Source organism: Longirhabdus pacifica, assembly GCF_004115085.1.
In the GTDB taxonomy this organism is placed as follows: Bacteria; Bacillota; Bacilli; order Paenibacillales; family DSM-105158; genus Longirhabdus; species Longirhabdus pacifica.
The window spans coordinates 173,014-230,684 of the sequence record NZ_QXJP01000002.1 but is presented as its reverse complement, the minus strand read 5'-3'; the positions used below and the strand labels follow the sequence as shown (position 1 = coordinate 230,684).

53 protein-coding genes, 1 pseudogene and 1 CRISPR repeat array (2 of these 55 only partly in view) are annotated in these 57,671 nt (G+C 36.8%); of the genes and pseudogenes, 40 read left to right on the top strand and 14 right to left on the bottom strand.

Going from position 1 to position 57,671, the window contains the following annotated elements:
• The 6 genes from cas7i to cas2 all read left to right on the top strand — a co-directional run.
• Positions 1-538: the 3' portion of a type I-B CRISPR-associated protein Cas7/Cst2/DevR gene (cas7i, locus tag D1Z92_RS02470; RefSeq protein ID WP_128894068.1), read on the top strand. It extends 356 nt beyond the left edge of the window; the window shows 538 of its 894 coding nt (coding positions 357-894); its start codon lies beyond the left edge, outside the window; its stop codon occupies positions 536-538.
• The gene (gene cas5b, locus D1Z92_RS02465; RefSeq protein ID WP_128894067.1) at positions 538-1,245 is read left to right on the top strand and encodes a type I-B CRISPR-associated protein Cas5b; all 708 of its coding nucleotides are present in this window, start codon (positions 538-540) and stop codon (positions 1,243-1,245) included. Before cas7i ends, cas5b begins: the two co-directional genes overlap by 1 nt.
• Before the next feature lie 107 nt (positions 1,246-1,352).
• Entirely contained in the window at positions 1,353-3,620 is a 2,268-nt protein-coding gene (cas3, locus tag D1Z92_RS02460; RefSeq protein WP_164931417.1) for a CRISPR-associated helicase Cas3', read from the top strand.
• 10 nt (positions 3,621-3,630) lie between these two features.
• Positions 3,631-4,149: a CRISPR-associated protein Cas4 gene (gene cas4 / locus D1Z92_RS02455; RefSeq protein ID WP_128894065.1), complete on the top strand. Its 519-nt coding sequence runs from the start codon at positions 3,631-3,633 to the stop codon at positions 4,147-4,149.
• Entirely contained in the window at positions 4,139-5,125 is a 987-nt protein-coding gene (gene cas1b / locus D1Z92_RS02450; protein WP_128894064.1) for a type I-B CRISPR-associated endonuclease Cas1b, read from the top strand. Before cas4 ends, cas1b begins: the two co-directional genes overlap by 11 nt.
• A gap of 2 nt (positions 5,126-5,127) precedes the next feature.
• Entirely contained in the window at positions 5,128-5,391 is a 264-nt protein-coding gene (gene cas2 / locus D1Z92_RS02445; RefSeq protein ID WP_128894063.1) for a CRISPR-associated endonuclease Cas2, read from the top strand.
• Between the two features lie 218 nt (positions 5,392-5,609).
• A CRISPR array of direct repeats spans positions 5,610-7,371; the repeat unit is 29 nt; unit sequence GTTTTATTTGAACGTAGTGGGATATAAAG.
• A 102-nt stretch (positions 7,372-7,473) separates the two neighbouring features.
• Here cas2 and D1Z92_RS02440 read toward each other — a convergent pair.
• Positions 7,474-10,035, bottom strand: a complete 2,562-nt coding sequence (locus tag D1Z92_RS02440) for a peptidase G2 autoproteolytic cleavage domain-containing protein (protein ID WP_128894062.1) — start codon at positions 10,033-10,035, stop codon at positions 7,474-7,476.
• A 226-nt stretch (positions 10,036-10,261) separates the two neighbouring features.
• Positions 10,262-11,257: an NADPH-dependent curcumin/dihydrocurcumin reductase gene (gene curA / locus D1Z92_RS02435; protein ID WP_128894061.1), complete on the bottom strand. Its 996-nt coding sequence runs from the start codon at positions 11,255-11,257 to the stop codon at positions 10,262-10,264.
• Between the two features lie 521 nt (positions 11,258-11,778).
• On the opposite strand from curA, the pseudogene D1Z92_RS02430 reads away from it, so the two are divergent.
• From D1Z92_RS02430 to D1Z92_RS02370, 13 genes and pseudogenes are all read left to right on the top strand, one after another.
• Positions 11,779-12,098, top strand: a pseudogene (locus tag D1Z92_RS02430) (class I SAM-dependent methyltransferase); the annotation flags it as partial.
• Between the two features lie 54 nt (positions 12,099-12,152).
• Positions 12,153-12,557 (top strand): hypothetical protein, encoded by a 405-nt coding sequence (locus tag D1Z92_RS02425; RefSeq protein WP_240666537.1) that lies wholly within the window; start codon positions 12,153-12,155, stop codon positions 12,555-12,557.
• Positions 12,558-12,757: 200 nt separating this feature from the next.
• Positions 12,758-13,831, top strand: coding sequence for a histidinol-phosphate transaminase (gene hisC, locus D1Z92_RS02420; protein ID WP_128894058.1), 1,074 nt, complete (start codon positions 12,758-12,760; stop codon positions 13,829-13,831).
• 478 nt (positions 13,832-14,309) lie between these two features.
• On the top strand, positions 14,310-15,020 hold the full coding sequence (locus D1Z92_RS02415; RefSeq protein WP_164931415.1) for a 4'-phosphopantetheinyl transferase family protein: 711 nt from the start codon (positions 14,310-14,312) through the stop codon (positions 15,018-15,020).
• A 37-nt stretch (positions 15,021-15,057) separates the two neighbouring features.
• On the top strand, positions 15,058-15,885 hold the full coding sequence (locus tag D1Z92_RS02410) for a VanW family protein (protein ID WP_240666536.1): 828 nt from the start codon (positions 15,058-15,060) through the stop codon (positions 15,883-15,885).
• Positions 15,863-16,507, top strand: coding sequence for an HAD hydrolase-like protein (locus D1Z92_RS02405; protein WP_128894056.1), 645 nt, complete (start codon positions 15,863-15,865; stop codon positions 16,505-16,507). The genes D1Z92_RS02410 and D1Z92_RS02405 overlap by 23 nt, the downstream gene beginning before the upstream one ends.
• A gap of 45 nt (positions 16,508-16,552) precedes the next feature.
• On the top strand, positions 16,553-17,347 hold the full coding sequence (locus D1Z92_RS02400) for a thymidylate synthase (protein WP_128894055.1): 795 nt from the start codon (positions 16,553-16,555) through the stop codon (positions 17,345-17,347).
• A complete protein-coding gene (gene folA, locus D1Z92_RS02395; RefSeq protein WP_128894054.1) occupies positions 17,344-17,829 on the top strand; it encodes a type 3 dihydrofolate reductase in 486 nt (161 codons plus the stop codon). The genes D1Z92_RS02400 and folA overlap by 4 nt, the downstream gene beginning before the upstream one ends.
• A 159-nt stretch (positions 17,830-17,988) precedes the next feature.
• Positions 17,989-18,114, top strand: coding sequence for a putative holin-like toxin (locus D1Z92_RS17690; protein WP_128894053.1), 126 nt, complete (start codon positions 17,989-17,991; stop codon positions 18,112-18,114).
• A gap of 227 nt (positions 18,115-18,341) precedes the next feature.
• Positions 18,342-18,809, top strand: a complete 468-nt coding sequence (locus D1Z92_RS02385; protein ID WP_164931414.1) for a hypothetical protein — start codon at positions 18,342-18,344, stop codon at positions 18,807-18,809.
• Between the two features lie 156 nt (positions 18,810-18,965).
• Complete coding sequence (galE, locus tag D1Z92_RS02380) at positions 18,966-19,973, top strand: UDP-glucose 4-epimerase GalE (RefSeq protein ID WP_128894051.1); 1,008 nt, start codon at positions 18,966-18,968, stop codon at positions 19,971-19,973.
• Positions 19,974-20,156: 183 nt separating this feature from the next.
• Positions 20,157-20,627 carry a DUF4912 domain-containing protein gene (locus D1Z92_RS02375; RefSeq protein WP_128894050.1) on the top strand — a complete coding sequence of 157 codons (471 nt, stop codon included), beginning with the start codon at positions 20,157-20,159 and terminating at the stop codon, positions 20,625-20,627.
• Between the two features lie 130 nt (positions 20,628-20,757).
• Complete coding sequence (locus tag D1Z92_RS02370) at positions 20,758-23,565, top strand: 1,4-alpha-glucan branching protein domain-containing protein (RefSeq protein ID WP_240666542.1); 2,808 nt, start codon at positions 20,758-20,760, stop codon at positions 23,563-23,565.
• A 105-nt stretch (positions 23,566-23,670) separates the two neighbouring features.
• Here the strand turns inward: D1Z92_RS02370 and D1Z92_RS02365 are convergent, their stop codons facing one another.
• From D1Z92_RS02365 to D1Z92_RS02355, 3 genes are all read right to left on the bottom strand, one after another.
• Entirely contained in the window at positions 23,671-24,867 is a 1,197-nt protein-coding gene (locus tag D1Z92_RS02365; protein ID WP_128894048.1) for a chromate transporter, read from the bottom strand.
• A gap of 134 nt (positions 24,868-25,001) precedes the next feature.
• Positions 25,002-26,900, bottom strand: coding sequence for a squalene--hopene cyclase (gene shc / locus D1Z92_RS02360; protein WP_128894047.1), 1,899 nt, complete (start codon positions 26,898-26,900; stop codon positions 25,002-25,004).
• Positions 26,901-27,071: 171 nt separating this feature from the next.
• Positions 27,072-27,923: a MerR family transcriptional regulator gene (locus D1Z92_RS02355; RefSeq protein WP_128894046.1), complete on the bottom strand. Its 852-nt coding sequence runs from the start codon at positions 27,921-27,923 to the stop codon at positions 27,072-27,074.
• 312 nt (positions 27,924-28,235) lie between these two features.
• On the opposite strand from D1Z92_RS02355, the gene D1Z92_RS02350 reads away from it, so the two are divergent.
• Positions 28,236-28,541: a YebC/PmpR family DNA-binding transcriptional regulator gene (locus tag D1Z92_RS02350; protein ID WP_128894045.1), complete on the top strand. Its 306-nt coding sequence runs from the start codon at positions 28,236-28,238 to the stop codon at positions 28,539-28,541.
• Between the two features lie 57 nt (positions 28,542-28,598).
• Here D1Z92_RS02350 and D1Z92_RS02345 read toward each other — a convergent pair whose 3' ends face one another.
• The 3 genes from D1Z92_RS02345 to D1Z92_RS02335 form a co-directional block, all read right to left on the bottom strand.
• Complete coding sequence (locus D1Z92_RS02345; RefSeq protein WP_306438801.1) at positions 28,599-29,372, bottom strand: sulfite exporter TauE/SafE family protein; 774 nt, start codon at positions 29,370-29,372, stop codon at positions 28,599-28,601.
• A gap of 597 nt (positions 29,373-29,969) precedes the next feature.
• A complete protein-coding gene (locus D1Z92_RS02340; RefSeq protein WP_164931413.1) occupies positions 29,970-31,016 on the bottom strand; it encodes an FUSC family protein in 1,047 nt (348 codons plus the stop codon).
• A gap of 136 nt (positions 31,017-31,152) precedes the next feature.
• A complete protein-coding gene (locus D1Z92_RS02335) occupies positions 31,153-31,689 on the bottom strand; it encodes a hypothetical protein (protein WP_128894043.1) in 537 nt (178 codons plus the stop codon).
• A gap of 205 nt (positions 31,690-31,894) precedes the next feature.
• On the opposite strand from D1Z92_RS02335, the gene D1Z92_RS02330 reads away from it, so the two are divergent.
• Positions 31,895-32,542 (top strand): thiamine diphosphokinase, encoded by a 648-nt coding sequence (locus D1Z92_RS02330; RefSeq protein ID WP_128894042.1) that lies wholly within the window; start codon positions 31,895-31,897, stop codon positions 32,540-32,542.
• Positions 32,543-32,602: 60 nt separating this feature from the next.
• Here the strand turns inward: D1Z92_RS02330 and ymzB are convergent, their stop codons facing one another.
• Complete coding sequence (ymzB, locus tag D1Z92_RS02325) at positions 32,603-32,950, bottom strand: protein YmzB (protein WP_128894041.1); 348 nt, start codon at positions 32,948-32,950, stop codon at positions 32,603-32,605.
• A gap of 232 nt (positions 32,951-33,182) precedes the next feature.
• Here ymzB and D1Z92_RS02320 point away from each other — a divergent pair, with 232 nt between their 5' ends.
• The 10 genes from D1Z92_RS02320 to D1Z92_RS02280 all read left to right on the top strand — a co-directional run bounded on the left by D1Z92_RS02320 (position 33,183) and on the right by D1Z92_RS02280 (position 42,764).
• Positions 33,183-34,373 carry an MFS transporter gene (locus tag D1Z92_RS02320; RefSeq protein ID WP_128894040.1) on the top strand — a complete coding sequence of 397 codons (1,191 nt, stop codon included), beginning with the start codon at positions 33,183-33,185 and terminating at the stop codon, positions 34,371-34,373.
• A 57-nt stretch (positions 34,374-34,430) separates the two neighbouring features.
• Positions 34,431-35,270: a DegV family protein gene (locus D1Z92_RS02315; protein WP_164931412.1), complete on the top strand. Its 840-nt coding sequence runs from the start codon at positions 34,431-34,433 to the stop codon at positions 35,268-35,270.
• A 182-nt stretch (positions 35,271-35,452) separates the two neighbouring features.
• Positions 35,453-35,965 (top strand): superoxide dismutase family protein, encoded by a 513-nt coding sequence (locus D1Z92_RS02310; protein ID WP_164931411.1) that lies wholly within the window; start codon positions 35,453-35,455, stop codon positions 35,963-35,965.
• A 321-nt stretch (positions 35,966-36,286) separates the two neighbouring features.
• Positions 36,287-37,906 carry a Na/Pi cotransporter family protein gene (locus D1Z92_RS02305; RefSeq protein ID WP_128894037.1) on the top strand — a complete coding sequence of 540 codons (1,620 nt, stop codon included), beginning with the start codon at positions 36,287-36,289 and terminating at the stop codon, positions 37,904-37,906.
• Between the two features lie 156 nt (positions 37,907-38,062).
• Positions 38,063-38,269 carry a hypothetical protein gene (locus tag D1Z92_RS02300; protein ID WP_128894036.1) on the top strand — a complete coding sequence of 69 codons (207 nt, stop codon included), beginning with the start codon at positions 38,063-38,065 and terminating at the stop codon, positions 38,267-38,269.
• Between the two features lie 54 nt (positions 38,270-38,323).
• Complete coding sequence (locus D1Z92_RS02295) at positions 38,324-38,797, top strand: glutathione peroxidase (RefSeq protein ID WP_128894035.1); 474 nt, start codon at positions 38,324-38,326, stop codon at positions 38,795-38,797.
• Positions 38,798-38,852: 55 nt separating this feature from the next.
• Positions 38,853-38,990, top strand: coding sequence for a hypothetical protein (locus D1Z92_RS17185; protein ID WP_164931410.1), 138 nt, complete (start codon positions 38,853-38,855; stop codon positions 38,988-38,990).
• A gap of 141 nt (positions 38,991-39,131) precedes the next feature.
• Positions 39,132-40,184, top strand: coding sequence for an asparaginase (locus D1Z92_RS02290; protein ID WP_128894034.1), 1,053 nt, complete (start codon positions 39,132-39,134; stop codon positions 40,182-40,184).
• 211 nt (positions 40,185-40,395) lie between these two features.
• Positions 40,396-41,727 carry a cytochrome ubiquinol oxidase subunit I gene (locus D1Z92_RS02285; protein WP_128894033.1) on the top strand — a complete coding sequence of 444 codons (1,332 nt, stop codon included), beginning with the start codon at positions 40,396-40,398 and terminating at the stop codon, positions 41,725-41,727.
• Entirely contained in the window at positions 41,727-42,764 is a 1,038-nt protein-coding gene (locus D1Z92_RS02280) for a cytochrome d ubiquinol oxidase subunit II (RefSeq protein ID WP_128894032.1), read from the top strand. Before D1Z92_RS02285 ends, D1Z92_RS02280 begins: the two co-directional genes overlap by 1 nt.
• A gap of 75 nt (positions 42,765-42,839) precedes the next feature.
• On the opposite strand, the gene D1Z92_RS02275 is transcribed toward D1Z92_RS02280, so the two are convergent.
• Genes D1Z92_RS02275 through D1Z92_RS02265 form a run of 3 tightly spaced genes read right to left on the bottom strand, consistent with a single transcriptional unit; the run spans position 42,840 to position 45,367 of the window.
• Positions 42,840-43,538: an SDR family oxidoreductase gene (locus D1Z92_RS02275; protein WP_128894031.1), complete on the bottom strand. Its 699-nt coding sequence runs from the start codon at positions 43,536-43,538 to the stop codon at positions 42,840-42,842.
• A gap of 13 nt (positions 43,539-43,551) precedes the next feature.
• Positions 43,552-44,565, bottom strand: coding sequence for an SPL family radical SAM protein (locus D1Z92_RS02270; protein ID WP_128894030.1), 1,014 nt, complete (start codon positions 44,563-44,565; stop codon positions 43,552-43,554).
• Positions 44,531-45,367 (bottom strand): 5'-methylthioadenosine/S-adenosylhomocysteine nucleosidase family protein, encoded by an 837-nt coding sequence (locus D1Z92_RS02265; RefSeq protein ID WP_128894029.1) that lies wholly within the window; start codon positions 45,365-45,367, stop codon positions 44,531-44,533. Before D1Z92_RS02265 ends, D1Z92_RS02270 begins: the two co-directional genes overlap by 35 nt.
• A 203-nt stretch (positions 45,368-45,570) precedes the next feature.
• On the opposite strand from D1Z92_RS02265, the gene D1Z92_RS02260 reads away from it, so the two are divergent.
• From D1Z92_RS02260 to D1Z92_RS02225, 8 genes are all read left to right on the top strand, one after another.
• Positions 45,571-46,215 (top strand): MOSC domain-containing protein, encoded by a 645-nt coding sequence (locus tag D1Z92_RS02260; RefSeq protein WP_128894028.1) that lies wholly within the window; start codon positions 45,571-45,573, stop codon positions 46,213-46,215.
• A 45-nt stretch (positions 46,216-46,260) separates the two neighbouring features.
• Complete coding sequence (locus D1Z92_RS02255; RefSeq protein WP_128894027.1) at positions 46,261-46,944, top strand: metal-dependent hydrolase; 684 nt, start codon at positions 46,261-46,263, stop codon at positions 46,942-46,944.
• Positions 46,945-47,052: 108 nt separating this feature from the next.
• Positions 47,053-48,573 (top strand): sodium-dependent transporter, encoded by a 1,521-nt coding sequence (locus D1Z92_RS02250; protein ID WP_128894026.1) that lies wholly within the window; start codon positions 47,053-47,055, stop codon positions 48,571-48,573.
• A 2-nt stretch (positions 48,574-48,575) separates the two neighbouring features.
• Positions 48,576-48,671, top strand: a complete 96-nt coding sequence (locus D1Z92_RS17775; RefSeq protein WP_128894025.1) for a MetS family NSS transporter small subunit — start codon at positions 48,576-48,578, stop codon at positions 48,669-48,671.
• Between the two features lie 216 nt (positions 48,672-48,887).
• A complete protein-coding gene (locus tag D1Z92_RS02240; RefSeq protein WP_128894117.1) occupies positions 48,888-49,643 on the top strand; it encodes a DUF3050 domain-containing protein in 756 nt (251 codons plus the stop codon).
• Positions 49,644-49,655: 12 nt separating this feature from the next.
• Complete coding sequence (locus D1Z92_RS02235) at positions 49,656-50,123, top strand: low molecular weight protein-tyrosine-phosphatase (RefSeq protein WP_128894024.1); 468 nt, start codon at positions 49,656-49,658, stop codon at positions 50,121-50,123.
• Between the two features lie 190 nt (positions 50,124-50,313).
• Positions 50,314-51,180, top strand: a complete 867-nt coding sequence (locus D1Z92_RS02230) for a DegV family protein (RefSeq protein ID WP_128894023.1) — start codon at positions 50,314-50,316, stop codon at positions 51,178-51,180.
• A gap of 27 nt (positions 51,181-51,207) precedes the next feature.
• On the top strand, positions 51,208-53,241 hold the full coding sequence (locus D1Z92_RS02225; RefSeq protein WP_164931409.1) for a methyl-accepting chemotaxis protein: 2,034 nt from the start codon (positions 51,208-51,210) through the stop codon (positions 53,239-53,241).
• Between the two features lie 81 nt (positions 53,242-53,322).
• On the opposite strand, the gene D1Z92_RS02220 is transcribed toward D1Z92_RS02225, so the two are convergent.
• Both D1Z92_RS02220 and D1Z92_RS02215 read right to left on the bottom strand, forming a co-directional pair.
• Positions 53,323-54,288, bottom strand: coding sequence for an electron transfer flavoprotein subunit alpha/FixB family protein (locus tag D1Z92_RS02220; protein ID WP_128894021.1), 966 nt, complete (start codon positions 54,286-54,288; stop codon positions 53,323-53,325).
• A 13-nt stretch (positions 54,289-54,301) separates the two neighbouring features.
• On the bottom strand, positions 54,302-55,066 hold the full coding sequence (locus tag D1Z92_RS02215) for an electron transfer flavoprotein subunit beta/FixA family protein (protein WP_128894020.1): 765 nt from the start codon (positions 55,064-55,066) through the stop codon (positions 54,302-54,304).
• Between the two features lie 575 nt (positions 55,067-55,641).
• On the opposite strand from D1Z92_RS02215, the gene D1Z92_RS02210 reads away from it, so the two are divergent.
• A protein-coding gene (locus tag D1Z92_RS02210; RefSeq protein WP_128894019.1) for a (Fe-S)-binding protein crosses the window boundary here: on the top strand, positions 55,642-57,671 show its 5' portion. It continues 139 nt past the right edge of the window; 2,030 of the gene's 2,169 nt are visible here — the first part of the coding sequence; it begins with the start codon at positions 55,642-55,644; its stop codon lies off the right edge, out of view.

The following is a 57,671-nucleotide window of genomic DNA, read 5'->3' as shown; positions in this document are numbered from 1 at the left end:
TGATATGGAGTTCTTAAACAACCTGGGACTAGCGGAGCGCATTAATGAAACGCCTGATATAGCTAATATTGAGCAGCATGAAAGTTTGTATACGTACACGTTAACGATGGATTTAGATAGAGTTGGACGTGATGGGGATGTTACTTTGTCTGAAGAAACAAGAATAAATCGGATACATCAACTACTTGATATCGTCAAATTATTAAATCGTAACATTCGTGGTCGTCAAGAAAGCCTTGCACCATTGTTTGTTATCGGAGGATTGTACCCGATTGCTAACCCGTTTTTCTTGGGCAGAGTTGCATTAGAGCAAAATACAAACAAATGGAACTTAAATGTGAGTGCTTTGCAAGATGTGTTACAAACTACGTTCGGTAATGAAAATATCGGAAATCATACGGGTATTGGTTTTGTATCTGGTATGTTTGGCAACGAAGATGAATTTGCTCATTTGACGGATGATGTAAACGGTACAGTGGAAAGTTTCTTTTCAACTTTGAAAAATCTCACTTCTGAATATATAGAGGCGAGTGAATAATGAGAGCTTTGCGATTAAAATTGTATCAACAAACAGCTTGTTACAAAAAGCCCTTTGCTTTCAAAGTATCGGAAACGTATCCGCTACCACCGCATTCTACTGTAAAAGGAATGTTGCATGCTGTTTTACAAGCAACATCCCTTATACCAAAAATGAGAATTAGTATTCAAGGTCGTTATGACACGATGGCAACGGACTATCAGACGCACTACTTTTTCAAAAAAAATAAAACAAAAGAATTTGCCTTAACTGCAGATGGATTAGGTGTCGATAGAGAGTATGTAGATATAACGACGATGCCAATTTATATGCACATGCTGTATGACGTACAATTACTGATTCATGTCACAGCAGACGAAAGTGTGTTAGAACAACTGCATTACACCCTGACAAACCAAACGATACATTTAAGCTTAGGTCGTTGGGAAGACTTAGTCAGATTGGACGAGTGTGAGTTGGTGACGTTAACTTCGCTAGCCGAAAGGAAAGACGAACCAACTTTAAAGTATAACGCTTATGTACCGCGAGATATTATTGAAGATGAAACGTATTTTCCTTATCAGCTGAACTGGACATATCGTATAGTAAAAGGAGTTAGAGTTTGGGACAAGCTCTCTGTTGGGTATATGACAGCTGGTGAAGTGATAGAAAACTTTAAGAAGCTAATGATTGATACCTCAAGCGATGATATTGTCTTTTTTCCTTAAAACCAATTAAATTCAATAAATTCCTTTTGAAACAAGGGAGCCTGCTTGTATAGGCTCCCTTCTACATAAAAAGTATATACATGAATAGACCAAATGGAGGGACTACGTTGATTTATTACGCCAAGTCGCAACCGGTAGAAACGATACAAGAACACACAGCACAATTATTAACAAGGTTTAGTCATTTTAAGAATTTATATCAGCATAAAATAAACATCTTTACGGAAAGAGACTGGGATTTACTTGAGTTATGTGTAAAGTACCATGACATTGGTAAAGCGGACGTCGCCTTTCAAATGAAAATTAGAAAAAATATGATAGAAAATGGTTTGCAAGTAGAGGTATTACCTGAAACGATACCACATAGTTCCAACGACATTCCGCATAGTCTTTTGTCTGTCATGGCACTTCCCGAACACATTATAGAGTTGACACAAGAAGAAAAAACACTTGTTTTTCAAACTATTGCCTTTCATCATGAACGAGAGTATGGTCTTTATGATGATTCATTGAAAAAGCAGATTAGAATACAATATGAACAAAATATTCTTCCTTATCATATAGAGATTGAAGCACAACATAATCTAAAAATTTCTATGGACGTAAAAGAAAGTAAAATTAACAAACTTAAGCGAAGAATCAGTCCAGATCATGATAAATATGCTCACTTGTATAAAAAATATGTACTAATGAAAGGGTTGCTCCACCGCTTGGATCACGCAGCAAGTGCGCACGTTCCCATAGAGTTGGCGACGGAATTTAACACTGCAGCATATGTTAACCATTTTTTTCAGACGAAACTGAAAACCACATTGAAACCGCTACAACAATTTACTTTGAATCACCAAGATCATCATGTAGTTGTGGTTGCCCAAACTGGAATGGGAAAAACAGAAGCAGCATTGCTGTGGTTAGGTGAGCAAAAAGGGATATTCACTCTACCTTTACGTGTCAGTATTAATGCGATGTATAAAAGGATTAGAGATGAAGAGAATTTACATTTTTCTAAATGGAGTGATGAGTACGGGGAAGAGGCAGTAGGTCTGTTGCATGCTACAAGTTTAGATTACTTGTATGATGAGATAGAGGCAAATGATCAACTGCTCGAAAAAGTACATGGTCAATCTAAACAATTTGCCAATAAGTTGATTATTTCTACGATCGACCAAGTGTTGAAATTTCCATTTTACTATTTAGGATTTGAAAAAGAATATGCCACCATGGCAACTTGTAAAGTGATTGTGGACGAATTACAAGCTTACGATCCTAAAATAGCTGCGTTATTAATTCGTGCAATGACGCTAATAGATCGAATCGGTGGTAGTTTTATGATTATGACGGCTACCTTACCCCCGTTTTATTTTAATGCATTGGAGCGGGAGCTTGAGGAATGTAACATTCCATTTAAATTTGAAACATTTATCGATGATGATGTTGTGCGTCATCATGTGCGTACGAGAGATCATTGTATATTAGATAATGACATCATAGCAGAAATTACAGAGACAGGTACACATAAAAAAGTACTGGTCATCTGTAATACCGTAAAGCAGGCACAAGAGGTATTTAAAGAGCTTGAACAGAGAGAGAGAAACGATGACAACCTTTTCCTCTTGCATGCTAGATTTACGAAGCGGGATCGCAGTCGATTGGAAAAAGAAATTTTAACGTTTGCAAAAGGGGATAAGGTAGGCATTTGGGTGACGACACAGCTGGTTGAAGCCAGTCTCGATATTGATTTTGATGTGCTGTATACAGAAATGTCATCACTAGATAGTCAGTTTCAGCGATATGGAAGATGCAATCGTAAAGGATTAAAGTCTGTAAAGGAAACAAACATTCATGTCATGTTACACGAAGTATCTGGGAACGGAACGGTATATCATCAAGAAATTTATGATTACAGCGTAAAACTTTTATCTCGTTTTCATAGTGGTATTCTGAAAGAATCGGTAAAACAAGAAATGATCAATGATTTATATGACGAACAACGTTTAGAAAATGAAGATTCAGAGTTTAAAAAAGAATTTGACAAAGCATTAAGGGAATTTAAAAATCGACCACACTATAAATTAAAGAAAGCAGAAGCACAAGAATTATTGCGAGATATTCAACAAATAGAAGTAATTCCAAAGGAGTTATTAAACGACGAAGAATTTCAGCAACATGTAGTATCATGGCAAATCGCATTAACCCCAGTAGAGAGAAGAAAAAGAAGAAAAAGAGTAGAGGCATACAGTATAGCTGTGAATGAATGGAAAGCAAAAAAGATCGGTATTAACAAGATAGACGGTACAAAAGAACTATATTATATCCATTGCAGTTACTGCGAGAGAACAGGGCTACTAACAGAAGAAATAGATTTTATCGATTAGGAGGGATCGTATGCAGCATCAAACGATAGGTGGTGTAGATATCCAGTACTATGTCGTGTGTAAACGTAAGCTTTGGTTGTATAAGAAAGGAATTGGTATGGAGGAAGAATCGGACAGGGTAATGCAAGGGAAGGTGTTGCATGAAATAGCATATCCAAGACTTTTACAAAAAGAAATTTTGATAGATGGAGCTTTCAAGATAGATGCATTAGATGGTGAATATGTTAGAGAAGTTAAAATCTCTAGTAAGATGCAGAAAGCGGATACTATGCAGATGCTTTACTACTTATATCAATTATCACTGAGAGGCATCAACAAAAAAGGGCTGATTAGTTATACAAAAGAAAAGAGAACAGAAGAAATAGTATTGAATGATGATAATCGACAAGTAGTTGTGGATGCAATAGAAGGTGCTCAGAACATTTTACAGTTACCTTCACCACCCAAAGCAAAGAAGGTCCCTTATTGTAAGAAGTGTGCTTACTATGAATTCTGCTATGTACTGGAGGTGGACGAGCATGATGCGTGATCATTATGTTTTTTCTAATGGAAGATTAAAACGAAAACATAATACGATTTATTTTGAAAATGAACAAGGAATACAAAAGCCGTTACCTATAGAGAAAATTCAAACGCTGCACATTTTTGGAGAGGTCGATGTAAATAGTAAATTACTAACCTACCTGAGTCAATATGGTGTTTGTCTACAATTTTATAATTATTATGGTTTTTATACGGGTACATTTTATCCGAGGAAACGCAAAGAAAGTGGGATTGTTATTGTAAAACAAAGTGAGCATTACGCTTTTCATGATAAACGTATGTTTATTGCCTATTTATTTTTACAGGGAGCTATACATCATATGCTACGGAATTTAAGGAGAAGGAAGGAAGACACACAACAGTGTATAGATGAAATTGAATTGATAAGTAAAAAAATGCAGCAGGCAAAAACTATACAGCAATTAATGGGTTTTGAAGGACAAATTCGTCAATTGTATTATCAGGCATTTAATATGATGATTAAACAGGATTTTGTTTTTGAAAAAAGAGAAAAAAAGCCTCCTCGTGATCCATTGAATGCAATGATTTCATTTGGAAATTCATTAATGTATCAAGTGGTTCTTTCAGAAATATATAAGACAGTCCTCAATCCAACGATAAGTTATCTTCATGAGCCTTCAGTAAAGCGTTTTTCATTAAGTTTAGATATTGCGGAAATTTTCAAACCATTACTTGTTGATCCGCTTATTTTTACTTTAATCAATAAAAGGGTTATTACGAAAAAACATTTTGATTATTTGGAAGGTGAGATTTGTTATTTAAATGATGAGGGACGTAAAAAATTCATTAAATCATGGGAAGATCGTTTGAAAACATCGGTCAAGCATCGTTCATTGAATCGTAATACAACGTATAGATACTTGATTCGACTTGAGTGTTATAAATTAGTAAAGCATTTTATTGGCGATGAAGTATATAAACCGTTGAAAGCGTGGTGGTAAGAATGTTTGTAATTATTACTTATGATATTGGTCAAAAGCGTGTAGGTAAAGTGTGTAAAAAGTTGCGAGAATACTTGGATTGGACACAAAATTCTGTGTTCGAAGGTGAGATAACAAAAGGTTTACTGTCAAAATGTTTAAGTGAATTAAATCATATTATGGACAAAAATGAAGATTCACTCTATGTTTATCAAATCAATAATCCTCGAAATATAAAAAAGGTGGTTCATGGACAAGAAAAATCTCCGATTGATTTATTCTTGTGAATATGTGTAAAGTTGTAGTAGGGGAATTGATGAAATTGCAGTGAATCGTTTTATTGATCAATTGGCTTTCATGCCATATATACCAACGGATTTCAGTCATATTTTCAAGTATGGCAAAAACACAACTGGAAGCTTACTGCAAATTAAGGTATTATGATAGTATCAACATTCTTTGAAAATGCTTATATATCAAGGGATTTAGCAATTTTGATTTTAGGGTTTTATTTGAACGTAGTGGGATATAAAGGAATATAAAAAGAAGAAAGCGGCGGCAGTTATAACCGTTTTATTTGAACGTAGTGGGATATAAAGTACCCGAAGTAGATCGGTTTGGTGAAGGTGTTTCAGAAGTTTTATTTGAACGTAGTGGGATATAAAGGCGAAAACGGAACCCCCGCCACTATTAATTTCAACGTCAGTTTTATTTGAACGTAGTGGGATATAAAGACTCGTTCCGTGTATGCAGGTGTCATGCTTGGTTCGATGTTTTATTTGAACGTAGTGGGATATAAAGGAATAATCTGCCGCCACGCATATAGGTGAATAAAAAGTTTTATTTGAACGTAGTGGGATATAAAGAATAAAGTTGTAGTTCTCACAAGCTATGTGCAATCCCGTTTTATTTGAACGTAGTGGGATATAAAGGGAAAAGACAGCGTAATTCTTGCCGTCCCAGATCCGTTTTATTTGAACGTAGTGGGATATAAAGTAGCAATCCAAAACGGTGAGTCTCAAATATGCACAATAGGTTTTATTTGAACGTAGTGGGATATAAAGATACGATTACGATAATCAGTCGTTAGGGGTCACTAACGTTTTATTTGAACGTAGTGGGATATAAAGTGAAAAAGTCAGAAGTTGAGGAGATCAAAGCCTTTCTATGTTTTATTTGAACGTAGTGGGATATAAAGAGTAGACCTAAGCGCCCGTGTTCTTATCCTCGTTGTCCAGTTTTATTTGAACGTAGTGGGATATAAAGTTGAAAGTGGGACCATGGTGGAATCACTTTTAGGGTGAAAGTTTTATTTGAACGTAGTGGGATATAAAGAGTATTCAACAATCAATTTACCGTTGACGAGTTTTATGGTTTTATTTGAACGTAGTGGGATATAAAGTAAATAGTAGCAGCTAATGCCGCTTTCCCATTCGCCAGTGTTTTATTTGAACGTAGTGGGATATAAAGATACCTAAGAAAATGCCAAACGCCGGACCCTTTTGGAGTTTTATTTGAACGTAGTGGGATATAAAGTTCAGATAGAGATAAAAGGATATACGAAAAATCCGAGTTTTATTTGAACGTAGTGGGATATAAAGCCGACACCAAACGGACAATGACGATGCTAGACGCCACAGTTTTATTTGAACGTAGTGGGATATAAAGTAGCTTCTTGGAATGGACGTGTTGTATTGATTGATGACGTTTTATTTGAACGTAGTGGGATATAAAGATAACAGACTACTTAGCCGTTTAACAATAGGGTTAGTGTTTTATTTGAACGTAGTGGGATATAAAGTCGACACGTTGAAAAGAAGTGAAGGAACGTATGCTACAGTTTTATTTGAACGTAGTGGGATATAAAGTTGATTCTAACAGCACACGCCAACACACCAGACTCAAGTTTTATTTGAACGTAGTGGGATATAAAGATAGCAGTGGCAATATATTCCTTTTTACTCATACCCCGTTTTATTTGAACGTAGTGGGATATAAAGTCGCATCGGACAATTGACTGACGAATTAACAAGGTCGTTTTATTTGAACGTAGTGGGATATAAAGTGATGGTGGCGGTTCTAGTATGTTGTATACGAACGTACCGTTTTATTTGAACGTAGTGGGATATAAAGGACAAGTTTAAACGCAAGGTAGAAGAAGAGAAGCTAGAGGTTTTATTTGAACGTAGTGGGATATAAAGTTCTGAGTGTAGTGATGGAGAAACTGAAACTCCCCATGTTTTATTTGAACGTAGTGGGATATTAAGTCTAAAAATCGCCGCTCGTGAATTACTCACGCATGACAAAATAAGCGGCGAAGTCATTAGTGTAAGCTCTTACAGTACTCTTTCGTATCTCAAAGTTCATGCTTACATAGAAATAAGTCTCAAAATCAACTTCATTTGCTCCTCTAATTGCTCATTCTTTTCATGCAGCTGATTTAGTGTCTGCTGCTGATTGCCGTTGAACAAAACGAGTACTTGATTATCATTTAACCGTTCTAACACCCGATAGCCTACGCTAGCTTTAGTAGCTATTCCTTCGTCATTAGGTAGACAGTATTCTCCTACGTTGCATGTTCCGTCATCTCGTACTCTAATTTGTCCTATTAGACCTACAACTTCCCATTCAGGTCGTTGCATCCTTGGGATGTAGGTTTTATTTTGATCGAACGCTGGATTAGGAATGAGCCTCCGTTTCGTTTGGGCAGGAGTAATTTCCTTCCCATTAGCATCGATTACTGCTTCAACCTCTATATCTTCATATTGTTTTCGTCCCCATTCGTCTGTAGAAAATCTTTGTTGCCAATAATGTTCTGCGCTTCCTGCAATAAGAGCAGGGGTAGCGCTAGTGATTCCTAAAATATATTCATCTTGAGAGGTTGCTTTTCTAATTTGCTTGCTTTCTTCAGCAAAAGTAACAAAATAACCAACATCGATAGCTTTACCATCATGAGATTCGAACATTTCAGCAAAATCAGCACAGCATGGGTCTGTCGTATTTACACTTTGAAAAAAAGCATCCCCGCTGTTTAGAATACAAGCGTTAACCATTCTATTGTTATGGTCTGAACCACCAGCCATAAACCAACCATAATCTTCACACGCATCTCCGAATTGACCCATTACGTGAGCGCCAGTAAAGCCAGCAGTGGAAGTGCACATGCCCTCCGCATGCGAGTGATCCCCGCTTGCAGTTGTTCCTAGACCTTCTGCATGCGACGCTACACCAGAGGCGGTAGTGGATGCTCCCTCTGCATGAGCTGCCGTACCTGAAGCAGTGTTAGACTCACCCTCAGCGTGTGAAAAATCTCCACTTGCTAATGTAGTAGATCCTTCAGCATGACACCGGATTCCACTTGCTATGGTGAAAAACCCTTCTGCATGCGATTCTTCGCCTAATGCCTGTGTAAATCCACCTTCGGAGTGAGAGCTGTCTCCCATTGCCTCTGTACTTCTTCCTTCCGCATGAGAGACGGGTCCCATGGCCATAGATGCATCACCTTCCGCATGAGCTCCTCCTAGTGCCATCGTGACGCTGCCTTCCGCATGTGACTCACTTAACAGTGCAATGGTGGCATTTCCTTCCGCATGAGCGTCTATGCCGGTTGCGACGGAATTGACGCCTTCCGCATGGGAAGCCTCACCAGTGGAAGTTGTTGCTATTCCCTCTGCATGAGAAGCCTCACCAAGGGAAGTTGTCGACATCCCTTCCGCATGAGAACAGGTTCCACAAGCATCGGAAGAGCAGCCTTCCGCATGAGATGACATGCCAACTGCATTGGTGTTTGATCCTTCTGCATGAGCATGATCACCAGCAGCAAAGTTACTAGATCCTTCTGTATGAGCAGCCATACCAAATGCTGTATTTCGTATTCCTTCTGCATGGGAGAAGTCACCATCAGCTACTGTGTTTGCACCTTCTGCATGAGATCTTATTCCATTTGCTGTTGTTTCAAATCCTTCCGCATGCGATTCTTCTCCAATTGCTTGAGTAAATCCTCCTTCTGCATGCGAACCACTTCCTCTTGCTTCTGTACTTCTGCCCTCTGCATGGGAAACGGAACCTAAAGCCATGGATCCATCGCCTTCTGCATGAGCTCCTCCTAACGCTAATGTTCTGCTTCCCTCCGCATGCGATTCTCCTAATAATGCAATGGTTCTATTTCCTTCCGCATGCGCAACCTCTTCTCCCGCTATGGAACCATCTCCCTCGGCATGAGATGCTATACCAGTGGAAAAAGTAGATCTTCCTTCCGCATGGGAGAAATCTCCTAGTGAAGTCGTTAAAGTTCCTTCTGCATGAGCGCTTTGCCCAGATGCCACACAGTTATCTCCTTCCGCATGCGCGAATTCTCCGCTAGCTACAGTAATGATTCCTTCTGTGTGAGAACTGCTTCCAGTTGCTAAGGTGAAAAATCCTTCAGCATGGGATTCTACCCCTGAAGCTTGAGTGAAGTTTCCTTCCGCATGCGAGGCACTACCTAAAGCGTTGGTTTGTACTCCCTCTGCATGGGAGCAGTCAGCGTCAGATCTAGTTAATCTCCCCTCGGCATGAGAGTCATTTCCTGAAGCAGTAGTAGATCTCCCTTCTGCATGGGCATTAGCACCACTAGCCATTGTTATATTTCCTTCTGCATGAGCACACACACCAGAGGCTATAGTACTACATCCTTCCGCATGTGCATCGTCACCACTAGCTTCGGTCAAAATTCCTTCTGCATGTGCATTAACTCCTGTAGTGATGGTGCGATTCCCTTCTGCATGTGAACAAATGCCAACGGCAATAGTGTTGCATCCTTCGCTATGTGTACCAAAGCCTTCGGCAGTAGTTCCTGAACCTTCTGCTAGAGACGCTCTGCCATTAGCTACTGTGTTTTCACCTAATGCAGTAGAACAAATTCCGTTTTCCTGCCTATTACAAATATCCATTCCATTTCCTCTCCTTATGACCATAAGTTTGCTATTTGTTTGTTTTTCATGAAATAGACTTTAGCAATAAGATATTCGCGGAAAGGGCATATTGATTGGATGATGGCCTATGTATGCCGACAAATTAAATTGTGAACAGTGAATAGGGTGTATACAAAGTAAAAGCAGCCCTCAACATAGAGAGCTGCTCTTTTAGATATAATAAGTAAATTGAAAATGGATACGATTAGACCTGAACTAATTGCTTACCAATATTTTCACCAGAAAATAGTCCTAAGAAAGCTTGAGGTGTATGTTCAAATCCTTCTACTATGTTTTCTCTGTATTTTATTTTTCCTTCTGCTACCCATTGCCCAAGTTGCTTAAATCCCTCTCCAAATCGATGCATGTAATTTGTTACGATAAACCCTTGCATGAGAGCACTATTTTGTACTAATTTAACTAGTAATCTTGGCCCTACTTCAGGATCTTCTAAGTTGTACATGGAAATCTGTCCACATAATACAATTCTAGCACCTTGATTAATTTGAAGTAGTACGGCATCTGTAATGTCTCCACCAACATTATCAAAATACACATCTACACCGTTTGGACAAGCTTTTTGTATTGCCTCGAACACATTCTCCGTTTTGTAGTTGATGACTTCGTCAAATCCTAATTCTTCTTTCAGATATGCATTTTTCTCGTCGCTTCCTGCTATGCCGATTACTTTTGCTCCTTTTATTTTAGCAATCTGTCCCACAACCGATCCTACGGCACCGGCTGCACCAGATACGACAACGGTTTCACCTTCTTGTGGTTTACCTATATCTAGTAAGCCAAAATATGCCGTTAGTCCTGGCATGCCGATAGTACCTAATGCAGTAGAGATTGGAGCTAGTTCAGGATCAATTTTCATCGCGGTTTCAGCTGGAATAACCGCATACGTTTGCCAGCCAGATTGTGTAAGCACAATATCACCTTGCTTCCAGTCAGGAGAAGCAGATTCAACGACTTCACAAACGGCACCACCATCAATAAGACCACCTACTTGATATGGAGGAACATAAGACTTAGCATCGTTCATTCTTCCTCTCATGTAAGGATCAACAGAAATAAAAAGCGATTTTACTAGCAGTTGTCCTTCTTGTAGGGAGGGTAAATCTGATTCTACTAATTTGAAATTTTCTTCCTTAGGCATTCCGCTTGGGCGATCATTTAAAACGATTTGCTTTGTTTTCATTTTCTCTCTCCTTCATTTTGAAAAGATTTAAGATGAAGACGGTTACGGAGTAGCTTTGCTTTTTATCCTCATGCTTACGAAGTAGCTTTGCTTCGCAAAGCTTTTGGGTACGAAATCAGTGAAACAAGATTTCACTTTTTTTCTTATGCTTACGAAGTAGCTTTGCTTCGCAAAGCTTTTGGCATCCAGCTAAGCAAGCTTAGCTTTTTATCCTCATGCTTACGAAGTAGCTTTGCTTCGCAAAGCTTTTGCAATAAAACATCATATGAGAGAAGTCGGTTACTTATGTACAACATTTACTATGATTATTTTATTGCGATTGTGTGTTCAGATGCGTTTGCGAGACAGTATTTATTTTGTATATTTTACATATTTATTGTAACATTAATGGAAAGCTAAAGTGAATTGAATTTCATGCGCTTTAACTAATATTTTTATTTATTTCAAAAAATATAACATCGAATTTAAAACGTATCGGTTAAAATATAGGTTTTAAACGTTGAAAGGGGAGAAGAAGAGGAGTGAATACTAGATACAATAAGATAGGAAATACATATAACGTCACACGGAAAGCAGATGACAGGCTGACTCATAAGATATTGTCTCATTTGAATATAAATGTACCTGCGCATATTTTGGATGTAGGTGCAGGGAGTGGAAACTATAGTTTTGAATTGGCAAACATGGGGTATAGGGTAACGGCTGTAGAGCCTTCTCAAGTTATGATGGAACAATCAAAGAGACATAAAAATTTAACTTGGAATCAAGGAGCTGCTGAAAATCTTCCTCTGGATACGTGGATGGAATCATTTGTACCAATGCAATACATCATTTTAGTTCTTTGGATAAAAGTTTTAGTGAGATGAAAAGAGTTTTAAAATCAAGTGGAAGCATTGTGATTTTCACGAATGATTTTAGATTGATTCCTTCAGATTTTTGGATGTTTCATTATTTCGACGACTTATTTCATGATGCGATGGATAAACATCTTCCTATTTATAAACTTGTATCTTTAATGGAAAAAATATTAAAACGAAATGTTCAATTACTTCCTTTTCTCATCCCTTACAATATAGAAGATCATTTCTTTTGTTCTGCATGGCGAAGACCAGAAAATTACCTTGATGAAATATTTCGAAAGGGTATATCGTCTTTTGCTAACGCACCTAGATCTATTGTGGATTCATCTGTTGAACGTTTAAAAGCTGATTTATCCAGTGGAAAATGGGAGAAGCGATATGGAGAGATGCTCAATCTATTACAATATGATTGTGGTTATCGTTTTCTTGTAGCGGAGTAAACAAAAGTAGTAATCAATAAAACATCCAATTTGATTAAAGCACTTTAAAAATCCTGTTTTTTCAGGATTTTTTTCTATGTAAGCATCAAAGAAAAACCAACAGTAACATGTCATTATGATATAATTTTAACATGAATAAATAACACACAATACAATTGTGTAAAAACGAGAAGAAGAACATCAGGAGGTCATTTTTGAATATGAGTAAATTTTGGAACGCTATCGTACAAGGAATCGAGCCTTATGCAGCAGGAGAGCAACCAGACGGAGATTATATTAAATTAAATATGAATGAAAATCCATTTGCTCCTTCTCCGCAAGTGATACAAGCTATACAGCAAGCTGCAAATGCTGATTTGAGATTTTATCCTCATCCAAATGGAGATGATTTGAGGGAGGCCATAGGGGAAGAACATGGTTTTCCACTTGATCATATTTTTATAGGTAATGGTTCTGATGAAGTATTAGCCATGTGTTTTATGGCCTTTTTTGAAAATAAGGACGGGAAGAAGCTAAGGTTCCCAGACCTCACTTATGGATTTTATCCTGTCTACGCTAATTTGTTAGCGCTTTCCTATGATACAGTACCAGTAGATGAAGATCTGAAGGTTAATGTAAAAGACTATTTACATCATAATACTGGTGTCGTTATTGCTAATCCAAATGCACCGACTAGTAGAGCGTTACCGCTGAAAGAAATAGAAGAAATTTTGCAACATAACCAAGATTGTGTTGTCATTATAGATGAAGCGTATATAGACTTCGGTGGTACATCGGCATTATCCTTAATTGAACATTATCCTAATTTAGTGGTCACTCGTACGCTCTCTAAATCCCGTTCCTTGGCTGGTATGCGTGTTGGTTATTGCATTGCACAACCAGAATTAATCGAAGGCATTAATCGAATTAAAAATTCTATTAATTCACACACAGTCGATACAGTAGCTCAAGCTGCTGCTGAAGCTGCAATAAAAGATACAGCTTACTTCAATAAGACGGTGCAATCATTAATACAAACGAGAGATCATACGAAAGAGGCATTAAGACAGATCGGTTTTAAAGTCATTGATTCTAGCACAAATTTCCTGCTTGCAACGCATGAAAAGTATGATGCTGCTTCATTAACAAACCAGTTGAAAAAGCAAAAAATATTAATTAGATATTTCCCAAATGGAAGAATTAATGACTACATTCGCATTAGTATCGGAACAGAAGAAGAAATGGAGCAATTCATCCATGCGCTTACAGATATCATGAATGACGATAAGGCATAGTTTCCAATTACTCCATCATACTGTTTATATTGCACTCTCTTTGACCTCATGTATGAGTTGGGTTGAAGAGAGTTTTTATATTTATAAAATAAAATAAGATCGTATGTTCCCTTTTATGTTACTATTTGATATAATAAGCAAAATAAGCAAAAGAGAAAAAAGATGTTAGTTTTTCTTAAACGCTAAAGAATGATTAGCATAAAACGGTATAGCATGAAAAAATAAGTAAAAGAAGGTGAAGGACATGTCATACGTATGATATAGTAGTGATATTGTGAAAATGGAGCACTTTGCTTTGCGCAGCACCATGTTTTATGCAGTACTTCATTTTTCATCATGTGTAAAGATTTCTTCATCTTATGATTAGCGGTAATAAGTTCCTTTAACTAATTCAATTCACTTATGTAGTTTTAAAATAGTAGTTACTTATTTCAACTACATTTATTTCACTGTAATGTACAGTCAAAGGATGATGTTTATGCAATGTTATGGAGTTAACATTTCTGCAATAGAAGAAGTGAAAATAGAAGAACTATCTGGTTTTATCTCTAAAGAACGAAGGGAAAAACTAAAAAAGTTTTATCACCGCGAAGACGCAGTTCGATCTTTAATAGCAGAATTACTTTTACGGCATATACTGGTCAAAGATAGGCAATGTCAGTGGGAAAGCATCTCTTTTGAAAAAAATGAATTTGGTAAACCACAGTTGAAAGATGGAGCGGATATTCATTTTAATTTATCACACGCTGGAGACTGGGTAGTGTGTGGCATTGCAGAACATCCTATCGGTATCGATGTTGAAAAAAAGAAAGACATTGACGTACTAGCGCTATCACAGCGATTTTTTGCCAAAGAAGAAAGTGAATTACTATTAAACATTTCGGATAAGCAGCAACAACTTGAAATGTTCTATACCATTTGGACATTAAAAGAAAGTTTTATCAAGCATGTTGGTAAAGGATTATCCATTGCATTAGATTCTTTTTATTTTGAGCTGAAGGATGCCATTCGCTTTCATTCTGTTACCTATGAAGATACATACCAATTTCATTCTTTCTCTGTTGAAAGTGATTATATTTTTTCAATATGTAGCAAGAGCAGCAGTCCTAAAAAACAACCTGTATTGCACACACTTAGTATGGAACAATTTTTATCATCGTGCTTACCACACGCTGTTTTCATAAAGTGAATGGTGCTGTTGAATAAAGAAGAGTGAGGGGATTAACATGTTAAAAAAAATGTTAAGAAAAATTCCTTTCTTCCTCTTATGTAGAATAACCCAACTTAGACTGCAAAGGAAATGGAGAGATATTCGGCAAAACCGCCAATCTCCAAAGCTTGTATTTGCAGCAGAGAGACAAGAAGAAACATACCCTTTTCGTTGTAAAAAGCATCAGTCGCTCTTGCGAAGGAAACTCGGAAATTCCAATCCACAATTGCAAGAAAATAAAATTGTCAATTTAGCGCTTTGTATTCCTAAACTAGATGGCTTAGTGATTCATCCGAATGAAACCTTTTCTTTTTGGAGACAAATAGGAAAACCCACTAGAAGGAAAGGATTTATTGATGGATTATTACTTTCACATGGTGAAGTAAGAAGTGGTGTTGGCGGTGGGTTATGTCAATTAGCTAATCTGTTATATTGGCTAGTTTTGCATACTCCTTTACAGGTAACAGAGCGGCACCATCATAGTTTCGATCCTTTTCCAGATGATAGGAGAACACTTCCATTTGGAAGCGGTGCAAGTGTGTATTATAATTATGTAGATTTACGTTTCTACAACCCATGTGAGCAAAGCTTTCAAATTAAAGTATGGATGACCGATAAACATCTCAAAGGTTCTATACAAAGTGATCAGCATTTGCCATATAGTTATCACATTGAGGAACGTCATCATCAATTTATACAACAAGATGAAAAGTGGTTTAGGCAAAATGAAATTTGGCGACGTAAAATAGATAAACAAAGTGGGCAATGCATGGACATTAAGAAAGTATTGAGTAATTTTTCAGAGGTGAAATATATCCCATATGAAAAAACACATACTGTTTGACTTTGATGGAACCATTGTGAATTCTAAAATGTTATTTTTTGAACTGTACAATGAGTTAGCTGACGAACAAGATTTGCAGCGTATATCGTTGGCTGAAGTAGAACAATGGAGTCAGTTAAGCCTGCCGAAACGGTTTTTAAAAATGAACATACCAATTTTCAAATTACCTATGATTATTAACGAGATGAAAACAAAGTTAAATGAAGTGGTCCCTACGATACAAATGGTAGACGGTATGGGACACGTTTTGCAAAAATTAAACGAATCTGGTTACAATATAAGCATTCTTTCATCTAATTCTACGGATGTCATCGAACAATTTTGCCACACTAACCAGTTAGACTATATTCAAGATGTGTATAGTTCTGCTCATATTTTTGGTAAACACCATTCATTAGAAAAATATGTAGATCAGTATGACATATCCAAACAACAAGTATTATATGTTGGAGATGAGTATAGGGATATTGCTGCTTGTAAAAAAGCAGAAATTCCAATCATCGCTGTAACGTGGGGATTTGATGCGAAGACGTTATTAGAAGAAGGGGAACCTAATTATTTAGTGGATGATCCCACTGAATTGTCAGCAGTCATTCATGCATATCCATGGAGTAGTATATAACCATTTCACTATATCGGTATAAAATGTTGCGAGGAGATAAAACAAATGAAACAATATTTAGATTTGTGTCGTTACGTATTAGAAAATGGACAAAACAAGGGAGATCGAACGGGAACGAACACGATCAGTACGTTCGGCTATCAAATGAGATTTAATTTAGAAGAAGGCTTTCCGTTAGTAACGACAAAAAAGCTGCATTTAAAATCCATCATTCATGAGCTATTATGGTTTTTAAAAGGAGATACGAACGTGAAATACTTACAAGACAATGGCGTTCGTATTTGGAATGAATGGGCGGATGAGAATGGGGATTTGGGTCCTGTTTATGGTCATCAATGGAGATCTTGGCCAGCAAAGGATGGTGGCGAGATGGATCAGATTTCTAACCTCATTGAAGAGATTAAACAAAATCCAAATTCACGTAGATTAATGGTAAATGCATGGAATGTAGCGGATATACCGGAAATGGCATTAGCACCGTGTCACTGTTTATTTCAATTTTATGTTTCAGATGGCAAATTATCTTGTCAATTATATCAAAGAAGTGCGGATGTATTTCTAGGTGTGCCGTTCAATATCGCTTCCTACGCTTTATTGACGATGATGGTAGCGCAAGTTTGTAATCTAAAACCGGGTGAATTCATTCATACGTTTGGAGATGTGCACATCTATCACAACCATATAGAACAAGTAAAGTTGCAATTGACAAGAGAACCTAGACCTTTACCACGTATGCGTATCAATCCAGAAGTAAATGATATTTTTGCATTTCAATATGAAGACTTCAAGATTGACAATTATGATCCTCATCCACTTATTAAAGGAGTCGTGTCCGTATGATTTCACTTATTTTCGCCATGGGAGAGAATCGTGTCATTGGTAATAACAATCAATTGCCATGGCATTTACCTGCTGACCTTGCTTTTTTCAAAAAAACGACCATGCATCATCCTATCATTATGGGAAGGAAAACCTTTGAGTCTATTGGCAAAGCACTGCCTGGCAGGTTGAACATTGTGGTTACACGAGACAAAAACTATGAGGCAGAACATTGCACGGTCGTACATAGTGTAGATGAGTTGGTGAAAAAGTACGGGGACACGAAAGAAGAAGTGTTTGTTATCGGTGGTGCAATTTTGTATGAATCTTTTTTACCTTATGCTAATAAAATGTATATTACTAAAATAGAACATGAGTTTGAAGGAGATGCTTTTTTTCCGAAATACGATGAGAAAAATTGGGTGGAAATAGAGGCTCACAGCGGGGTAGTGGACGAGAAGAATATGTATAATTATACTTTTTTCAAGTATGAAAGAAAATAAAAACCCTTACAATTTAGGTGTTGATAGACAACCAACTTAACCAGTTTATGCTTAAATACAAAGTATTATGCATAATAAATCTTAAAAAAATAAATAGTATTCCATTCTAATAATGCCTTTTTATGGTATAATCAAGTTATTATAGATAAATGCCTATATATGGACGATCAGCAATCTCTCTATAAGGAGGTGGTTGCTATGATGGAAGTGAAAGACTCTATACAATTGATGGTTATGTTTGGGATGTTTATTATTTCAATGTTGACTTATTTGAAGAAGAAGTAGCCCTCATATAAGCGATAGTTGGAAGAGGACTACTTCATACGGTTCCGCTGATCGCCATAAGGCCATCTTAGGATTGGGACCGCAGTTTCATGGCGAGTGAACTGCGGTCTTCTTTAATCACAAATCCTATTTTACCACAAAAAAGTAAAAGTTCAAATGATTTCATTCACATTATTTGAAATTATTAGTTTATCTGAAATAATTAACTTTTATGGAAAGGGGGTTCAATGATGAACAGCGTAGAACATATTCGTAGACAGCTTAAAGAAAAGCAATTGCACCGTCTGCATGCCATGGAACCCGGCCGTAAATTAGATGTACTTATTGCTACGTATGTCATGAAGTATGTGGTTGAAAAAATAACAATAGATAATATTGAAGATTACTGGTATAGAAAAAATCCAATATATGCCGTTAACCAACAGCATGAATTAGAGCGAGTTCCTAATTATTCCACGGTTATTTTTAGTGCGTTTCAATTACTAGATCTATACCCCGATTGGAATATGACGAAAAAAGATGGAAAGTATAGCGTGCAACTTGCAGATCAGAAAGTACCCAACGATGAAGTCAAAAGTACGCATATTGAAATAATACCTATTTATACGGATTTAGCTGAAGCCATATGTAAATCGTGCTTGCAATATGTAATCTATAACAACAAAATGATTGAAGAGTTAATTGAATCTTCATGAATGTGTAATTCTCGTGAAAAGTATGTCATGAATATGTGATTCCCATGAAAAATAAGAAGCAGCTACATTTACTTTATGAATGATGTGGTATACTTATGAAGTATTTTACTAAAAAAATAGTCATCGGTTTTTGATAGGAGAAGGGAGCTTGTAATCATGATATTAGTATGTGGCGGAGCAGGTTATATTGGTAGCCATGCTGTATTAGAGTTGATTGAACAAGGAGAAGAAGTTGTTGTTATAGATAATTTCCAAACAGGACATCATCAGGCAATAAATAAAGCAGCAATTTGTGAACAGGGCGATTTACGTCATAAAGACTTTTTACGTGATGTTTTCAAAAAGTACAATATTAATGCAGTCATACATTTTGCAGCAGATTCCTTAGTAGGGGAAAGTGTTCAACACCCTTTAAAATATTATAATAATAATGTTTATGGTACGATGAATCTTCTAGAAGTGATGGCAGAGCATGACGTTAAACATATTGTGTTCTCCTCCACGGCTGCAGTGTACGGTCAACCTGATAACATTCCGATAAAAGAAAGCGATTTCACCCTTCCGACTAATCCATATGGAGAAACGAAGTTAGCTGTGGAGCGCATGTTGAAATGGTCAGAACAGGCTTACGGTATACATCATGTCATTTTGCGATATTTCAACGTTGCTGGTGCGCATGTTTCTGGAACGATCGGTGAAGATCATAGACATGAGACACATTTAATTCCTATTGTACTTCAATGTGCGTTAGGTCAACGGGAACAAGTTTCTGTTTATGGTGATGATTATGATACGCCAGATGGGACGTGTATTCGAGATTACATTCATGTCACAGATTTAGTTCGTGCACATATCCTTTCTCTTCGCCATGTGATGGAAAAGAAAGAAAGTTGTATTTTCAATCTGGGGAATGAAAAAGGTTTTTCAGTAAAGCAGATTATCGATACGGCGAGAAAAGTAACGGGTAAGCCTATTCCATACACAATAGATGCTCGTAGGGAAGGCGATCCAGCCATTTTGGTGGCATCATCTGATAGCATTAAAAACAAATTGCAATGGAAGACAGAATATGGTGATATCGAAAGTATCATTACCACAGCTTGGAATTGGCACAAGCAACATCCAGAAGGATATCGCAGTCCAGCGTTTTCAACTCATGCTTAACTATTACGTTAGAAAAACGGTATGAATCAAGTGTCGTCTCATAACTTGGTAACGATTTAATTTCATATTTTTACTTAACCTTTCAATGGTATTGAAAGGTTTTTTTGTGTTTGTAAGCGTATATCGCATTCTTTTTGCTCATACAATATTATAATTTCATATTTGGAGAGGGGAACATGCTACATGAGTAATCGTATGGTGTTGATGCCTAGAGACAGTGCATGTCTTTTCACGTACTGGGAGGTAGAAGAAAAAACAAAAAAGTGGATGGGACAATATTTTCAATCCAACTGGAATGAACTAGATTTTAAACTCAGATTGTACAAAAGTGAAGATGCCAATGTAGCAAATGGAAAGCTGCAACATTGGGATATGAACATTCAGAAAGAAGATGATCATTTTTTTATTTTTAATCTGGTTCCGGATCAATTTTATTATATTGATTTTGGAATTGATAAATGTACTGATGAAAAAATCTTTACGTTATTGCGATCTAATGTCGTTACATTACCCTCTAATAGTATACGAAGAAGAAAAGGAGCACCTGCAAAAGCTTACCCTAGCAATGTGCTATATAAGCAGCCAATATGGAGGGATTACAGAAGAAACGCAAGTTGGTTCCGTAAATTTACAGGATACAACCTGACGAAATAAATAACAAAATAAGAATAAAAGAGGTTCAAGTCATATTTTCATAAAGATATGAAAGTTAAATATATATAACCTACTACTCAGGGCAATCAGGTTCTTTATTTTATATAGAAGGAGTGGAACATAGATATTGATGAAAACCTTTAATTTGATGTTACATGCCCACTTGCCTTATGTTTTTCATGGACAAAATGAAAAAGCAATAGAAGAGAGATGGTTGTTTGAAGCCATAACAGAATGTTATTTGCCGTTATTAGATACATTTGAAAGATTAGTGATCGATGAGATTCCTTTTCAAATTTCGTTATCTATTTCTCCGCCACTAATCACGATGTTGAAAATGAAAGAATTACAAGAAAGATATATACAGTATTTAGATCAAACCATTAAACTTGTGGAAAGGGAATTGGAAGTGTACGGAAATACAAAAGCTCCTCCCTCGTTAATCATGCATTACTACGAACATTTCAAACAGTTAAAAGTCTCGTATTGTACAAAATGGAACCGTGACTTGTTAGCGGCATTTCATTCCTTTGAAAAGCTTGGTCATCTAGAGCTCATTACGACCTCTATTACGCACGCTTTTCTGCCATACATTCATTCAAAAGAAGGCAAGAGAGCACAAATTCAACATGGTATTGACGAGTTTGTAGAAGCATTTGGTTCTAGACCGAAAGGCATATGGCTGCCAGAATGCGCCTATGAACAAGCATTGGAAGAGTTGTTACTCGAGGTCGGCATTCAATATATGTATACAGACAGTCATAGCATCTATCAAAACGAAAACGAAAAAGAAAAAGCATCCTCTTACGTATCTCCTGTTGTCACACCAAAAGGCATTGTTTCTCTCATTCGAGATGATAAACTATGCAGGCAAGTGTGGAGTCTATTAGAAGGATATCCTGGCGATGCAGATTATCGTGAATATTATCGTGATCTTGGTTTTGATGCAGAAGAAAATTACATCAAGCCATTTCTTCACCCATCTGGCATTCGCTTGAATACAGGGTTGAAGTATCATCGGATTACTGGAAAAGAACATAAGGATTGGTACAATCCTGTGATAGCCAAACAAAAAATAATGCAGCATGCAGAACACTATACTCACTTGCTGGCACAGTACGAGCATAACGACAAAGATGTAGCAACTCCACTCATTACGGCTGCGTTTGACGCTGAATTGTTCGGTCATTGGTGGTATGAAGGTCCCCAGTGGATTGAGCAATTATGTAGGAATATTGCAACACATCCATCGGTACAAATGTCTTCTCCTTCCCGTTATTTAGAACATCACATTACAAAAAACAGAACCGAATTAACGTTTTCAACTTGGGGAAGAAATGGACATGGTGAAGTTTGGCTGAACCATAAAAACTGTTTTATTTATCCCAAATTGCATGACATGGAATATAAAATGATGGAGTTAGTAAACCATTATATACACCCTACTGACTTGGAAAAACGAGTGTTGGAACAATGTGCTCGCGAATTATTTTTATTACAAAGTAGCGACTGGGCTTTTATTTTGGATAATGAAACGACGGTAGAATATGCCATGAGAAGAATGAATTTGCATTCAGAACGATTTTATTATTTAGTGGATCAATTAGCAAGTCAACAAATAGATGCAGTCATACTGCAAGAAATAGAGTCTCTAGATCGAATTGCAATAAAAGTTAATCTTTCTCACTTTCAAACAATGGGAGAGATGAGAAAGGTAAACGATAAGAAATCTAGAGTCATTGTACTTTCTTGGGAATTTCCACCACTTGTCATCGGTGGCATATCCGCGCATGTTTATGAGCTTACCCGCCAATTGGCAAACAAAGATGTAGAGGTTCATGTTGTCACCTGTCATAGTCAAGATAGCGAGGCTTATGAATGGGTACATGGTGTACACGTACATCGCTGTTTACCTTTGCAATCCGATGATCATGAATTTATAGATTGGGTATTTCAGTTGAACATTGCAATGTATGATAAAGCGATGGAGCTCTTCTCTTATGGATTTACTTTTGATATGATTCATGGTCACGACTGGCTAGTTTCTTATGCTGCGACGCAGCTGCAAGAAGAATTGAAAATTCCATTAGTTTGTACAATACATGCTACAGAACATGGGAGGAATCAAGGCATTTTCACAAGTTTACAGGAGAAAATATTTGCTCAAGAGAGTAAGCTAATGAGACAATCACAAAAAGTCATTTGCTGTAGCAAATCAATGTACGAAGAAATTAAACATGTTTACGGCATTCATGAGAGTAAAATTAGGACTATACCTAATGGCATTAATGTTGAGCACCATGTCGATTCTAACAAAACGTATATGGAAGATTGGAGCGATGATCCCATTGTTTTCTTTATTGGAAGATTGGTAAGGGAAAAGGGAGTGCATATTCTGTTACAAAGTGTGCCGGACATATTAGCACACGTTCCCAATGCAAAATTCATGATAGCTGGAACGGGACCCATGGAAGAACATTTACATCAGCAAGTACAATCGGCAGGGTTACATGACAGAGTGAAGTTTTTTGGTTTTGCCGATGAAGAAGATCGTTACCATTTATTTCGCAAGGCCACCATCAGCGTTTTTCCAAGTCTCTATGAACCATTTGGTATTGTTGCACTAGAGTCCATGGCTGCTAATGTTCCTGTTATCGTTTCTGATGTAGGGGGATTAAGTGAGCTCGTAGAACATGATCAAACAGGAGTAAAAGTGCCATCGCACGATATAAAAGCGCTAGCTTCTAGTATTATTCATATGTTACAACATCACGCATGGAGGGATGCTCTAGCCCATGCAGCATATGAAAAAGTGAAAAGTGACTACAGATGGGATCACATTGCCCATAAAACGCTAGAGGTATACAGTGATGTGACAGAGAAACAAAAACAAAATACATTCCACACAAATGATGATGGTGTGGACATAGCGAACTAAGTGTAAAATTTAGCTGTCAAAGACAACAACCTGAATTGTAGGTGGATACAATACAGCCCCTAAAAGTTAGAGTAACAAAACTAACTTTTAAGGGCGTTTTTATATTTATATATAGGACATGAGTGCACCGCCAGCCGCTGCAAAAGCAACAACAAACCATGCTGGAAATTTCCATACCATCAGCAAAGCAAAAGTGAATAGAGCCAGTACAAAATCTTTTGCATCGTTGATGGAAGTCGTCCAAATGGGATCGTATAATGCTGCCAACAAAATACCTACTACTGCTGCATTCACACCCATTAAAGCTGCTTGCACGTTTTTGCGTTTTCTTACACTGTTCCAAAATGGCAGCAAGCCAATAATAAGTAAGAAAGAAGGGAGGAAAATAGCTACCGTAGCAATAACAGCACCTTTCCATCCACTAATGACCATACCTAAATAACTGGCAAACGTGAATAATGGTCCTGGTATTGCTTGCGCTGCTCCATATCCAGCAAGAAAAGCTTCTTCCGTAATCCAACCAGAAGGAACCACTTCCCTTTCCAATAAAGGTAATACCACGTGACCGCCGCCAAACACGATAGATCCTACACGATAAAATGTATCAAATAGTTGTAAATAAAAGTTTGGAAAAGTGCGGCTTAGTATCGGGAGAACCAATAATAAAGCAAAAAATAATATTAGCGCAATGACACCTGCTATTTTGTTAACAGAGAATGGTATATCTGTTGAATGTGCGGGTTCTTTTACTTTGTTTTTAAAAGTGAAATAACCGATGATAGCTGCTAACAAAATAAGTAATAATTGTATCGATACTGTAGGTGAAATAAGAACAAAGCTAGCCGTAATCATCGCTATGGCAATACGTGGCTTGTCCGGTGTTAAATTTTTACTCATACCGATAATCGCTTGAATGACGACCGCCACCGCTGCAATTTTTAAACCAGACAACCAGCCTGCTTGCTGCACATCATAAAAATTTGTTAAATATGCGAACAGGACGAGTAACAAAATAGAAGGGAGGGTGAACCCAATCCAAGATATGATGCCTCCAAGCCATCCTCCACGCATCATGCCGATGGCGATACCGACTTGGCTACTTGAGGGGCCAGGTAAAAATTGTGCTAGTGCAATCGTGTCAGCATAAGATTTCTCATCTAACCATTTTTTTCTATGTACATAGCTTTCTCTAAAAAAAGCTAAGTGGGCAATGGGGCCTCCAAATGAAGTGAATCCTAACTTCGTACTTTCCCATAATAAGCTACCTAGCCTATGACCCAGTGATGTTTCATGGCGTTCCATAACGATGTCCTCACTTTCATATGTTGATAAATCCAGTATGAATACGGTTGTCCCAAAAAAGTGTAACACATTTTATGAAAGCTTGTAAGCTGTGAGCATCATAATATATGGTTAACTTTATGTTGAGAAACCATTTATGATGCACCAAATTTTTTCTTGTAGTGGGCTAAAGCTAACAGTGGCCAAATTTTATTGTAACTGTAATAACGAATATAAAAAATACCTGGTAAAGCACCTCCTGTAGGATAAATATCATTTTTCTCATGTGGTATATGATCGATAAGATACTGTATTCCCTTTTCTATCGCATCGATAGGCTTGTCATGTGTGGCAATTAATGCATCGACGGCCCAAGCACTATGGGAAAGAGTAGAGTAGGCTAAAGGAACGTATTTGGCTCGCTGATCACTGACACAAGATTCACCCCAGCCCCCATCATGATGTTGTATTTTCAACAGCCAGTTGACTGCTCTTTGAACACAGGGATGATCTTTTTTCTCTTGTACCGCCATTAAACCTGTTAGTGCTGCCCATGTACCGTAAATATAGCAAATGCCCCATCTACCGTACCATGAACCGTTCATTTCTTGATGGTCATACAACCAACGAACAGCTTTTGCAACAAAATCCTCGCTATTCGTTAATGCTGCAAAATTCCCTAAATATTCAAGTGCTCTGCCTGTTAAATCAGCGCAAGACAAATCAACAGCTGCATGCTGTGCGCCATGTAAAGGAATCCATTTCAGCACCTTTTTATTTGTTTCTTTTTCAAACGCTGGCCATCCTCCATCTTTATTTTGCATGGATCGCATCCATTGAAACCCTCTGTGAGCGGCTTTTCTAATATCTGTGTCATTGCTGGAGTATGCATGCAATGCTCTTAAGGTGGCTGTCGTGGTGTCGACATCGGGATTGATGGTATTTGAATCGGAAAATCCCCAACCTCCAGCTTGTGGATGTTTTAATCGCCGACCCCAGTCACTGATTTTGTGATGTTGGCGTAAAGTTAAATAATGCTTGGCACGCTCTAAACTTGGATGATGCTCCTGTACACCAGCTTGTTGCATCGCATAATGTATCAGGGCAGTGTCCCATACGGTGGAAGGGGAATTTTGAATCATTACCGTCTGATCACCACAGCATGCCATACTGTAAAGCCCTTGTATTGCATGTTTTATGACAGAATGATCTTTTTTATATCCTAATGAAGACAAAGCATAAACCATTAAAAAAGTGCTGCTTGCATAGCTGTATAAAGTCCCGTCACCTTCAATTCTTTCTAATAAAAATCTTTCCGCAGCTTTCATGGCTTTACTTCGAAGCTGCTCAGGCTTGACAGATAATTGTTTAATATATGTTTTAATGTTTGACATCAATACATGCGGGAATTTTGTAGATGATTTTCGCTGTGATGTATTGAAAGGTCGTGTGGCTATAGCATTGTCAATCATATCTTGAATTTGGGGTGTACTAGGATGAACGATAGCAAATTTTTTCGTATAAAGAATAAGAAGGGAAGCGATATGTACTCTAGCATACCCGGAAAAATCATAGAAGTGTATTGGTGAGTTGGTTGGAAGAATCATCATTTCAATTGGAATAGGTGGGAATCTATCCCATGAGTATTGTCCAGTGACAGCGAGTATCATTTGTGTCATTAAGCTTTTAACTTTGTTTAAGCCTCCCCTGGACAAGATGAATTGTTTCGCACGTAGCATGCGTGGATCATCTGCTTTGACATAGTGAGAGTATAACAGTGCATAATATGCTTCTACTGAAGCTTCTAAGTTTCCACCTTTTTCATCAGGAAAAACTTTCCAACTACCATTTGCTTGTTGCTTAGAAAAAATACGATGACATAAACGTTGAATGGTAACCTCATCCTGTATTTGCAGAGAGCGCAATAAGATAATCATATAAGCATCCATGGTGACACCAAGTTCGAAACAATATCTCCATGTACCATCTGTTGATTGCTCGTTAACAAGTTGGGTAAGCATTTGATTGATAGTTTGGTCTATTTTATTTCGCATGAATCCATCCTCACTTTCATCTATATCTTATTGTATGAAAGTGAGAAAGATGTTGTGTTAGGATGAAGTGTAAAATAACGAAAAAATGTGTACATCCTCTATGTAAGTGTTTTAATGTGTATTTATTTTTGTTGGAATTGAAATGAAACCTACAAAAAACATATATTTGTTTTAAACGATTCGATTTTTAATTGGTATTTGTATCAGTGTAATGAGCTCGCTCTGATCTTTTGTTGCGTATTTATCTATAACCGTTAACTCTACGCCATCACCAATAATATCGTAGTTTCTCTTATCCAAATCACTTAGTATTTTTTTATAGGAGTGATCCATCGTATCTTGACTGCCATGATGAGGATAACAAGCAAATAATCCTGCTGGAAGTTTTGTTTCTCCTTCACATTGATGTGTAGTCTGATCACACAAATAAAAAATACCTTTATATTGCGGGGATCGTTTTAATCTTAGATCTTCTTTCATCGTTACAATACCGATATCTCCTGTAAAAAAGTCGACATTATTTAATGGGATACTATTCTTAAGCTCACGAACATAAAGAGAGTAATGCGTTTTTGGATTCATAGTAGGAATGGTATTCACGACATGAATCGTTCTTTCTGGTATAAACTCATAAGTTACTTCGTTTTGTTCCCGCAATTGTTTGGCAAATTGGATTAGAGCTACTTTTTTCTCTAATATCGTTGCGGTTTCTTGTATGGCTTCCATTTCGGTTTGTAAATCGGTTAATTTTGCTTGTAACAGTTTTTGTGTCTCTTCTAAGGTGAGATTATTAATATAATCTTGAATGTCTTTTACAGAAAAACCGATTTTCCTCATAAATTTGATCGTATCTAACATGATTAATTGTTCCATCGTATAGTATCGATAATTACTATTCTCATCAATGAATTCTGGTTGAAAGATTCCTTTTTTATCATAGAAGCGTAATGTTGATTGAGGAATAGAATACATCTTGGAGACTTCACCAATTTTAAATTTATTCTCTAGCGTAGCTTTGCTCATGTAAACCCCCACTTATCCAATCTTATTTTATAAACATATTTAGCTTTACTTTACATAAAAATCGCTTTCATCATGTAAATGATAATCAGCTTACTGCTTTCATGCACTCGGTATAATCTTTTGAATTTTTTAATTTAATCTACTTAAACATAGGACGCTAAGATTATGCTGAGGTTTAATTTATTGATATGAGGAAAATTAGTATTTAAATACATTGTAAACTTGTAACCTACTTCAATGTCAAGAGTTTTTTGTAGTTTATACAGGATTCAAGTCGTTTGCGTACAAAAATAAAATATACTAGCATCAATAATGGAAAAAAATGAGATATATGAAAATACAGTAATGATGGAGGCTCTGAAAGCAGCCGCAGAAGATGTTGTAGCAGAAGAAGGCAGAATGGAAATTACAACGTCTCCAGAACAGTGTGAAGAAGTAAAAGATGCAATGGAGCAAAAAGAGTACGTGTTGGAGCGCATGGATTTTACCATGATGCCCTCAACCACAGTAGACTTAATTGGGGAGACATTTAATATTCTAATGCTATTTACATTGATGTTAAAGCATAACGATGCAAGAACTGGATCATGTTGCTGTCATGATTGCTGTCATGGATGATGTTTGGATCATGTATAGCAATGAGATCCGCGCTTGCATTTTTTGATACCATCATTTTTAATGAAGCATGTCCCATGCATTTTTGGCAATTAAAGCAATAGAAACAGTGATGAAAACGACTTTTATAAACGATGTTCCTTTTGTTATTGCTAATCTAGCACCACACAAAGATCCTAAAAACATCGCCATGGCGAGTGGAATACCATAACCGTAATGAACAGAATCAAGATACATAAAAGTAATCAGGGCAGCTATGTTACTAGCAAAATTCAATATTTTAGCATTTCCTGCTGCATGTACAAAATCAAATCCAACAAACAAAAAAGCAAAAATTAATAGCGACCCGGTACCGCCACCGATAAATCCATCGTAAAATCCAATAGAAAACATTAAGATTCCGAATAATACTGCTGTTTTTACTGTTAATTTTTTATATGTAGAAGTCGTTCCCCAATCTTTTTTTGCAACCGTGTAAACGGACACAACAGTTAGTAACACTAGTATAATTATTTTCAAATCCTCAGCGGATAGTATACTTACAAGAAAAACACCCAACACTGCGCCACAAAGAGAAAGTGGGAATAAAATAGAAACCAATTTCATATTTACTTTCCCTGATCTAATAAAAACAATGGAGCTGGTTAAGGAACCAACCGTAGCAGATAATTTGTTTGTGCCTAAAGCAACACTAGGAGGTAAGCCTGTTAATAGTAGTGCAGGAGTTGCTATGAGACCTCCTCCACCAACAATCGAATCAATGAAGCCAGCTAAAAATCCAGTTAAAATTAAAAACAACACGGTATACATACTGATGTCTTCTATGTTGATCATCTCATCTCTTTATAAAGTTAGTTTGTGTATGTATACATCATAATACAAAAACATTGTTTTTTCGATTATTTTTTTAAAAAAACGTTTTAGAGAGAAAGCAGATGCTTCTGGAGCAATGCTTCTCTCTCTAGTAAGTTTACTTTTCTAGTAATGAAAAGCTATACTTGCCAAATTCAATGCTGTGCGCACGGCGATTAGTATGCATGACAAAACATGCACCAACATGAAAATGGTAACTGGACATTGTTTAGTATAAAATATGATGGTTTAAGCTGGTTGGTTTAGATGATGGAGTAAGCCTTTTATATTCTATATGGTAATACTCCGTGATTGCATTTGATGTTAGTCTGTTTTCGTAATAACAGTATCCAAATAAAAACAGTGGAAATAAACGAAGGTATCTCTCCAAAAAATTTAACTCTCCTTTCGTCAAACTAAATTCAGTCTATGCAATAATATGTAAAGTGTTTGGATTATAATCCACTTTTTTTAAAAACACATAAAATGTTAATGGTACGATGCTACATTTTAAGCATAAATATACGAAAAAACATGCTTTCTCTGTGGAGAAAAAGCATGCTGCTAAGGGGTTGAACACTATAATGATGCAGTATAGTGCATTGTTTTTTTTCTAGAAAATAAAGTGTGAATCGCTAATATTTCATATGCAATAGAGCTTGATTTACTTAGGGTATATGTATCTTCTTGAATAGACGACGGACTGTGAAACATGGAAAGTAAAGTCGTAATACATTCATGAACTTTTTTCTGCATGTCCTTAGATTGAAATGTTGGATCGTCAATATGATGATGGATGACTTCCCACGCAGACCATAATATTTCTTTTTCTTTAGTGGAGATATCGTCACCACTATGGTGATTTATAGAAAGAATATCCCCAATATGAAAAGCGGTTTTTTGTATGATGCTTAATTTTTGTTGCAATCGCATTAATTTAATAAATGGTTGCTTCTTTTTTCTATGATAGCGATATTCTTCATGTTGAAAGTCAATAAGTTGTTGAATGTTTGCTAGCTCTTTTAGCAGTTGATCTAACTCAGATTCTAGCTTCTTTCGACTGCCTGTCCCATATATTTGATAGCGGAGGCTTTGCTCCACAAGCTCTTTTGTTTTACAAAATAATTGCTCATAAGAGGAACTAATCTTCTTCATGAAATTAGGAGGAAATACTAAAAAGTTGACGGCAATCGACACAATAATGCCTGTAGACGTTGTTCCTAATCTAGTGAGGAAGCTTAAAAAATGATGATCTTCTGTAACTGATATCATATTCATCGCGGTTAAGGTTGCTACAATAATGGCATCGTCCCATTTCAACCTATGACAAATAAAAATAGTGAAAAAAGCAGACAAACTATAACTAAGCGGATTTCCACCTAATACAGAATCAAAAAACATAGCTAAGCCAGCTCCAAGTGCTGCAGCTGGAAGTCTTACTTTTCCTTTTACAATGGATGAGCTTACAGTGGGCTCAATCGTCACAATGGCAGCAATAACAGCGAAAATAACAGGCCATCCTAGTAACTGACATATACTAGCGGTAATAAAGACAGCAAGCGCTGTTTTTATTAATCTTTTACCGAAAAATGCTTTGACCCAAATGGGAACTTGCTTTTCTTTCAAAATAAGTCATCCTATCTGCTGTATGCTTTAAATCATTTCGTTATTCCCAATCAGTATATCACAAAAAAATGAATGTATAAGTTTCTACATACAAAAACACCTTTCAATGAAAGGTGTTTTGGAAGATGCACGTATCTTACCATCCATTTAAAATATTCAAAAGATTATTTCCGGTTTCAGCTTCATAGGTTACAGATCCATTTGTAGAACCATCTATGTGTGTCGTCTCGTAATATACATCATGATCAGTGGCTATATCATACATCAAGTCTATAAAAACATCATTATATAGATCCATGCCTGCATTATATTCTGCTAATATTTCGTCATTTGATTTGTAATCAAAAATGCCGTCAATATCAGCATAGGTACCAAACATAAGTTCCACTGATTTTACATAAACATTATGTAGTTCTTGTACTTCTTCTGTTTCAAGTTCAAGGGCTCGTAATTCAGCAAAAAAATCATTTGTGTTTTGCTCTATTTCTTCTAGTGAGGTGAAGTCATCATAGAGAGATTGATACAACTCGCTTTCTTGTATTTGATATGAAGAAAAGTGATCGTTTAAATAAACTACGAGTTCTTCTTGTACTTTATCCTCATAAATGAAAAGTGCAAAAACGACGAATAGGATGCCAATGATGGAAATAACAGCACGTATTTTTTTTCTCAACTTTCAATTCCTCCTGATTTAATAGATATATTTTTAAATGTTTATTAAATGTTACCATTAAAAAAAATAAAAATCAACGTTTAAATAATTAACAAAATATATTGTTTCATTCATACACTGGTTTCATTTATGTATACATTCTATATCGTCATATTTTTATGTATAATGAAGGAGAAATGAAAGAAAAGGACATAGGAGATGTAAAATGAATAACAAAGTTATTATTTTTAGTGGTGGACTTTTAAGTGAGCATGCTCTTTCCCATATAAATGAAGGTGATTTTGTCATCGGTGCCGATCGTGGTGCAAAGTTTCTTGTTGATCATGGAATTACGTTAGATTTGGCTATTGGCGATTTTGATTCGGTGGAGGAGAACGACAAACAGCGCATTCAAAAAAGTAGTAAAAAATTTATTTCTTGTGACCCTGTTTTGAAAGATTATACTGACACGGAAATGGCCATGAACCACGCCATTGAAACAGAGACACAAGAAATAATGTTAACAGGGGTTACTGGAACTAGATTAGATCATGTTTTTGCTAGTGTACATCTATTAAAAATAGCGTTAGACAAACAAATCGTATGCTCCATCATAGATGACCACAATCATATACGGCTCGTAAACCGGCATCAAAAGACGATATTGAAAAAAAATGATAACTACCCCTATGTTTCATTACTCCCGTTATCGATGGAAGTGACCGGTATTACGTTGGTCGGGTTTCAATATCCATTGCACGATGCTTCGCTTTATATTGGGCAATCACTCGGTATTAGTAACAAGTTAGTAGATTCCAAAGGTGAGATTGTTGTGGAATCAGGTGAGTTGCTTGTGATGCAAACAAAGGACTAATGCATGAGCATAACATGAAGCAACCCATGAAGATATATTGTTCAACTATGTAAGGTCGTTTTATCGGTGAAGGCTGGTTAATTTATAATGTGCTCTTTCCGTTTGAATATGCAGTACACTCCCGTTGATGGCAACGTTAGGGATACCTTCAATTGGAACTACATAAATATCTTTTGGCAATTCGCTTTGCAACAGTTGGTAATCGGTGTCTATTGTCCCTGTTCCATGCAAGTATATAGCGGATTGTGGCAAGTAGCTGTCTAGATCATTAGGATCAAGCGGTGCATAGATCACTTGATCTAAATTCATGATAATCACATCAATATCTGTGCCTTCTTGCTTATGTATTTGGATCGTTTCTCCTTGGTGCTCATGTGACCATGTCCTAATTGTTTGGATATTGTCCATATTTTGATCTTCCTTCCTAATGTCATCATATGATACAATTCCCCATGGGAGTTTATTTATACTCATAACGATTATTGGAGGCATGATATAGATTATATCTATAGATTGTCAAATTGATGTGTGTAAATGTGTGTGGATGCATACCAATAGCGATACAATTCGACTGTTACTTTCTAGAACTAGTCGCAGCATGAGATACAATTACTTTAAATATTAAATGAGGGTTACGGTCATGAATAAAAGAACGTTTTTCATATTAGTAAGTATTATTTTTATTACAGGTTTAAATCAAGGACTTCTCATTCCTTTGCTGACCATTTTGTTGGAAAAGCAAGGATTATCCTCAACATTAAATGGTTTTCATACAGCAGGTTTGTATATCGGTATTATTGGTACTATGTTTTTTGTAGAGAGATGGGTTCTCCGCCATGGTTATAAAAAAATGATCATGATAGGTACATTGATTGTCATGGTGGCCTCTATTTTATTTCCACTATGGGATGCCTTAGCATTTTGGTTTGTATTACGTATGCTCATTGGTGTGGGGGATAGCATATTACATTACACGGTACAATTATGGATTGTGTCTACTAGCTCTGCTGCCACAAGGGGACGTACCATATCCTTATATGGCATGGCATACGGAGTAGGTTTCAGTGTAGGTCCTTTGGGGATCAATTTGTTGGCTTTAAATCAATGGATCGCATTTGTTCTCTTATCTGTATTGTTTGGTGCTGCTTTTATTGTCGTTAGAGGATTATCTAATGAATTCCCTCAAACCGAACGAGAAGCAGATATGTCCACTAAACCTAAAAATAAATATGCTTATTTATACCGATTGGCATGGTTTCCACTTATTCCAGCCTTGTTGTACGGATACATGGAAGCGAGCATGAATGGTATTTTTCCTATTTATGGTATCAATGTGCTTGGCTTTGAAGCGCCAGCGGTGTCTCTTTTGCTATTTGCAATCGGTGCAGGTGGTCTGATTTTTCAATACCCACTTGGTATGCTAAGTGATAAGATAAGTAGAAAGAAAGTGTTGATGGGATTGGCACTTGTAGGTGGAACAGCATTCTTACTCGTTCCTTTTGTTCCTAGCTCTTTTGGAGTCATATTTATTTTGTTTATTATCGCTGGTGGGTGCGTAGGTTCATTCTTCTCATTAGGACTTGCCTATGCTGCAGATATATTACCTAAATCTGCTTTACCTACAGCAAATGTAGTCGCATCTTTATTGTTTAGTGCTGGAAGTTTAATGGGTCCGACATTAACAGGGTTTTCGATGGAATTCGTATCAAAACATAGCTTGTTTTATGGTTTTGCTGGTTTTTATCTTACATTCTTCTTGCTTGGATTTTTATTTCAACGAAGTCAGAAGAAAGTAGCTTACCAACAAATGGATACGTTGAATGAAGCATGATAATAGAATACAACTTAGAAGATGAGTGTAGAACATTCAAGAGGAGAGTGTAACGGGATGACAGTAAAAATAATTACAGATGGTAGTGCAGATCTTCCAAAGCATATAATAAATGAGTTCAACATTAGCATTGTGCCGCTTCGAGTGCATTTTCAAGATGAAGAGATGGATTCGACTACAAATATTGCAGTATATTACGAAAAAATGAAAACAGCAGATCAATTGCCAACAACATCTAGTCCTTCGCCACATCAGTTTTACGAAGCGATTACTGGTGCGGAGGATGCGGAGGGTGTGATTGTCATTACTTGTTCTGCTAATCTTTCTAGCACGTATCAACATGCCTTAATGGCAAAAGATATGATACAACAAGAAAGCAGAAAAGCAAACATAGCCATCATTGATTCCAAAACAGCTTCTATGGGTCTAGGACTGATTGCATACAAAGCGGCAAAATGGGCAAAGGAAGAACTGGATTTTAAACAAACGCTGGAAAAAGTAATAAAGCAAGTGGAGCAATCCAAAACGTATTTTGTTTTAGATACGTTGGAAAATGTCATTAAAGGTGGAAGATTAGATAAGATGAGAGGTAAATTTGCTTCTTTACTTAATATTAAGCTGTTGATGATGGCTTCACCAGAAGGAACAATACAAATTGAAGATAAATTAAGAGGTAGTCAAAAGGCGTTAAAGAAAATGGTTGAAAAGATTTCGGAAGTAAAGCAAGAGTTTAATTCTTCCATTCTTTCTGTTACGCATTACAATTGTGAGAGCAGAGCAAAAAAAGTGATTGAAATGATATTAGAGAAGCATGCTTTCCAAGAAGTGATCATTTCACCGATGGGTCCAGTCATAGGGACATATGGAGGAGAAGGCGCAATCATGGTTACTTGTTAATACCGTTGTACAAAAAAACACTGAAAAGGTCTGTATCGAAATAGATACAGGCCTGTTTTGATGTAAAGGACATGATTGTAACGTAATGTACATATGATGTTGATGACACTATATTGACTTATTTTTTGAACAACAAGGCAGTAAATTACATGCTACATAGAAAAATGAAGGGAGAGTGTGTGGTGAAGAAGCGGGTCTTCATAGTTGCACTTATATTTAGTGTTATCATGTTAGGCACCATGGTGTACGTAAACTTTCACGACGATGAGCAAATAACAGCGGAACTAATGGACAAGCAAGGCCATATCGTTGGAACAGCTACCTTTTCGACGCATAAAGAAGGAGTTCAAATTGATCTTCATGCCAACTTATCGGAAGGGATGCATGGATTTCATATCCATGAACATGGTGTGTGTGAGCCACCTGATTTTGTAACAGCAGGAGGACACTATAACCCGAGTAAGCAATTGCATGGCAATCATGCGGGTGATTTACCGAATATTGTAGGAAACGATCGTGGGTACACTAAAATTTCAATCATTACTGATCGCATTTCGCTGAAAAAAGGAAAGTGGAATTCCATCATAGAAGAAAACGGAACATCCATCATGGTGCATCAATACGGTGACGATGGAAAAACAGACCCCTCAGGAAACAGTGGTCCACGGATGGCATGCGGAGTAATTAAAAAATAGTTCTTTTAACTTGTCCTTGTCATTCCATACCTTAACATGAAGGTTATTCCTCCATGATGTTTATTATTTGTTTGCCTGTAACATCCTGCCTTTTTCTATACATGGTGGGATGTTTTTCATTCGTAATATTCCATACACGACATCATGAAATGAAAAGAATAGGACATACTTTTACATAGATAATGAGTTGAAAAAGAATGATAAAAATATAATATTTACGAAAACTTAATATTCCCTTTTCAAACAGCTGAAAGTTGGATATAATATGCGAGGTTAGTTTTTTGTCGAAATATAAGGAGACGCAATGGAGGAGAATCAGAGATGGATTGGCAAACGATAATTTTTAATTTCATCGGTGGTTTAGGGATATTTCTATTCGGCATCAAGTATATGTCAGATGGATTGCAGAAAACCGCTGGTGACCGCATGCGTAGTTTGTTGGATAGGTATACGACAAACCCTGTGATGGGAGTAATAGTCGGTATTGTTGTCACTATACTTATACAATCGTCTTCAGGAACGACGGTCATGGCTGTCGGGTTCGTTAATGCAGGATTAATGACGTTACGACAAGCAATTGGTGTTATTATGGGTGCAAACATAGGAACGACGGTTACAGCATTTATAGTTGGGGTAGATATTGATGAATACTCCTTGCCAATTATTGCAGCAGGAGCTATTTTAATTTTCTTTATCAAGAACAAAAAAGTACAATACATAGGACAAGTTATTTTTGGTTTCGGGATGTTGTTCCTAGGATTAAAAACGATGGGTAGTGGGGTAAAACCACTTAGAGAACTTGATGTGTTCGTTGATTTTATCGCACAATTCTCAGACATACCAGTACTTGGTGTTGTCGTTGGAGCAATATTCACCATGATTGTGCAGAGTTCCAGTGCTACCATTGGTGTGTTGCAAACGATGGCTTCAGAAGGACTCATTGATTTAAAATCATCATTGCCGGTATTATTCGGTGACAACATCGGAACGACAATTACTGCAGTATTAGCAGCAATAGGAACGACAGTAGCAGCTAAACGTGTTGCAGCTGCCCATGTTGTTTTCAACATCATTGGTACGATTATATTCGTGCTTGCGTTGCCGTTAGTGGCTATGGCAGTCGGATGGGTTGGAGAACTTACAGATGCAGACGTACGTATGGAAATTGCATATGCACACGGTATGTTCAATGTCTCGAATACATTAATTCAGCTACCATTCATTGCTTTGCTCGCTCTGTTAGTTAGCAAAATGATACCTGGAAATAAAAATGAACTCGAATTCGGAGCGAAGTATCTTGACCCAAGATTACTGGAGAATCCATCTGTAGCATTAGGTCAGGCACAGCATGAAATTGTTAGAATGGGTGAAATTGCACGTGCTTCCTTGATTGATGCGAAACAGTACTTTACAACGAAAGACGACAAAATTAAAAACCTTGCGATACAAAAAGAAGAAATCATCAACGATTTAGACAAAAAAACAACCGAATATTTAGTACAAGTACAACAAAATTCATTAAGTGAACAAGAATCCGCAAAAAACTCTATCTTAATGCAAACCATCAATGATATTGAGCGTATTGGGGATCATACAGAAAATATAGTAGAACTAGCTGAGTTTTCATTTGACAATAAAGTCACGTTTTCTGACAACGCATTATCAGAACTGCTAGAGATGATTGACATTGCAGATAAGACCATTGGAGATGCACTGAAAGCGTTGGAAAATGACGATGTGAAATTGGCAGAAACCGTGCTTGAAAATGAAAGTAAGTTAGATGAAATGGAGCGCATATTTAGAAAGCGTCATATTGCGAGGTTGAATCAAAACCTATGTAATGGAACTTCGGGTTCTGTATTTTTAGACATGTTGAGTAATTTAGAACGTATGGGTGACCACTCTAAAAACATCGCTCAGTATGTCATATATGGGGAATAGAAATAAAACAACATAGAACGAAATAAAGCGCGTTTATATTACCTCTAATGTAAGACAGCTCACTGTCTATATTAGAGGTTTTTTTATTCTCTTCCGTTCTTTATAGTGGTATAATTAATTCGTTAAAAAGAACAAGCGTTGAGGGAGGTATATGTAATGGTGGATGAACAACAGGAAACAATCTATCAGTTATGGCAATTTTATAATGCGATCATTAGTCTAGAAGATGCATTATCCCATGCTAACCCTTATGTACAAACGATTGTAGAAAAGGAATACCCACTTTTTAGTGAGCAAGTAAAACCCGTAAAAGCGTGGATATGGACATGCATAGAGCAAATTCAGCAATTGCATTATAATTAAATACAGTTTAAAATGAATTTATGCATCAATATTATTCGATGGAGTGTGAGCATATTGTCCATATATGATTATAATGTTTCCTATCGTAAAAAAGATCATGAACTAGAGCAGTATAAAGACAACGTATTGCTTGTTGTGAACACAGCAAGTAAATGTGGTTTCTCACCACAGTATAGTGAATTGGAAGAGATGTATCAGCAATATAAGGATCAAGGTTTTCAAATATTAGCTTTTCCATGTAATCAATTCGGGAACCAAGAGCCTGGCAATGATGAACAAATTCAAGAATATTGTACGATTAATCATGGTGTTACTTTTCCAGTCATGGACAAAGTAGACGTGAATGGAAAAGATGCAGATCCACTTTATAAGTACTTATCTAACGAAGCACCTGGCGTATTAGGAAGTAAGAGCATTAAGTGGAATTTTACTAAATTTTTAATTGATCGTGATGGTAAAGTGGTAGGGAGATTTGCGCCTAAAACGAAACCTTCTGAAATGCATGAGGAAATCCAAAAGCTGTTATAAAGTAGCTGCAAAAAGCACATACTTAAATCATCAAACGTGATGGTGAGGTGCTCTTATGCCTAGACATAAAAGCAGTAAAATAAAGGATCAGCAAAACGATGCATCACTGCAAGAAGAGGCGATGACGCCAAAAGAAAAAAGTTTGAAACATACCGCTCCAAGCTTAAATAACATCAATAAAAATCAAACATAATATTCACAAAAATAGCATCATCTGCTAAAATGAAAGAAAACCGCTGTAATGGCGGCTTTTTTATTTTAATTAGCTTTTCATTCATGGCATAAATCAGCATGTTTACAATGGAATAAAGGCTCTAGGGAGGCATAAGTCGCTTTGAATAATATTTTAGTGATGTTTACAGGTGGGACGATCGGCAGCAAAAATAAAGAAGATGTTATTAACGTACAATCTTCCTCCTATTTCTTATTAGATGAGTATCATCAGTTTACAGGAAATAAAGATGTGCAATTTGAACCTATACAACCGTTAAATCAATTAAGTGAAAACTTGCATCCTCAAGACTGGATTACTTTTCATCACACATTAAAACAAGCATTAAAAGAAGAACATTGCGGTGTTATTATTACACACGGTTCAGATACATTAGCGCATACCACATCTGCAATGAGTTTGTTGTGTGCTGAGTTCGATATTCCTATCATTTTCATTGCTAGTAATTATCCTATTCATGATCCAAGAAGTAATGGGCTTCGTAATTTTCGCAGCGCAGTTGACTTTATTATTCACCAACACATTCCCGGTTGTTTTGTCATTTATGAAAATGAACGAAGGGAATCTGTCGTGCATCTTGCGAGTAGATTACTGCAATGTACACATTACACGGATGAATTTAAAAGTTCTTTCGATGTTCCTTTCGGATATATGAATAACGGGGATTTTCATTGGAATACAAACAGGTTAAATCCTACGATAAATCAGGTGAAAAAAAATCAAGCGGCGCTGACGCCATGTTTTACTACACCTCAAGTCAGTACGGATGTATTCTATATTCAGCCTTATCCAGGTATTGATTATCGGTTTTACATGAGCGAAGGGCATGCGCCTACCAAAGCGATATTGCATGATGTGTATCATTCTGGTACCATCGGCACGAGAAAAGAAGCTCCGTCTGTGTCTTTGCTTGAATTTATTCAGCATTGCAAAGAACAACACATTGATTTTTATTTCGCTCCAATGCGAGGATGGGAGCAATCTATGTATCAGACCACACAGGCATGTATTGAAGCTGGTGCTATTCCACTTAAAAATATTACGGTGGAAACGGCTTTGGCTAAATTAATGATTGCTTACGGTTCATTAGAAGCGAAAGAAGATATTATATCGTACATACAATCACAACGCTTTTTTGAGTATCCTGACGTATAGGCATGACACTTCATTATGATCTGGAGTAGAGTCTAACTTTTTTGCATGTGTCCCGTTTTTCTTATAGCTTTTAACATAAGCTGCTACCACAAGGTATGCAGTTTTTTTGTTATTTATTGCAGTTATATTTTGGGAAATGGTCATATTGTGGGACGATTTGGCAATAATGCTACTATCAATACTTACATCTTTGTTTACTGGAGGAATGGTAGTGGATAATGTAGATATGGCCAGAGCTTTTTTTGGTTCATCGATGGCGTTTCATATTATTTTTGCAACATTAGGTGTGGGCATTCCCTTAATGATCGTTTTTGGAGAATTAATGTATCAAATTAAGAAAGATGACCACTATAAAATCATGGCTAAACGTTGGACGAGAGCGTTAGGCATCATACTGGGAGTAGCAATACCATCTGGAACCATTGTGGGTGTGCTCCTGTCTTTGCTATGGCCAGGATTTATGGAAATAGTAGGACAAGTGATTGCTGTTCCTTTTCAAGTGGAAATATGGGCTTTTTTTCTGGAAGCGATTTTTATGTCCATTTATGTTTTTGCAGCGGACCGGTTAAGTAATTTGATGCGTATCATCAGCGTTATCTTTGTCGCTATAGGGGCAACGGCATCCGCAGTATTTATTACCAATGTGCATTCATGGATGAATACACCGCGAGGATTTGATCTCGTGAATGGGGAAGTAGTCAATGTAGATCCCTGGGCAGCGGTGTTTAATCCTAGCTTTGCTGTCACTGCTACGCATGTTGTTGTTTCTGCCTATATGACTGGAGCGTTCATCATTGCGTCCATTGCAGCATTTCAATTACTCAAAAACAAGAATAACAATGAAAAAGAATACCACCGTAAAGCATTATTTTTGAGTTTAATGGTTGGGGGGCTCATGTCACTTACAACTGCAATTAACGGGCATGAAACAGCACAAATGCTACATGAATATCAGCCAGAAAAGTTAGCTGCGGCGGAAGGACTGTTTGAAACGACAGCTTATGCGCCATTGGCCATAGGTGGTTACGTAGATAAAGAAAGTGAAGAAGTAATAGGCGCAGTAGAAATTCCGTGGGCGTTAAGTTTTTTGGCAACCAACCGATTTGATGGTGAAGTCAAAGGATTGAATGAATTCCCTAAAGATACGTGGCCACCGCTGTATATTCATATTTTGTTTAATATTATGGTTGGTGTAGGCACTTTTCTTATTATCATTTCATTTGTTTCATTATTTTATAGATTTGTGCTGAAAAAAACGTATCCTAGGTGGCTGCTGTGGATTTTGACCACCACAGGGCTATTCGCAATGATCGGCATTCAATCAGGTTGGATTTTTAGTTGCACGGGACGACAGCCTTGGACGATTTACTACATACAAAAGACAGAAGATGCGGCAACCACATCGCCAGGTATCGGTACACTGTTTGTGATGTTCATCTCTTTATATGTGCTGCTACTTCTTTTGACGATGATTATTATGCTGTTTTACTTTAGAAGAAATCCGCTGAGTAAAGAGTTGCATGGGAAGGGCGTGAACGGATAATGAATGAAGCCTATGTAGCGATTTCGTTGCTGTGGATATTTATTTTTATTTATTCTATTGCAGGAGCGATCGATTTTGGTGCAGGTTTTTGGGCGTTTGTTTTTGAAAAAAATGAACAAACAAGAGCGGGAGTGTTGGCGAATAAATTTTTGTCCCCAACATGGAAAATTACAAATGTGTTTCTTGTATTGATCGTCATCGCGTTTGTAGGTTTTTTCCCGAGAGCTACCTTCATGTTAGGAACATTATTGTTGTGGCCGGTATGTATTATATTAATTTTGCTGACCGTACGCAGCTCATTTATGGTTTACGCCTATTCTGCTAAGTATTTTCAACGTGCACTGAAAACTAGCTCCGCTATCTCTGGGATCTTAATCCCTTCTTTGTTCATCAGCGTGCTTCCGATTACGTTAGGTGGTTTTATTGAAGAACAGAACGGTACGATGCAAATTCAATTTATGACATTGTTACAAAGTGTCACGTTATATACACACATTGGTTTTGGTTTAACATCTGCTTTGTATTTGAGTGCCTTGTTTTTAGCGGACTACGCTAGAGAGGCTAGAGATAACGCAGCCTATATCATTTACCGAAAATGGGCCATCATACTGGGTCCATTAACACTTGGTTTTGCTGTATTAGTAACAGAAACGATGGTAGAAGAGGCGAGCTGGATTGTGGATCGCTTTAGGGATAACGGATTGTGGTTTGGTTTATCCATTGCGGCTTTTATTTTCGCCTACATTTCTTTATGGATAAAAAAAGGCGACGATATTGGTCATCCTCGCTTTGCAGTAGTTGGTTGTATCTTGCAATATGGTTTAGCAAGTTATGCGTATGGAAACGCACACATGCCATATATCATCTATCCCATTTTAACGATTGAGCAGGGGGTGACGAATCCGGAAATGTTTCGTTCGCTGCTTCTGAGTTATAGTATCGGGATTGTGATATTGGTTCCATCTTTCATTTTATTTTGGAAGTTGTTTTTGAAAGATCAAAAATATTTAAACCCTAATGAAAACCCAGAAGAATAGAGCATTGAGCTTTCAGGTGAATGCAAACTTTTTGCTCACATGAAGCCCACTCCTTTGTGTGGGCTTCTCTTCTGTCTACTTTTTGTTAATCCTATTTTTTTGAGGGCGAATACTTAACTCTGTGACGATTGTTCCTTCAGGTTGATTTAAAATATGACGAAGCGTTTCGGATATACTTGAAGCACACAATGTCGTTTCGTCACTCTCGTATGGTTCGAAATGTAAATCATCGTAAAATGGGGTAGATGTAATATCTGGGTGAATGGTGACGACTTTTACTCCTGTTTTACGAACCTCCTCGAATAAACTATTTCCAAAATGAGTTAAACCAGCTTTTGTTGCTGCATACGCACATCCATGTGTACTTATTTTTTTCGCTGTAACAGATGAAATGTTAACTAAATAACCTTGACTATGTTTGAGTTGCGTTAAAAATAAGTTAGAAAGTAAAAGGGGCACTTGAAGATTTAACTGTATCATGTTGACTAAAGCGTTCGTTTCCAACTGCTCATGTGCACCAAATAAACCGACTCCAGCATTATTTACAAGCAAGTGCAATTTGCTATTCGTTTCTTTCTTGATGTACTCCACTGCGGTGTTCAGCTTTCCTACATCGGTCAGGTCTGCTTCAACGCTTCTAAAAGCATCATGCTGTATGGTACAAGTGGAAAAATCTCTTGCGATGCCATACACGATATAACCTTCAGACAGTAACATGTTGCTAATGTTCTCACCTATCCCTCTTGATGCTCCTGTTACAATGGCATTCTTCAATGGTAAACACTCCTCATTCCGTAAAAATCTTATCCTTATCTGCATGAGCGGCAACAGCAGCATACACATTATCGATGCATTTTTTCGTTATCTCATCCGGATAAGTCATGACACCGTTTTGATGGATGTATGGATAATGCACAAGTGCGGAATCTGGTCGCTGCTTTCGCATTGTTTTTAAATAATCTTTCGGTATGCGAAACACACCAATACTTATATCTTCGATCTGATCGGCGTTAATCGTTGCAAAAGTTTGCTCTATGCATTCCCGATAAAGGCTTTCAAAATGCTCAATATGTAACACGGGATCAAAGCACAATCTAACTTTCCATCCATCTTCCATCGCTTGTTTCATACTATGTAATCTTGCTTTTAAAGTAGGTGTTTTCGGTTCATGATTTGTAATCACTTCTTGTGGGGAGATAGTCCAAGCCAATATGACTTGATCGTGGGCAGGAATAGAAGATATCGCTTTGTAATTTGCACTTTTTGTTCTTAACTCCATCATGATATTTCTTTTACTTTCAGCAAAAGAAATCCATCGTTTAGCAAACGGAACCATGTGTTCAAAAGATAGTAAGTCAGCTTCATATGAAATGCTTAAATATAAAGGATGTTGCGCTAATACCGCTTCCACTTCATTAAAATAATCTTCTATGTTTACAAACAATACAACGTGACCAGATGGAAACATGCCTTGTAAAAAACAATAGTCACAATTGTAAACACAGTTCAACGTAGAGGAAGTATAGTAAAAATGTTTATATCCAAAATCGTGGCATACTTCTGCGCCCTTGTATAAAAACGGAGGCTTTTTCACAGCTAAAATAAGTTTTGCTGCTTCTTTTTGTAATGCAAATTGCTGTCTTGGTCTAGAAAATACATGTTTATAATTGTCAATTTCGATGATGGTTGCATGCGGGAACTGTGCCATGATGTGCGTTGTGAGGTCATAACTTTTTGCACTTTTTTCGATATAAATATGAGCATATTTAGGTGTAAAGGCATTGTTTGCAGATTTGTTCAAAAATCTCCTTCCTTTCCTGTTTTGTTGAGACGATAGGCATGGTAGCATAAGGGGCAATCCATTCTAGGGGCTGTTTTGTTCTTATTTTATATTGCATCGTGAGTTGGTTTAACTTGTGATATTGAGTAACCGTTAATCTCAACTGTGTTTTGATGTTATCTAACCATCGTTTTTCTTCTTCATTGAAAATTTCTTTTTTAGGCTGGATGATAGTAGAGAGCGCTGCTTGAACATGGATGATAGCTGGTAGTTGGTTGTCTATCCATGTAGTAACTTGATCACTTGTTATATGTGATGCATCTAAATAATCAGATATGACTTTTATACATACAAGTTGATGTGGACTCATAAACTGTGATGAAGCATAATACCACCCCGCGCCTTCCATATCCACCATGTCACTTTCAAGATGTAAGTCTGTTTGTAGATCAACAATGTGAGAAAAGCTTTCTAACGATCCTTCCTGTAATGCATGTTGAAACAGTATATCTGGATAAAAAGCTCTTTTCGTATCGTGGTGTACAATCTTATTGCAAATGACAGCTTCTCCAATAGTGAAATGTGAAGATTTAGCCCCGCAAATGCCTATATTAAACATCATATCATGTGATTGTATAGAATGAGATGAAAGAAGATATGTTGTTCCCATTACAGCAGACATGAGACCAGTTCCTGTAACGATAAGATTGATATCGTCATTTGAAAAATATTGCAAGTTAGAGATTGCATTCTTTTTTTTCAATGAAAACTTTTCGATAAAAGGCCTTGCTTCTGCATATAAAGCTGTAGTAATATAGAGCATATTTTTCATCCTTTCATTTCAAACAAATATACCATTTATATTGTTCAGTATTATGTTGTATTCGTCAAGGTTTCACATGTTGACGTGAGTGAGTTTTCATTGGTTTTAATTTTGTTTGGTGAATAAGCAGGATATATTTTAGTTTTGCCGAATATATATTCATACTGCGTAGAAGTATGTGAAGCACTAGAAAGAGGTGGAGCATGAGCAAGTTTGACATTATTTCATTAAATGTTGGTACGCCACAGCAAGTCATTGGGGAAAAGAGAGAAATTGTTTCCTCAATTAATAAAGTATCCGTGTTAGGCAAGCTGTGGTTGTCGAAAGAAAATATAGAAGGCAATGAGCAACAAGATAAGGAACATCATGGTGGAGCAGATAAAGCCATATGTGTGTACTGCGCAGACCACTACCCGTATTGGGAGAACTTGCTTGGAACTCCATTGGGGAGTGCTGCATTTGGTGAAAATTTAACGGTAAGAGGGATGACAGAAAAAGTCGTACATATCGGAGATATCTATCAATTAGGATCGGCTATTGTACAAGTTACACAACCAAGAGAACCATGTGCTAACATTGCTGTAAAGTGGAATAGGGACTCGATAGTAAAAGAAATGATAGAATCGGGTTTCACAGGTTTTTATTTGCGAGTATTGCAAGAAGGGGAGATTAGTAGTGATGATGCACTTGTCACCTACGAATTAGACCCCAATGCTGTCTCCATTGCTGAAAGTAATAAAATAAGATATAGCAAAAATGTTTCTGTAGCAGATGTGAAAAAAGTGCTAGCCATTGAAGCGCTTTCGGGCAGTTGGAGGAAGACGTTTGAACGCAAACTTACATCATAATGAGATCGTTATGAAATAAAATTTATTCCATTGGCGGTGAAGAGGATGAAAATCACTTATTTAGGTCATTCTTGTTTGTTAATAGAAGGAAGTAAGAAAAAAGTTATTATCGACCCATTTATATCAGAAAATTCAAATTGTTCTGTTAATTACAAAGATATTGAAGTAGATGCCGTGTTACTGACCCATGCTCATGCTGATCATTTTGGGGATAGTTTACACATCGCTAAACAAAATGACTGTCCTATTTTCGCTGTTTACGAGCTAGCTGCATATTGCAGTAGTCAAGGAGCTAAAGTGGTGGAAATGAATGTGGGTGGAACATTTAAAGAAGATGGCATTTTCATTCGATATACACAAGCTTTTCATAGTTCATCTCTTTTCGTGGATGGTCAATTTGTGTATATGGGTCAACCGTGTGGTATCGTGCTGGAGATGGATGGTAAAACCTTATATCATGCCGGTGACACTTCACTGTTTAGCGACATGAAAATGATCGGGGACTTACATCCTATTGATGTTGCTGCACTTCCAATTGGTGATGTATATACAATGGGACCAGAAGATGCGCTTATAGCAGCGGAGTGGTTACATGCAAAGCAAGTTATACCAGTGCATTATAATACGTTTCCACCGATTACCCAAGACGCAGGGAAGTTTGCCCGTGATTTAAAAGAAAAAGATATTACTGGGCTTCCGTTGCAGATTGGAGATGTGATGCAAATCTAGTTTTTATTCTTCATCGTAGACTTCATTTTATAAGCAATATCATTAGTAATTGTATGTTTTAAATATCACAATGTAGCAAACTAAAAAGTAATGTTGAGGAGGATGCATATGGCAAAACAAGCATGGGGAACACGAACAGGATTTATACTTGCAGCAATTGGTTCAGCAATAGGACTAGGTAACATTTGGAGATTTCCTTATATGGCATATGAAAATGGTGGGGGAGCATTTCTCATTCCATATTTCATAGCTTTATTAACAGCAGGTATTCCGTTACTTATTTTGGAGTTTTACATCGGGCATAGAATGAAAGGCTCGGCACCATTATCTTTCAAGAAGCTAGGTAATTTTGAGTGGTTTGGTTGGTGGCAAACGTTACTTTCTTTTATTATCTCTACCTATTATGCTGTCATTATTGCTTGGGCATTGTTTTATACGTTCAAAGGCTTCACTTTAGGGTGGGGAGAAAATACAGGAGATTATTTCTTTAATTCTTTTCTCGGCTTGACCGATGCTGGATCTTGGACAGATAGCTGGCTAGGTGGCATTCAGCTTAATGTTGTTATTCCGTTGGCTATTGTATGGGCCATTACATACTTTATTATGATTGGTGGCGTTAGAAAAGGAATAGAGCGCGCGAATAAAATATTTATGCCGTTACTATTTATTATCTTGTTAGTCATTTTAGTTAGAGCGGTTACGTTAACAGGAGCAGCTGACGGTGTGGATGCACTGTTTACGCCAAGCTGGGATGGATTGTTAAGTTCTAGTGTTTGGGTAAGTGCGTACTCCCAAATATTTTTCACCTTAAGTATCGGTTTTGCTACTATGATTACGTACGCAAGTTATTTACCGAAAAAATCAGATATTACGAACAATGCATTTATGATTGCGCTTGCTAACTGTGGCTTTAGTTTATTGGCTGGTATTGCTGTTTTTTCTGCGCTTGGGTTTATGGCAAATGAGCAAGGAATTGCGATTAGTGAAGTAGCTACAGCATCCATTGGATTAGCATTTGTTGCTTTCCCGCAAATTTTAAATACGATGCCAGGCGGAGAGATTATAGGGGTTCTATTTTTCCTTTCTTTAGTGTTTGCTGGTTTGTCATCTTTAGTCTCCTTAACAGAACCACTTATCTCTGGTCTCACGGATAAGTTTAAAATGAAAAGAAAGACTGCCATTCACATCGGAATTGGTGTTTCTGCATTAATAAGTGTGGTTTATACTACTGGATCAGGCTTATTTATTTTTGATGTAGTAGATCACAACATTGCCATTGTAAGTTTGAGCTTAAGTGGCTTGATCATGCTTATCTTGGTAGCATGGAAATTGAATACTACGTATGCAGCAAGGAAGTATATTAACGAAATATCTGATTTTCGAATTGGTCATTGGTGGAATTTTTGCTTGATTGTCCTCACACCTGCAATTTTAGGTTATAATACGATACAAGTCGTTGTGAGTGATTTAACAGAAAACTATGAGGGATATCCGGACAGTCTCATTTATGTCGGTTGGATTGTTGCTGCATTTGCAGTGGTGATGGCGGTTTACATGAGTACGTTTGAATCTAAAAATAGTGAGTTTCATACATCATCGATAACTACAAGCAAAGGAACTGAGGTGTAGCTATGAGTCTTGGAGCAATCATCTTTATGTCACTAGGATTGGTAATACTTTGGGGCGGATTTTTCATTTGTGCAAGTATTGCAATGAAAAACCAGTAATCATATTATATATTCGTTATAAGCAAATACAGTCTTATCATTTCTATGGTAAGGCTGTTTTTTTTGAAATCCTTTGTTATAATAGTTACTTACTTTCATGTGGTTTCATGTGATAAACTTACCGAATACTAAATAGAAATCAATGAACTGAAGTCAATGAAACATACCGATTAACATCATATAACATTTACAACTTAGGAGTGGAAAATATTGAAAATGAATGTAGAACGAATTAATGATATCAGAAATGAACTTTTAGACCATCCTATGTATAAGCAATTAACTTCCATGGAGCGTATTCAAGTGTTTATGAAACATCACAGCTTTGCAGTTTGGGATTTTATGAGTTTATTAAAGCGACTCCAGTTATCTTTAACATGCACAAATATTCCTTGGGTACCTGTTGATGAGCCTGATTATGCAAGATTTATTAATGAGATTGTTATCGGTGAAGAAACGGACGAAGATGGTGAAGGTGGTTTCATTAGCCATTATGAATTATATGTGAAGTCCATGAATGAAGTGGGAGCGGAAACGAACGGAATTTCAGATTACATTGAGCGAATTAAGCAGGGGGGCGATGCAATTGAATCCCTTAATCATATGGACATACCTGAATCCGTTAAACAATTTGTAAAACATAATATAGACCTTGCACAACATGGAAAGTTACATGAAGTTGCTGCTGCATTTTTCTTCGGTAGAGAAGGATTAATCCCTGATATGTTCGACAGATTGCTAGTGGAAATGAAAGAGAAAGAATTGACTACGGTATGGTTAGAATATTATTTGCAAAGACATATTGAACTCGATGGAGATGAACATGGTATATTAGCAGAAAAGCTACTCATATCCTTATGCGACAATGAACAAAAAATAAAGGAAGCGGAGCAAATTGCACGTGTCGCCCTAAACGCAAGAATTGGTTTGTGGAATGGTGTACTTAAAGAAATTGAAGAAAAAGGACTATAGGGAGGAATAGACATGGTTACTGTATTATTTGTTTGTCTAGGCAATATATGCCGGTCACCAATGGCGGAAGCAATTTTTCGTCATAAAGTAGAGCGAGCAGGATTAAGCAAACAGTTTCATATTGATTCAGCTGGTACGGGAGATTGGCATATTGGAAATCCACCACATGAAGGCACAAGAAATATTTTAGACGAAAAGGGAATTGTATATGATGGCATAAAAGCAAGACAAATTGAGATTAAAGACTTAAAACAATTTAATTATATCGTGGCTATGGACGATAAAAACATTAAGGATATTCAAACATTAGAACACCCTAACAGCGCCCAAGTACTTAAAATGTTAAGTTTTATGGAGAAAAGTCCGCAGAATGACGTTCCAGACCCCTATTTTACTGGTAATTTCCAAGAAGTTTATGATTTACTTTCTCATAGTTGTGAAGGCTTGTTACATTTTATACGTGAAAAAGAAAACCTATAAGTAATGTGGTAGTATCGTTAACTTATTTCCCAGGCAACCGCAAAGCATCCTATAAATAGGATGTTTTCGACAAACAAACATACGGGAAATTTTAGTTTTTACTATGAACATACTGTCTTTGTCGTGTATAATTATACTATGACGTATTTTGATGAAATCTGGCATGCAGCTGAGAATATAGGGAGGGAATATGGGAGATATCGTCATTATGTCGGACAGTGCATCTGACTTACCACCAGAAATAATAAAGGAACATAACATTAAATTAATTCCATTCCATATCACTTTGGGAGAAAGCGTATACAAAGATGGAGTGGAAATAACGCCACAACAATTATTTTCTGAAGTAGAAGAGTTGAAATCATTACCCAAAACTGCCGCAATTTCACCAGCAGATTACGTTCAACACATGCAACCATACATTGAGCAGGGGAGGAAAGTTTTATATATTAGCCTTTCTTCTGAAATTTCTTCAACGTATCAAAATGCTTTCATTGCAAAACAAAGTTTTGCAGAAGGTGCTGTGGAGGTTGTTGACTCCAGATCATTATCAAGTGGAATAGGACTGCTGGTACTAGAGGCAGTGGAATACGTGAAGGAAGGCATGCAACTACAACATATCGCAAGTGAATTAAGAAGATTATCTGAGCAAGTCCAAGTAGAGTTTGTTATTGATACACTGGATTATTTACATAAAGGTGGGCGCTGTTCTAGCGTGCAATTATTGCTAGGTTCTATGCTAAAAATTCATCCTTTAATTGCTATGGAGAATGGCAGTATGATGGTTGCCGAGAAGTGGCGGGGCAAAAGAAATAAAATGTTGCAAAATTTAGTTCAACGTACAACAGATACTACTAAAATCACAGTAAGTGGAAATCACATGTTTATAACTCACACCACAACAGATGAACATGCACAATGGTTAAAAGATGAATTGCAAAAGCATTATGATATGGAAATTCATATTGTACAAGCAGGGAGTGTCATTTCCAGTCATTGTGGCCCAGATACTATCGGAGTTATTTACATGACATCTAGTCAGCCATCCAAGAATTAGTTTTCCATGATATTTGGAGGCACTAATATGATGAAAAAAGTAAGCTCTATCGTTAACAGTATTGGATTTAAATTGTTTGTTACTATTATTTTAAGTATTATGCTTATCGTACCCACTTTAGGATATTTCTCTTATTTTCAATCTAAGAGTATTATTAAAGAGCAAGTTTCTAAAGTTTCGGAACAAACAGCGATACAAACGGCAGAAAAAATTGATGCTGTATTAAGCAAGTACGATAATCTAATCAAGCAAATTAATAAAGACGTAGCAATAGAAGAACAAACATTAGCATTACAAAATCAAGAACTGAGTGATACAGAAAAATCAGACATAGAAGTAGAGCTTGGCAAAACATTAGGTTTTTATGCTAGAAATCTAGACAATGTGGTGAATATTTCTCTTATTCCAACGGATTTCTCTAGTAAAATCATTTCAATCAAAAAAGGCACTGCTATCGATGAGGCAAATACTGAAATAATCAACAGTATCATAAATGAACAAGGTGGAGTAAAGTGGACGCAAACTTCTTTTGATGGTTTACTTGGTAACGCTCCCAATACGTTTGGACTAGGCAAATTATCTACAGATAAAAGATATGTTATCTATATGGATATCGACATCGATGTATTAGAAGAAACATTATTGGATCTTGATGTTACAGAGAGTGGAAGAAAATTAATCGTTTCTCCAGAGAGTACGATTATTTACGAAGAAAATTTTGATCTCATTACGACTGATTTATCAACAGATTGGACCATAAGCAACGCGGACAATAGACTGGTGAATGGTAGTGAATTTAGGTCAATGGGAGAATCTGAAAATCTTTTATCCAGTGGTATTATTCCTTCTACTGGTTGGGTTTTGGTTGCTGCACAACCAGCGGATGTAATGCTTCAAGATACGAGAAAAATATTCAACGTAACAAGTTATATTGTTATTTTAGCTGTCATTATTTCCATAGCTGTAGCTATACTGTTATATTATGTTATTGCTAGACCACTTCATCATATGGAAAAGCAAATGAACATTGCCAAGCAAGGTGATCTTACGGTACGATTACCTATTAAACGAAAAGATGAGATAGGGAAAGTATCAAGAAGTTTTAATGGCATGTTGGAACAGTTAACGGAACTTGTACAACAAACAAACCATTCTTCTACACAAGTATTAAAAAATGCTGCATCCTTATCGAAGGGATCAAAAGAAACAGCGAAACTTGCCAAAGAAGTTTCATTAGCGATGGAAAACATTGCTCAAGGTGCTGAAAGTATTGCAAGTGAAGCAGAATCAGGAAATGAAAAATCGATGGAAACGACAGATTTACTTCAAAAAGTCGTTGGAGATAATTTGGAATTAGGTACGTCTGCTAAAGAAGTAGAAGAAGCAAGTAACTCTGGTATGGATCAGATGAAACTACTAACAGAAAGAACAGAACAAACAGAAATAAAATTGAAATCAATGAATGATAGAGTACATGCTCTAAATGAAAGTACAACTTCCATCCGTCAAATTTTAGAAATGTTAGATGGTGTAGCAAAACAAACGAACATTCTTGCACTAAATGCTTCTATTGAAGCTGCACGTTCTGGAGCAGCTGGTAAAGGATTTATGGTTATTGCTGACGAAATTAGAGGACTAGCAGATGAATCTAAAAAGTCCATCCAAGTGGTAAATGATATTACAGAACATATTCAATCTGAAGTCGATGAAACCGTAAGCGTTATTCAAGAAATTAATCCATATTATGAGCAGCAAAAAATGACAGTGAATGAAACAAATGAGTTATTCAGTACTGTTCAAATGAAGATGAACCATTTTATTATGCAATTAGATCAAATAACAGGTAGAATAACCGAACTAGAGACGACACAAAAAGTAGTAGCTGCTACCATAAATAATGTTAGTGCATTTTCGGAAGAATCTTCTGCAACGACGCAACAAGTCGCTTCTTTAAGTAATACACAACAAAATGTGTCTGACGATTTGGTTCATCTTGCTGAGGAATTAGATCTACTTGCAGACTCTTTGAAAAAATCACTTGCACATTTTAAATTATCTTAAAAAATCATAAAAAAAAAGATGAAGCCATCAGCTTCATCTTTTTTTTATATCTTTTTTATTGTGTAAGCTTAGAAATGGTGGTTACTTCACCAATTCTTTTTCTAGTTTTTCTTGTAGTAATGGTACAATATCAAACAAGTCTCCTACAATCCCATAGTCAGCAACTTGAAAAATAGGTGCTTCTGCATCTTTATTGACAGCTACAATGACTTTGGATTGACTCATTCCAGCTAAATGCTGTATGGCTCCACTAATGCCGCAAGCAATATATAAGTCCGGGGTAACGACTTTACCTGTTTGACCAATTTGCAGAGAGTAATCGCAATATTCTGCATCACAAGCACCACGAGAGGCTCCGACTGCACCACCCAATAAGTCAGCGAGTTTTTGCAAAGGTTCAAAACCTTGCTCACTCTTTACTCCACGGCCTCCTGAAATAATCACATTTGCTTCGGATAAATCAATAGCTCCTGCTTTTTTATACACCACATCTTGTACTTGATGTCTAGCAGAGCTTGCTGCATAATCTAATTCATGAAATTCACTTTCTAAACTTGCTTCTGCTTTAGCAATATTGTTTGGTCGGAAAGTAACCACCCAAGGTTCAGCACTAAATTTACGAGTTTCAAAAGCTTTACCAGCATAAATTGGTCTAGTAAATAAAACGTCATCACCATTTTTCTCAATAGAAGTAACGTCAGAGATTTGTCCTGCGTCCAGTTCCGCTGCGATTTTAGGAGCCAAATCTCTACCGATAGCGGTATGGCCAAAATAAATGGCATTTGGTTTAATTTGATTAATGACTTGCATCAATGCTTGGTAATAGTGATCAGGTGTATAATTTTGCAAGTCCGGATGATCGATGCTGTACACTTCATTTGCTGCTGAAAGCGACTGTGCTAGTGTAGTAATCTGATGTCCTACTAGCAATACGGCAACTTTGTCATCATCATTCTTTGATTGATGTGCCGCGCCTAAAGCTTCGAGTGAAATCTGTCGAAGATTACCTTCTCTTGCTTCCGCAATGACTAAAAACGTTTTCGCCATAACATAACCTCCCTTAAGTATTTAAGACCTTGTCTTCTTTTAATTTAGCAATTAATTGCTCTACTTGCTCTTCAACTTCTCCTTGTAATATCTCCCCAGCTTTTCTGGAAGGAGGTGAAGTAATTTCTGTTGATACTGTTTTGCCTGAAATCTCATCTATGCCAAGCTCATCCAACATTAAACGTTGAAGAGGTTTCTTTTTTGCTTTCATAATTCCTGGTAAAGAAGGATATCTAGGTTCATTTAATCCTTGTTGTGCAGTAAAAAGTGCAGGTAGGGCAACTTGAACTGTTTCAGTATCCCCTTCAGCATCTCTCTTTGCTGTTGCTTTTCCTTCCTCTACATTCAATTCAGTAATAGCTGAGACGTGTGGAATGTCCAGTAAGTGAGCTAAGCGAATCGCAACTTGACCAGAACCTTGGTCAACCGAGAAAAACCCACCTATAATCAAATCTACAGATTGATCTTTTAAGTAAGCGTGTAAAATTTTAGAATAACTATGTTCATCTAATTGATAATCTTCAGGATCTATAAGTACCGCTTCATCTGCGCCCATAGCTAAAGCAGTTCTCAGTGCTTCTTCACTGCGATCTGGGCCAATGCTCACAATCGTTACTTTTCCTCCTAAATCATCCTTGATTTGCACGGCTTCCTCTACGGCATATTCATCGTAAGGGTTGATAACGAATTTTACATCGTCATCTGCTATGACACCGCTTTCAATTCGAACATGTTCTTCCGTGTCAAAAGTTTGTTTGAGCAATACGAAAATGTTCAAATCTTACAACTCCTCTCGTCAAAGTGTATTTTTTTAAAATTTCTATAATTTCATAATACTTTGATGACGTAAAAGTGAAAAGTATCATGAAACTAATCAAAGAATATGAAAAATATCATACTTGTTTACATCATAGCATAATTATTTAATGAATTGAACCCAAAAGAAAGAGTCAAAAAAACCTAATAACATGAAATTAATGCTTTACTCTACTTTTTTTGTTGAAAAATGGAAAGAAAACAAGAAAAATTTTTTTTGAAGCAAAATACATATCATGATTTAAAAAATATGGAGTAAAACGCTTACATAGCAGCACATACTTCACTGCTATAAATCGCAACTGTATGATATTCTAAATTAATAGACTAGTTGACCAATTCATTTTTTTTTAAAAAATTAGAGGAATTTGTCTTTCAATATGGTATATAATATATTTAGGAGGTGGTCAACAAATTGTCATAAATCTATGAACAAGTAGTGAAAGTTATTTTTGGAAAACTAAATACAGAAAGTGGGTGACTGAGTAATTTGCCGTAGTTGTTGTACTATTGCTTAGAGAATGAGGAGGAAACCAGATGCTTAGTGCACTCCATACTATACTGTTTGCTCTTGTTACTTTAGCTGCTGTAGCGATATTTGTGAAAGTAGTACGTGCAAGATTCGCTTTCGTTCAGATGGGGCAGAAAGTAGAGAAGAGGAAAACGATAGACGTATTCATCACCAACGTATTTGGACAAAAAAAGTTACTGAAAGATAAAAAGAGTGGAATCATGCACGTTTTTATCTTTTATGGTTTTATTATTTTGCAATTCGGAGCTTTAGACATCATTGTAAGAGGAATATTCAATACACATTTGCCAATGCCGAAACTAGCTTATGAAATTTTCGCTAGTATGCAAGAAATTACGGTTGTTTTAATCTTACTGGCCGTAGGATACGGTGGTTATCGTAGGTACATCGAACAGCTTTCCAGGTTAAAAAGAGGCTGGAAACCAAGTCTTGTTTTATTTTTTATTTTCTTCCTTATGCTTTCTGTTGTGTTTACGCTTACATTTGATAGAATTCGCATGGGAGAAGAGTTTATGTGGCACGTACCTGTAACATCCGCGTTGCTGGTCATGTTGCAAGGACTACCAGAGTTAGCAATCAATATAGGTTTTTATGTTTCATGGTGGGCTCATTTGCTTATATTACTAGCATTTCTGATCTATGTCCCACAATCAAAGCATTTTCATCTTATTACTGGACCAGTTAATATGCTTTATCAGCGTACAGGACCAGTTGGAAAACTTGAAAAAATTGATTTCGAAAATGAAGAAGTTGAATCGTATGGTGTAGAGAAGATTGAAGACTTTACACAAAAACAACTCTTAGACTTATACGCTTGTGTAGAGTGCGGTAGATGTACAAATGTATGTCCAGCATCTAGCACAGGGAAGATGCTTTCTCCTATGCATATGCTAATGAAGATGAGAGATCATCTTACGGAAAAAGGGGAAGCTGTTACAAAAAAATCTCCATGGGCTTTTGCAGGTGATACCTCAGGTGTTCACACAGTAGAAGAAGAACATCAGTTGGAGATGGATGGTTGGAAAGATCCTAAAATAACAAATATTGATTATACGATGGGTGCACAAAAAAAATCATGGGTAAAGAAAGATTTGGATGTGCACAATATTCAGCTCATTGGTGACGTAATGACTGAATCAGAATTATGGTCATGTACATCTTGTCGAAACTGTGAAGAGCAATGTCCAGTGGGGAATGAACACGTGGATAAAATCATTGATATGAGAAGACATTTAGTGATGATGTCCGGTAATATGCCGTCCGACGGACAAAGAGCGATGCAGAATATCGAACGACAAGGTAATCCATGGGGTATCAACCGAAAAGAACGATCTAAATGGATAGAAAGTTTCCAAGAAGAAGCACCATCTAATACTGTACCTACAGTAAAAGAAAACCCTGATTTTGATATATTGTTCTTTGTCGGTTCGATGGGCTCATATGACCCAAGAACTCAAAAAGTAACAAAGTCATTTACTAAGTTACTTCACGAGGCAGGAGTGAATTTTGCTGTTTTGGGCAATGAAGAAAAAAATTCAGGTGACACACCTCGTAGAATGGGAAATGAATTCTTATTCCAGCAATTATGCGAAGAAAACATTTCTGTATTCGAAAAATACGATGTAAAGAAAATCGTAACCACCTGTCCTCATACGTATCATGCGCTCAAAAATGAGTATCCTGATTTCGGTTTGAAGGCAGAGGTATTGCATCACTCGGAATTGTTAGCTCAGTTACTTCAAGAAGGTAAATTAGTACCTAAATTTGAAGTGAATGAAACTATAACTTATCATGACTCCTGCTACTTAGGCCGCTACAATGACACATACGAAGCTCCAAGAGATATTTTAAGAGCCATTCCAGGTGTTACATTGGTGGAAATGGAACGCAGCCACGAAACAAGTATGTGCTGTGGAGCTGGTGGAGGCATGATGTGGATGGAAGAAACGCTTGGAAAGCGTGTCAACATTGCTAGATTTGAACAGGCAATGGAAGTAGAACCATCCATGATTAGCTCTGCTTGCCCTTATTGTTT

What these genes read in the sequence shown, in the direction of transcription:
- D1Z92_RS02280 (WP_128894032.1), top strand. Translation starts at nt 41,727, where the DNA reads ATGAATGAAGCCTATGTAGCGATTTCGTTGCTGTGGATATTTATTTTT.
- D1Z92_RS02350 (WP_128894045.1), top strand. Translation starts at nt 28,236, where the DNA reads ATGGAAAAAAATGAGATATATGAAAATACAGTAATGATGGAGGCTCTG.
- D1Z92_RS02220 (WP_128894021.1), bottom strand. Translation starts at nt 54,288, where the DNA reads ATGGCGAAAACGTTTTTAGTCATTGCGGAAGCAAGAGAAGGTAATCTT.
- D1Z92_RS02345 (WP_306438801.1), bottom strand. Translation starts at nt 29,372, where the DNA reads ATGATCAACATAGAAGACATCAGTATGTATACCGTGTTGTTTTTAATT.
- D1Z92_RS02375 (WP_128894050.1), top strand. Translation starts at nt 20,157, where the DNA reads ATGAGTAATCGTATGGTGTTGATGCCTAGAGACAGTGCATGTCTTTTC.
- D1Z92_RS02300 (WP_128894036.1), top strand. Translation starts at nt 38,063, where the DNA reads ATGGTGGATGAACAACAGGAAACAATCTATCAGTTATGGCAATTTTAT.
- D1Z92_RS02370 (WP_240666542.1), top strand. Translation starts at nt 20,758, where the DNA reads ATGAAAACCTTTAATTTGATGTTACATGCCCACTTGCCTTATGTTTTT.
- D1Z92_RS02405 (WP_128894056.1), top strand. Translation starts at nt 15,863, where the DNA reads ATGAAAAAACACATACTGTTTGACTTTGATGGAACCATTGTGAATTCT.
- D1Z92_RS02240 (WP_128894117.1), top strand. Translation starts at nt 48,888, where the DNA reads ATGAATGTAGAACGAATTAATGATATCAGAAATGAACTTTTAGACCAT.
- D1Z92_RS02225 (WP_164931409.1), top strand. Translation starts at nt 51,208, where the DNA reads ATGATGAAAAAAGTAAGCTCTATCGTTAACAGTATTGGATTTAAATTG.
- D1Z92_RS02235 (WP_128894024.1), top strand. Translation starts at nt 49,656, where the DNA reads ATGGTTACTGTATTATTTGTTTGTCTAGGCAATATATGCCGGTCACCA.
- cas4 (WP_128894065.1), top strand. Translation starts at nt 3,631, where the DNA reads ATGCAGCATCAAACGATAGGTGGTGTAGATATCCAGTACTATGTCGTG.
- D1Z92_RS02410 (WP_240666536.1), top strand. Translation starts at nt 15,058, where the DNA reads ATGTTAAAAAAAATGTTAAGAAAAATTCCTTTCTTCCTCTTATGTAGA.
- D1Z92_RS02315 (WP_164931412.1), top strand. Translation starts at nt 34,431, where the DNA reads ATGACAGTAAAAATAATTACAGATGGTAGTGCAGATCTTCCAAAGCAT.
- cas5b (WP_128894067.1), top strand. Translation starts at nt 538, where the DNA reads ATGAGAGCTTTGCGATTAAAATTGTATCAACAAACAGCTTGTTACAAA.
- D1Z92_RS02385 (WP_164931414.1), top strand. Translation starts at nt 18,342, where the DNA reads ATGATGAACAGCGTAGAACATATTCGTAGACAGCTTAAAGAAAAGCAA.
- D1Z92_RS02255 (WP_128894027.1), top strand. Translation starts at nt 46,261, where the DNA reads ATGAAAATCACTTATTTAGGTCATTCTTGTTTGTTAATAGAAGGAAGT.
- D1Z92_RS17185 (WP_164931410.1), top strand. Translation starts at nt 38,853, where the DNA reads ATGCCTAGACATAAAAGCAGTAAAATAAAGGATCAGCAAAACGATGCA.
- folA (WP_128894054.1), top strand. Translation starts at nt 17,344, where the DNA reads ATGATTTCACTTATTTTCGCCATGGGAGAGAATCGTGTCATTGGTAAT.
- shc (WP_128894047.1), bottom strand. Translation starts at nt 26,900, where the DNA reads ATGCGAAATAAAATAGACCAAACTATCAATCAAATGCTTACCCAACTT.
- hisC (WP_128894058.1), top strand. Translation starts at nt 12,758, where the DNA reads ATGAGTAAATTTTGGAACGCTATCGTACAAGGAATCGAGCCTTATGCA.
- D1Z92_RS17690 (WP_128894053.1), top strand. Translation starts at nt 17,989, where the DNA reads ATGGACGATCAGCAATCTCTCTATAAGGAGGTGGTTGCTATGATGGAA.
- D1Z92_RS02250 (WP_128894026.1), top strand. Translation starts at nt 47,053, where the DNA reads ATGGCAAAACAAGCATGGGGAACACGAACAGGATTTATACTTGCAGCA.
- galE (WP_128894051.1), top strand. Translation starts at nt 18,966, where the DNA reads ATGATATTAGTATGTGGCGGAGCAGGTTATATTGGTAGCCATGCTGTA.
- D1Z92_RS02305 (WP_128894037.1), top strand. Translation starts at nt 36,287, where the DNA reads ATGGATTGGCAAACGATAATTTTTAATTTCATCGGTGGTTTAGGGATA.
- D1Z92_RS02260 (WP_128894028.1), top strand. Translation starts at nt 45,571, where the DNA reads ATGAGCAAGTTTGACATTATTTCATTAAATGTTGGTACGCCACAGCAA.
- cas2 (WP_128894063.1), top strand. Translation starts at nt 5,128, where the DNA reads ATGTTTGTAATTATTACTTATGATATTGGTCAAAAGCGTGTAGGTAAA.
- curA (WP_128894061.1), bottom strand. Translation starts at nt 11,257, where the DNA reads ATGAAAACAAAGCAAATCGTTTTAAATGATCGCCCAAGCGGAATGCCT.
- D1Z92_RS02265 (WP_128894029.1), bottom strand. Translation starts at nt 45,367, where the DNA reads ATGCTCTATATTACTACAGCTTTATATGCAGAAGCAAGGCCTTTTATC.
- D1Z92_RS02355 (WP_128894046.1), bottom strand. Translation starts at nt 27,923, where the DNA reads ATGAGCAAAGCTACGCTAGAGAATAAATTTAAAATTGGTGAAGTCTCC.
- D1Z92_RS02230 (WP_128894023.1), top strand. Translation starts at nt 50,314, where the DNA reads ATGGGAGATATCGTCATTATGTCGGACAGTGCATCTGACTTACCACCA.
- cas1b (WP_128894064.1), top strand. Translation starts at nt 4,139, where the DNA reads ATGATGCGTGATCATTATGTTTTTTCTAATGGAAGATTAAAACGAAAA.
- D1Z92_RS02330 (WP_128894042.1), top strand. Translation starts at nt 31,895, where the DNA reads ATGAATAACAAAGTTATTATTTTTAGTGGTGGACTTTTAAGTGAGCAT.
- D1Z92_RS02415 (WP_164931415.1), top strand. Translation starts at nt 14,310, where the DNA reads ATGCAATGTTATGGAGTTAACATTTCTGCAATAGAAGAAGTGAAAATA.
- D1Z92_RS02320 (WP_128894040.1), top strand. Translation starts at nt 33,183, where the DNA reads ATGAATAAAAGAACGTTTTTCATATTAGTAAGTATTATTTTTATTACA.
- D1Z92_RS02440 (WP_128894062.1), bottom strand. Translation starts at nt 10,035, where the DNA reads ATGGATATTTGTAATAGGCAGGAAAACGGAATTTGTTCTACTGCATTA.
- D1Z92_RS02365 (WP_128894048.1), bottom strand. Translation starts at nt 24,867, where the DNA reads ATGGAACGCCATGAAACATCACTGGGTCATAGGCTAGGTAGCTTATTA.
- D1Z92_RS17775 (WP_128894025.1), top strand. Translation starts at nt 48,576, where the DNA reads ATGAGTCTTGGAGCAATCATCTTTATGTCACTAGGATTGGTAATACTT.
- D1Z92_RS02400 (WP_128894055.1), top strand. Translation starts at nt 16,553, where the DNA reads ATGAAACAATATTTAGATTTGTGTCGTTACGTATTAGAAAATGGACAA.
- ymzB (WP_128894041.1), bottom strand. Translation starts at nt 32,950, where the DNA reads ATGGACAATATCCAAACAATTAGGACATGGTCACATGAGCACCAAGGA.